The organism is Shewanella sp. SM101 (assembly GCF_025654465.1).
Classification (GTDB): Bacteria; Pseudomonadota; Gammaproteobacteria; order Enterobacterales; family Shewanellaceae; genus Shewanella; species Shewanella oncorhynchi.
On the sequence record NZ_JAKKRH010000036.1, the window covers coordinates 1 to 48,866 of the forward strand.

General features: G+C 45.2%; 43 protein-coding genes and 1 pseudogene. 19 read left to right on the forward strand and 25 right to left on the reverse strand.

Annotation, left to right across the window (positions count from 1 at the left end):
• Positions 1-763: Ig-like domain-containing protein (locus tag L5M38_RS17760; protein WP_263179865.1), on the reverse strand; the 763-nt coding region annotated here is incomplete at its 3' end.
• 222 nt (positions 764-985) lie between these two features.
• Between L5M38_RS17760 and L5M38_RS17765 the strand changes: the two genes are divergently transcribed.
• The 4 genes from L5M38_RS17765 (at position 986) to L5M38_RS17780 (ending at position 5,036) form a co-directional block, all read left to right on the forward strand.
• Positions 986-2,308 (forward strand): dicarboxylate/amino acid:cation symporter, encoded by a 1,323-nt coding sequence (locus L5M38_RS17765; RefSeq protein WP_263176757.1) that lies wholly within the window; start codon positions 986-988, stop codon positions 2,306-2,308.
• A 171-nt stretch (positions 2,309-2,479) separates the two neighbouring features.
• Positions 2,480-2,839, forward strand: coding sequence for a hypothetical protein (locus L5M38_RS17770; protein WP_028759715.1), 360 nt, complete (start codon positions 2,480-2,482; stop codon positions 2,837-2,839).
• A gap of 182 nt (positions 2,840-3,021) precedes the next feature.
• Complete coding sequence (locus L5M38_RS17775; protein ID WP_028759714.1) at positions 3,022-3,696, forward strand: response regulator; 675 nt, start codon at positions 3,022-3,024, stop codon at positions 3,694-3,696.
• Positions 3,687-5,036, forward strand: coding sequence for a sensor histidine kinase (locus L5M38_RS17780; RefSeq protein ID WP_028759713.1), 1,350 nt, complete (start codon positions 3,687-3,689; stop codon positions 5,034-5,036). Before L5M38_RS17775 ends, L5M38_RS17780 begins: the two co-directional genes overlap by 10 nt.
• 15 nt (positions 5,037-5,051) lie before the next feature.
• On the opposite strand, the gene L5M38_RS17785 is transcribed toward L5M38_RS17780, so the two are convergent.
• Entirely contained in the window at positions 5,052-5,747 is a 696-nt protein-coding gene (locus L5M38_RS17785; protein ID WP_105252688.1) for a 2OG-Fe(II) oxygenase, read from the reverse strand.
• 118 nt (positions 5,748-5,865) lie between these two features.
• Here L5M38_RS17785 and L5M38_RS17790 point away from each other — a divergent pair, with 118 nt between their 5' ends.
• Positions 5,866-7,128, forward strand: a complete 1,263-nt coding sequence (locus L5M38_RS17790; protein WP_028759711.1) for an HD-GYP domain-containing protein — start codon at positions 5,866-5,868, stop codon at positions 7,126-7,128.
• A 189-nt stretch (positions 7,129-7,317) separates the two neighbouring features.
• Here L5M38_RS17790 and corA read toward each other — a convergent pair whose 3' ends face one another.
• The 4 genes from corA to cobB all read right to left on the reverse strand — a co-directional run bounded on the left by corA (position 7,318) and on the right by cobB (position 10,266).
• A complete protein-coding gene (corA, locus tag L5M38_RS17795; RefSeq protein WP_028759710.1) occupies positions 7,318-8,265 on the reverse strand; it encodes a magnesium/cobalt transporter CorA in 948 nt (315 codons plus the stop codon).
• Positions 8,266-8,392: 127 nt separating this feature from the next.
• On the reverse strand, positions 8,393-8,764 hold the full coding sequence (locus tag L5M38_RS17800; RefSeq protein WP_168825387.1) for a hypothetical protein: 372 nt from the start codon (positions 8,762-8,764) through the stop codon (positions 8,393-8,395).
• Between the two features lie 324 nt (positions 8,765-9,088).
• On the reverse strand, positions 9,089-9,538 hold the full coding sequence (locus L5M38_RS17805) for an ATP-binding protein (RefSeq protein ID WP_263169828.1): 450 nt from the start codon (positions 9,536-9,538) through the stop codon (positions 9,089-9,091).
• Positions 9,535-10,266, reverse strand: a complete 732-nt coding sequence (gene cobB, locus L5M38_RS17810; RefSeq protein WP_219252620.1) for a Sir2 family NAD+-dependent deacetylase — start codon at positions 10,264-10,266, stop codon at positions 9,535-9,537. Before cobB ends, L5M38_RS17805 begins: the two co-directional genes overlap by 4 nt.
• Before the next feature lie 257 nt (positions 10,267-10,523).
• Between cobB and fur the strand changes: the two genes are divergently transcribed.
• Positions 10,524-10,955 carry a ferric iron uptake transcriptional regulator gene (fur, locus tag L5M38_RS17815; RefSeq protein WP_028759706.1) on the forward strand — a complete coding sequence of 144 codons (432 nt, stop codon included), beginning with the start codon at positions 10,524-10,526 and terminating at the stop codon, positions 10,953-10,955.
• Positions 10,956-11,038: 83 nt separating this feature from the next.
• Here the strand turns inward: fur and L5M38_RS17820 are convergent, their stop codons facing one another.
• The 10 genes from L5M38_RS17820 to sdhC all read right to left on the reverse strand — a co-directional run bounded on the left by L5M38_RS17820 (position 11,039) and on the right by sdhC (position 22,075).
• Positions 11,039-11,536 (reverse strand): GNAT family N-acetyltransferase, encoded by a 498-nt coding sequence (locus L5M38_RS17820; protein WP_263179866.1) that lies wholly within the window; start codon positions 11,534-11,536, stop codon positions 11,039-11,041.
• 95 nt (positions 11,537-11,631) lie between these two features.
• Positions 11,632-12,039 (reverse strand): nucleoside diphosphate kinase regulator, encoded by a 408-nt coding sequence (gene rnk, locus L5M38_RS17825; RefSeq protein ID WP_028759704.1) that lies wholly within the window; start codon positions 12,037-12,039, stop codon positions 11,632-11,634.
• A 401-nt stretch (positions 12,040-12,440) separates the two neighbouring features.
• Complete coding sequence (gene sucD, locus L5M38_RS17830) at positions 12,441-13,313, reverse strand: succinate--CoA ligase subunit alpha (RefSeq protein ID WP_028759703.1); 873 nt, start codon at positions 13,311-13,313, stop codon at positions 12,441-12,443.
• Positions 13,313-14,479 (reverse strand): ADP-forming succinate--CoA ligase subunit beta, encoded by a 1,167-nt coding sequence (gene sucC / locus L5M38_RS17835; RefSeq protein ID WP_006081976.1) that lies wholly within the window; start codon positions 14,477-14,479, stop codon positions 13,313-13,315. The genes sucD and sucC overlap by 1 nt, the downstream gene beginning before the upstream one ends.
• A 105-nt stretch (positions 14,480-14,584) precedes the next feature.
• Positions 14,585-15,775 (reverse strand): 2-oxoglutarate dehydrogenase complex dihydrolipoyllysine-residue succinyltransferase, encoded by a 1,191-nt coding sequence (odhB, locus tag L5M38_RS17840; RefSeq protein ID WP_105252694.1) that lies wholly within the window; start codon positions 15,773-15,775, stop codon positions 14,585-14,587.
• A 31-nt stretch (positions 15,776-15,806) separates the two neighbouring features.
• Positions 15,807-18,638, reverse strand: coding sequence for a 2-oxoglutarate dehydrogenase E1 component (sucA, locus tag L5M38_RS17845; protein WP_263179867.1), 2,832 nt, complete (start codon positions 18,636-18,638; stop codon positions 15,807-15,809).
• Positions 18,639-18,852: 214 nt separating this feature from the next.
• Positions 18,853-19,560: a succinate dehydrogenase iron-sulfur subunit gene (locus tag L5M38_RS17850; RefSeq protein ID WP_028759701.1), complete on the reverse strand. Its 708-nt coding sequence runs from the start codon at positions 19,558-19,560 to the stop codon at positions 18,853-18,855.
• Positions 19,561-19,571: 11 nt separating this feature from the next.
• On the reverse strand, positions 19,572-21,338 hold the full coding sequence (gene sdhA, locus L5M38_RS17855; RefSeq protein ID WP_105252695.1) for a succinate dehydrogenase flavoprotein subunit: 1,767 nt from the start codon (positions 21,336-21,338) through the stop codon (positions 19,572-19,574).
• Positions 21,339-21,686: a succinate dehydrogenase, hydrophobic membrane anchor protein gene (sdhD, locus tag L5M38_RS17860; protein ID WP_028759700.1), complete on the reverse strand. Its 348-nt coding sequence runs from the start codon at positions 21,684-21,686 to the stop codon at positions 21,339-21,341.
• Positions 21,680-22,075 carry a succinate dehydrogenase, cytochrome b556 subunit gene (sdhC, locus tag L5M38_RS17865; RefSeq protein WP_012089416.1) on the reverse strand — a complete coding sequence of 132 codons (396 nt, stop codon included), beginning with the start codon at positions 22,073-22,075 and terminating at the stop codon, positions 21,680-21,682. The genes sdhD and sdhC overlap by 7 nt, the downstream gene beginning before the upstream one ends.
• 414 nt (positions 22,076-22,489) lie before the next feature.
• Here sdhC and L5M38_RS17870 point away from each other — a divergent pair, with 414 nt between their 5' ends.
• The 4 genes and pseudogenes from L5M38_RS17870 to L5M38_RS17885 all read left to right on the forward strand — a co-directional run bounded on the left by L5M38_RS17870 (position 22,490) and on the right by L5M38_RS17885 (position 31,727).
• The gene (locus tag L5M38_RS17870) at positions 22,490-23,776 is read left to right on the forward strand and encodes a citrate synthase (protein WP_105252697.1); all 1,287 of its coding nucleotides are present in this window, start codon (positions 22,490-22,492) and stop codon (positions 23,774-23,776) included.
• A 578-nt stretch (positions 23,777-24,354) separates the two neighbouring features.
• Positions 24,355-25,419, forward strand: coding sequence for an efflux RND transporter periplasmic adaptor subunit (locus L5M38_RS17875; protein WP_263179868.1), 1,065 nt, complete (start codon positions 24,355-24,357; stop codon positions 25,417-25,419).
• Positions 25,420-25,431: 12 nt separating this feature from the next.
• A pseudogene (locus L5M38_RS17880) lies at positions 25,432-28,683 on the forward strand (efflux RND transporter permease subunit).
• Complete coding sequence (locus tag L5M38_RS17885; RefSeq protein WP_263179869.1) at positions 28,680-31,727, forward strand: efflux RND transporter permease subunit; 3,048 nt, start codon at positions 28,680-28,682, stop codon at positions 31,725-31,727. Before L5M38_RS17880 ends, L5M38_RS17885 begins: the two are co-directional and overlap by 4 nt.
• A 123-nt stretch (positions 31,728-31,850) precedes the next feature.
• On the opposite strand, the gene yqfB is transcribed toward L5M38_RS17885, so the two are convergent.
• Positions 31,851-32,168: a N(4)-acetylcytidine aminohydrolase gene (gene yqfB, locus L5M38_RS17890; RefSeq protein ID WP_263169822.1), complete on the reverse strand. Its 318-nt coding sequence runs from the start codon at positions 32,166-32,168 to the stop codon at positions 31,851-31,853.
• A gap of 338 nt (positions 32,169-32,506) precedes the next feature.
• Here yqfB and L5M38_RS17895 point away from each other — a divergent pair, with 338 nt between their 5' ends.
• Positions 32,507-32,704 (forward strand): DUF2986 domain-containing protein, encoded by a 198-nt coding sequence (locus tag L5M38_RS17895; RefSeq protein WP_028759693.1) that lies wholly within the window; start codon positions 32,507-32,509, stop codon positions 32,702-32,704.
• A 243-nt stretch (positions 32,705-32,947) separates the two neighbouring features.
• On the opposite strand, the gene L5M38_RS17900 is transcribed toward L5M38_RS17895, so the two are convergent.
• Both L5M38_RS17900 and L5M38_RS17905 read right to left on the reverse strand, forming a co-directional pair.
• A complete protein-coding gene (locus tag L5M38_RS17900) occupies positions 32,948-34,489 on the reverse strand; it encodes an MATE family efflux transporter (protein ID WP_263179870.1) in 1,542 nt (513 codons plus the stop codon).
• Between the two features lie 45 nt (positions 34,490-34,534).
• Positions 34,535-35,392 carry an ion transporter gene (locus L5M38_RS17905; protein ID WP_263179871.1) on the reverse strand — a complete coding sequence of 286 codons (858 nt, stop codon included), beginning with the start codon at positions 35,390-35,392 and terminating at the stop codon, positions 34,535-34,537.
• A 172-nt stretch (positions 35,393-35,564) separates the two neighbouring features.
• Here L5M38_RS17905 and L5M38_RS17910 point away from each other — a divergent pair, with 172 nt between their 5' ends.
• The 3 genes from L5M38_RS17910 (at position 35,565) to L5M38_RS17920 (ending at position 37,506) form a co-directional block, all read left to right on the forward strand.
• Positions 35,565-36,077, forward strand: coding sequence for a murein L,D-transpeptidase family protein (locus tag L5M38_RS17910; protein WP_028759690.1), 513 nt, complete (start codon positions 35,565-35,567; stop codon positions 36,075-36,077).
• Between the two features lie 174 nt (positions 36,078-36,251).
• Complete coding sequence (locus L5M38_RS17915; RefSeq protein WP_263179872.1) at positions 36,252-36,953, forward strand: VOC family protein; 702 nt, start codon at positions 36,252-36,254, stop codon at positions 36,951-36,953.
• Between the two features lie 292 nt (positions 36,954-37,245).
• The gene (locus tag L5M38_RS17920) at positions 37,246-37,506 is read left to right on the forward strand and encodes a DUF5062 family protein (RefSeq protein WP_006081993.1); all 261 of its coding nucleotides are present in this window, start codon (positions 37,246-37,248) and stop codon (positions 37,504-37,506) included.
• A gap of 154 nt (positions 37,507-37,660) precedes the next feature.
• On the opposite strand, the gene L5M38_RS17925 is transcribed toward L5M38_RS17920, so the two are convergent.
• Together L5M38_RS17925 and L5M38_RS17930 are read right to left on the reverse strand one after the other, a co-directional pair.
• Positions 37,661-38,518: a M23 family metallopeptidase gene (locus L5M38_RS17925; RefSeq protein ID WP_113940609.1), complete on the reverse strand. Its 858-nt coding sequence runs from the start codon at positions 38,516-38,518 to the stop codon at positions 37,661-37,663.
• A gap of 379 nt (positions 38,519-38,897) precedes the next feature.
• Positions 38,898-39,770, reverse strand: coding sequence for a 6-carboxytetrahydropterin synthase (locus tag L5M38_RS17930; RefSeq protein WP_028759687.1), 873 nt, complete (start codon positions 39,768-39,770; stop codon positions 38,898-38,900).
• Positions 39,771-40,226: 456 nt separating this feature from the next.
• On the opposite strand from L5M38_RS17930, the gene L5M38_RS17935 reads away from it, so the two are divergent.
• Positions 40,227-41,225, forward strand: coding sequence for a cytochrome-c peroxidase (locus L5M38_RS17935; protein ID WP_263179873.1), 999 nt, complete (start codon positions 40,227-40,229; stop codon positions 41,223-41,225).
• Positions 41,226-41,381: 156 nt separating this feature from the next.
• On the opposite strand, the gene yejK is transcribed toward L5M38_RS17935, so the two are convergent.
• Positions 41,382-42,410 carry a nucleoid-associated protein YejK gene (gene yejK, locus L5M38_RS17940; RefSeq protein ID WP_006081997.1) on the reverse strand — a complete coding sequence of 343 codons (1,029 nt, stop codon included), beginning with the start codon at positions 42,408-42,410 and terminating at the stop codon, positions 41,382-41,384.
• A gap of 77 nt (positions 42,411-42,487) precedes the next feature.
• Between yejK and L5M38_RS17945 the strand changes: the two genes are divergently transcribed.
• Together L5M38_RS17945 and L5M38_RS17950 are read left to right on the forward strand one after the other, a co-directional pair.
• On the forward strand, positions 42,488-42,706 hold the full coding sequence (locus L5M38_RS17945) for a YejL family protein (protein WP_011847036.1): 219 nt from the start codon (positions 42,488-42,490) through the stop codon (positions 42,704-42,706).
• A gap of 66 nt (positions 42,707-42,772) precedes the next feature.
• Positions 42,773-44,560 carry a DUF3413 domain-containing protein gene (locus L5M38_RS17950; RefSeq protein ID WP_263179874.1) on the forward strand — a complete coding sequence of 596 codons (1,788 nt, stop codon included), beginning with the start codon at positions 42,773-42,775 and terminating at the stop codon, positions 44,558-44,560.
• Positions 44,561-44,872: 312 nt separating this feature from the next.
• On the opposite strand, the gene L5M38_RS17955 is transcribed toward L5M38_RS17950, so the two are convergent.
• Positions 44,873-45,979: an NADH:flavin oxidoreductase/NADH oxidase gene (locus L5M38_RS17955; protein WP_263179876.1), complete on the reverse strand. Its 1,107-nt coding sequence runs from the start codon at positions 45,977-45,979 to the stop codon at positions 44,873-44,875.
• A gap of 117 nt (positions 45,980-46,096) precedes the next feature.
• Between L5M38_RS17955 and L5M38_RS17960 the strand changes: the two genes are divergently transcribed.
• Positions 46,097-46,963 (forward strand): LysR family transcriptional regulator, encoded by an 867-nt coding sequence (locus L5M38_RS17960; protein WP_263179877.1) that lies wholly within the window; start codon positions 46,097-46,099, stop codon positions 46,961-46,963.
• A gap of 82 nt (positions 46,964-47,045) precedes the next feature.
• Here L5M38_RS17960 and trmY read toward each other — a convergent pair whose 3' ends face one another.
• On the reverse strand, positions 47,046-47,642 hold the full coding sequence (gene trmY / locus L5M38_RS17965; RefSeq protein WP_006086220.1) for a tRNA (pseudouridine(54)-N(1))-methyltransferase TrmY: 597 nt from the start codon (positions 47,640-47,642) through the stop codon (positions 47,046-47,048).
• A gap of 670 nt (positions 47,643-48,312) precedes the next feature.
• Positions 48,313-48,579 carry a sensor histidine kinase gene (locus L5M38_RS17970; protein ID WP_411569312.1) on the reverse strand — a complete coding sequence of 89 codons (267 nt, stop codon included), beginning with the start codon at positions 48,577-48,579 and terminating at the stop codon, positions 48,313-48,315.
• Positions 48,580-48,692: 113 nt separating this feature from the next.
• On the opposite strand from L5M38_RS17970, the gene L5M38_RS17975 reads away from it, so the two are divergent.
• Positions 48,693-48,866: transposase (locus L5M38_RS17975; protein WP_263148818.1), on the forward strand; the 174-nt coding region annotated here is incomplete at its 3' end.

Here is a 48,866-nt window from a genome sequence, read left to right on the forward strand (position 1 = left end):
AACTCACGATAATTCCGGAGCCATCTCCAGTGTTACCGTCACCAGCCATATTCACACCGAGCGAAGCTGGCTCTGCATCCACACCTTGCACTAAGGCAGTCACTAAGGCCGCGCCTTTGATATCCGCCGTTGCTAAGGTTATTTTCGCGACACCGTTACTATTGGTTAGCGCCGTACCCGTGGCAGGGTCAAAAATACCCAAGGTATTATCGTTTAAGGAGAAGCTCACCAGTTTGTTGACGAGCGGCAAACCGCTTCGATCTTTTACTGTTGCAGTTAACTGGGCTGGAGTTGTTGCATTTATATCTATATTGTTAGCAGCAAGGCTTACCGTCGGCTTATCGCCTGATACAACCCCATCACCAACCATGGTGACATTCACTTCTGCAAACTCACCAGTACTAATCTTTGCTGTAACTGTGGCACCAGTATTAATTGCCCCAGTGAAAAGTTGTATCGTTGCAACACCATCAGAATTTGTTGCGACTTGACCGGTTGAAGGACTAAAAGAGCCATAAGTATTATTGTTTAAGGAAAATGATACTAATGTATTTAGATTATTACCTTTTGAGTCAGATACTTTGGCCGTAAGTGTCGCAGGTTTTGCATACGATACTTGGGGATCACTTACCGATAACTTAACGGATATTGTAACGGGATCAGGCGTTGTCCCACCATCATCAGAGATACTGCCTCCACCACCACATGCTAATAATAAAAGCGAACACAATCCTGCGAGAAAAACCTTATACGCTGACTTCATTGTCAGGCTCCCTGTTACTCTGATGATAATACCTAAGCGAGACGCTTATTACTTATAGGCTAACATTACACAATTTTCACGCAACTTTCCCATAACTATCTTATTTTATTTCGCAAATCTGATAAATACTTTAACATTAATTGTCATTTCATCTTCACGATTTTCTTGCTAGTCTTGTGAGCGCCAAAAAATAGAATGTATAAAAAACACACAGGACTCTCTATGGCAATTTCTATAAAAAATAAACTCGGCCTTACAAGTAAAATTCTGATCGGTATGGGAACAGGTATTGCTTTAGGCCTCATTCTCCGCAATGCCTTTCCAGAAAGCGATATAGTAAAAGATTATATTACTGAAGGTTTCTTGCATGTTATCGGTACTATCTTCATCTCCAGCTTAAAAATGTTAGTCGTTCCTTTAGTCTTTATTTCATTAGTTTGCGGAACTTGCTCACTGAGTGAACCTTCAAAATTAGGCCGCTTAGGGGGGAAAACCCTCGCCTTCTATTTATTCACAACCGCCATTGCCTTAGTGATTGCGATTGTCAGCGCAGTCCTTATACATCCTGGAAACGCCTCACTGGCGTCAGAAAAAATGGAGTACGTCGCAAAAGAAGCCCCAAGTCTTGCTGATGTGCTGATAAACATAGTGCCTACCAATCCGATGCAGGCATTGAGCGAAGGTAATATGCTGCAAATTATTATTTTTGCGGTCATTTTTGGCTTTGCTATTGCCCATATTGGTGAGCGCGGCAAACGTATTGCGGCGTTGTTTGAAGATTTAAATGAAGTCATCATGCGTGTCGTGACACTGATCATGCAACTCGCGCCCTATGGTGTGTTTGCGCTGATGGCAAAACTTGCATTAACACTCGGTTTAGAGACCTTTGGTAGTGTGGTTCAATATTTCTTCGTGGTCTTAGGTGTATTACTGATCCATGCGTTTGTTGTTTACCCTACACTTCTAAAACTTTTCTCAGGCCTCAATCCCTTAATATTTATTCGTAAAATGCGCGATGTGCAGTTGTTTGCTTTTTCAACCGCCAGTTCAAATGCCACTTTACCCATTACCATAGAAGCGTCTGAACATAGATTAGGTGTCGATAATAAAATCGCCGCTTTTACGCTACCGTTAGGCGCTACCATTAATATGGATGGCACAGCAATCATGCAAGGCGTTGCCACTGTGTTTATTGCGCAGGTTTTTGGCATTGAGCTCTCACTAACCGATTATGCCGTTGTTGTTGTGACAGCCACGTTAGCATCAATTGGTACCGCGGGTGTTCCAGGTGTCGGACTTATCATGCTGGCCATGGTGTTAAATCAAGTTGGCTTACCAGTGGAAGGGATTGCCCTGATTATCGGTGTCGATCGCTTACTCGACATGGTACGTACTGCTGTAAACGTCACTGGTGATTGCGTAGCAACTGTAATTATTGCTAAATCAGAGGGCGAATTTAACGAGCAAGTGTTTAACAACACTCAAGCGGGTAAAGTTGCTAGAAGTTTTGATGAACAAGTTCATCATTTAGATAAATCGAACTAAACCTCACAAAGACCAAAATGACGCCCAGCTTCAGTGTTGGGCGTTTTTGTTTGAACGCAATACAGTTAACATGTCTATTGTTAGCAAAATGTGAACATGCCAATAGTACGGAAGTTTGTTTTTAGATACATTATGTTTACTATTTTAATACGTTTAATGGGAGGGGTATAAATGTGGTGGAGAAGTCTTTGGATCCTGATTGCATGCTGGCTATTGAGTGCCCACTTTGTACGTTACGAACAAATTAACTTTGCCATTCCTTTTGCACTTGCGCCTTTGGTCTTATTTTTTAACTCAGTTTACTTACTTCGTTTATTACAAATTTTATTATTTATAAGTGTCTTTGCCGTCTGGGGCGTCACAACCATTGAAGCGGTACATCTGCGATTAGCGCAAGAAATGCCTTGGTTGAGATTGTCTTTTATCATGATGGCGGTGATGTTATTTACCTTAGGCGCGATTATGTGTGGCAACGGCATTTTGCGGATCAGAAAACAAAAATCGCCTTGGGGAAATTCCCCGATACGCTAACACTTTAACAGCAAAACCTTCTTATTCAACAATAAATTAGTACTTATTTTGACCACAAGTTCAACTCGGTCAGCAAAGGTTAAGTTCAACTAAGATATGCTGATCCTCTATTTGGTTATCAGTGTGATTTTGCGTAGACTAGTTTGCTAAAGCTTAGCTCATACACTTTAAGGCATTATATTATGAGAATTTTGGTTGTTGAAGACGATCCTATTTTATCCCACCACTTAAAAGTGCAATTAAGCGATCTCGGTAATCAAGTTCAAGTGGCACTGACTGCCAAAGAAGGTTTTTATCAAGCCACTAATTATCCCATCGATGTCGCCATTGTCGATTTAGGGCTACCCGATCAAGATGGTATTAGCTTAATTCAACAACTCCGTGAAGCGGGTCTTAAAGCACCAATATTAATTCTCACGGCACGAGTTAATTGGCAGGATAAAGTTGAAGGCCTTAACGCCGGAGCCGATGACTATTTAGTGAAACCCTTTCAAAAAGAAGAGCTTGTTGCAAGGCTTGATGCCTTAGTGCGCCGTAGCGCAGGTTTTGTTAAACCCGTGATTTGCAGTGGAGAATTAAAACTCGATCTCGCCGCCAAACAAGTCACTCTGGGTGACGAAGTCATGGAAGTCACTGCCTTTGAATATTTAATCCTCGAATATTTGATGCGCCATTGTCATGAGGTTGTCGCCAAGCAACGTTTACTCGATGTGATTTATGGTGATAAGGAAGGCGATCCCAATACGATTGAAGTCATGGTCAGCCGCCTGCGTAAAAAACTGACCCGCGATGGTATAGATAACCCCATAGTGACCATCCGCGGCCAAGGATATAAATTTAACCTGCCATGCAATTAAGATTAAAATTCAAGAAACGTCTGCTGACACGGATGTTTCTCACCTCGCTATCAATTATTACCTTAGTGGGTTTTGGTCTCGCATGGATGGTTAATATTCTGCATGCGCAAAATAGTTATAACGAAGAAACTGCCCAACTCATTGCCGAAATTCCCCAAGTCGCCGCCGAATTACGGGAGCACGATCTTATCCCCGATACCAGTGCTTGGCTGGAAGAAAATAATAAACAAGAGCGCTATGTAATAGCGAGTTGCGATGACAAATTTAAGCAGGTTTGGACCTCATCCCTCGCAGTAGATCGTGGCTTATTTGATACCTGTGAGCGTTTTAACGAAATCCGTAACGACTCCCCGCCCTACTACCTCACCATGGCTGACGACAGAGGATATTTCGTCTATTTGCTCGCGGTAGAAATTGCCAGTGTGCATTACAACCTCCTCGTCATGAAAGATGCCGCCAAACTGGAGCAAGAATACAGTAAGTTCAGTAAACGTACTTATATTCGTTTAGCTATGGTATTGGCCTTAGCCTTAATTCTATTGGTCAGCGCCGCCTATTGGGGCATGCGTCCCTTGGTACGGATGCAAAATGAACTGCAATCAATTAACCAAGGTAAGAGTAAATCACTTTCTGAGGGCTATCCTGTTGAACTTGAAGGCGTAACGCAAGCACTCAACCAGATGTTGCAACAATCGAGTGCCCAACAACAGCGCTATCAAAATGCTATGAATGACTTGGCACACAGTCTTAAAACCCGCTTAGCCGCCGTGCATGCCATTACAGATGACGCCAGTTTGAGTAAACAATCGGCAAGCGAAAAGATCATGGAACAAGTCAGCCAGATGGATCAGCTGGTCAAATACCAATTAAAACGGGCCATGTTAGGCCGCCAAGGCCTGAAGCAAGAACAAACTGTTATTGCGCCCTTAGTCGATCAATTAGCTCAAATGTTGTTTAAAATTTATCGAGAAAAACAAGTTCAGTTCTCGGCCAACATATCCCCCTCTTTGATGTTCCCCGGCAACAAGGGTGACTTAATGGAGCTGTGTGGCAACCTTATGGAAAATGCTTTCCGCCTGTGTATCAGCCAAGTGCATGTATCGGCTAAAATTAACTCACAAGGTGAGTTTGAACTCATTGTTGAAGATGATGGCCCTGGTGTTGAAGAAAGCTTAAGACAGAAGATTATCCAACGTGGCGTGCGTGCCGATACTCAGTCTCCTGGGCAAGGGATCGGATTAGCTGTCTGTGATGAAATCGTTCACAGCTACGGTGGCAGCTTAAAAATTGAAGAAAGTCGCTTAGAAGGGGCGCTCTTTAGGATCCGTATCCCAGTGTAATAAACTGGGATACTATCAGGCAATCACCGCATATAACTGTTCGGCTCGATTAAACATGATCCAAGAAGTGGCAATATATTTGTCACCACTCACAGGTTTATTTCCCCGATGTGAATGAGTAAATCCCGCAGGCGCTATCACCATAGTGCCTTTTTTAGGGGAGATTTTACGCTGTTGATAATAAAATTCGGTTTCGCCGCCCTCTTCCACATCATTTAAATAAAACATATAGAGCACGACGCGATGCAGAGCTTCATTGTGGCCATTCTGCGGGAATTGTTCCGAATGCCAATGGGGATAACCGCCTTTATTTTGCTGATACTTTTGAATATTAATACTGCCACTGCGATACAAATACTTCACTAAGCCATCGGCCCTAGGCGCACCCAGCGTCGCAAAATTAGTCGGAGTTAGCGTTACAGGTTGGCCCTGCTCATCACTCACTGACACAGCAACCGCACCCATTAATGCCATTGAATATTTTGTAAAATAATCTACCGCGCCCTTTAAGGTATAACCTAAGAGTTCGTTTCTGATGGGCTGCAGGTCGATGAAACTATCTAAGGTCAAATCGCGGCTGATCTTCTTCTCCAAATCGACGCCATTGCCCGTGTGTCCATCAACAACGCCAGCATGTTGCTCAAATGCCAGAATGAGACGGTCACACAAGTCATTCGGCAACGCATTAGGGTATACTTCAATAAAGTCCATACTTCCTCAATGGAGTGGCTACTTTCTAGGCTTACTATGCTGACATGTTAGTTAAGTAATTGTAAAGCAGCATCATTGAGATAAAATAACCCACATTACGCTTCACGATAACAAGAATATGAAAAAAAGCTGTAAAGTTTCAGTCCATCAACTTCAAGTCGGCAACTTTGTGCGTTTGCCCGTGGCTTGGAAAGATCATCCCTTTTTATTCAGTAGCTTTCATATTAAACAAGCTGCGCAAATCGAGTTGATTAAAAATCTGGGCATCGAACATGTCATCGTCGATTTAGAACGCAGCGACGTCGCCCCGATACATGCTGATGCAGTCAACCCTATCAAATTGCCGCCAAGTGCTGAAATCAATGTGCTTAAAAACGACATGGATCAATACAAGGCTGAGCAAATCGAAGTACAAAAAAAATTACGCCGTGACATTAATAAAACTGAGCAAAATTTTACCCGCTCAGTAGCCATGATGCGCAGCCTCATCTCTAAGCTACGTAATCGCCCCTTAAATGCGGTCGATGACGCCAAAGATTTGGTACACACCATAGTCGAACAGCTGCTCAACTCAGATAACTTAGTGCTGCATTTGATGAGTGATGCTAAGCAGGATGAAAGCATTTACTACCACTCCTTGAATGTTGCGATCCTCTCTATGCTGATCGCCAAAGAAATGGAATGGGATAGAAGTGAAATCGAAACGGTCGGTCTCAGTGCCCTGTTCCACGATGTGGGTAAATTAAAAATCCCACCACAAATTCTAAAAAAATCGACACCTTGGTCAGCACCAGAGCTTAATTTTATCAAACAGCATCCATTACTTGGGATTGAACTGCTCAAATTAGCCGATAATTTTCCCCAAGCAGCCTTACCTGCAATCACCAATCACCACGAGTTTCTCGATGGCAGTGGTTATCCCAAAGGCCTAAAGGAAGAGGCTCTCGATAAGGTATCGCAACTGATTGCGGTAGTGAACGAATATGACTCCTTGTGTTACCCAAGCCAACAGGGCAAAGCCAGAATGCCCTACGCCGCACTGGGGCATTTGTATAAGCAATACAAAACTAAGCTAAATCAAGAGTATATTGGCAAGATGATCAAGATGCTGGGCATTTATCCCCCCGGCAGTGTGGTGGAATTATCCAGCGGTCAATATGCCATGGTGATGTCGGTTAACTTAACTAAACTGCTATGCCCTAAGATATTGGTTTACGATGCGTTAGTTCCTAAAGACCAAGCACCTATCGTTGATTTAGAGATTGAAGGGATCAGCATAGTGCGCTGCTTACCACCTGCGGCGCTTCCTGAAAAAGTCCACGAGTATCTAAATCCGCGCGAGCGAGTGAGTTACTACTTTGGCGGCGATAGTCGTAAGTAGTTGATTAAGAAACTGGCTTAACGATTATGCCTAACGAGCTTCACTCATTTAAGCAAAGTCATCGAGTCTCACTCATTGAATAAAAGTCATTGAATGAACGTAGTTAAATGGCAGTGATAAAAATAAGGGTCGAATATTGCATTCGACCCTTGTTGTTAATTCGAGAAATCAACACAGCTAGCGCCAGACTTATAACCAATGCTTACGTTTAAAGAAGAAGTAAGTACCTGCGGCACTGGCTAACATCATCACAATCGCCATAGGGTAACCGTATTGCCACTCAAGCTCAGGCATGCTGGTAAAGTTCATCCCATAACTACTGGCAATCAAGGTCGGTGGTAGAAACACCACAGCGGCAACCGAGAAGATTTTGATGATTTTGTTCTGCTGCAGACCACTGAAACCCATGGCCGCATCGAGCAGAAAGTTTAACTTATCGAAAATAAACTGACTGTGGGGCATCAGCGACTCGATATCCGACAACATTTCCCGCAAGTCCTTTAAATGTTCATCGGATAACTGGCCACGATAATAACGCTGCATATAACGCAGTGAGCGCTGAGTATCGAGCAAACTTAATCGGATTTTACCATTAGAGTCTTCTTGCAGAGTGATGAGTTTAAATACATCGTCAAGTTCATCGTTATCAAATACTTGCTCACCGACATTTTCAAGTACAGTGTAAACGTCTTCAATTAAGTCAGATAAATAATCCACTTTCAGATTAAATAATTCGAGAAACAATTCCTGCGGTGTCGATACTTCTAACCGCCCTAAACGCAAATAGTTACGCAGCAAACGGATAAGACCAACGTCTTCTTCACGAATTGTCAGTAAAAAATTGCTACGAAGGTTGAAGGAAACGTTAACGCCGCGCACATCTTGGCCGACACGCTGTGGGAATAACGAATTAATATGCAAGCCGTCACTGTTTTGATAAAAACGTGCTGAGGCCTCAATTTCATTGATATCTTCTTCGTCAGGCACTTCTTCAACAGAAAAATGACTTAACCACTCTCGCTCCTCATCATCGGGTTTATACAGATCTAACCAAATGGTCGATGCGGGAATACTGTCCAGTATGCCGAGCTCTGTCACAGTAAGGTGACGATTATCATAGACATAAGCAGTAATCATTTGTCCTCCTGAAAAAAAACTTAAGTTAACGATTCCACTTAAGTGCAGGCTAAAAAATTGTCGCTAGTTTACCGCATAAGTTGGCAATGAAAAGGCGTGCAAGGTAATTTAGTAAAATAAATATGCCTTAATCGGTTTCGATAATTGCCAACCGTTCTTGGGTCGAAAAGCGAATATGTATGCCATCGATAGTGACCATTTTCGAGTCTGAGATATCCCCTTTTCGCACACGATACTCGCCGTTATTGTCGGCATTCGGTGACACAATTCTCACAGTGACAATTCTATGCTGATCGCGCCAATACCAAACACTGTAACTCAGCAGGCTAAATCCAATCACCACAAACACACCCGTCAACAGGTATCGGCGCCACAGCGGTTCACTAAAACGCTTTGAACTGAGATTAACTGCCAGAGGTTCAATCTGACGCTTGCGTTTCACCAGTAAAAACCAAGCGCCAGCAATGACTAAGACTGTTAGTAAAATTTTAATGAGCATGGTTCTTTCCTCTGATAAACGTCCGCTTGTGCTCAATGGTCTCGATCAAGCCAGCAGCAATCTTGCATTGACCCTTCAATGCCACACAAGTTAGCGCATTATACGCAGACTTATGTGGATAAACTGTCTTTGGGATCAAGCTTAAAGTGCACAGTCAAATAGACAAGGCGAATGTACGAGCCATACACATGCACATAGACATAGACAAAGCAGAACGTTGAAACAGAGTACAACAGACTTATGACAGGGCGAAAACACTGCGGGACCTATACCTAAAATTGATTGCTACAGATCACAACACTCAACATAAGTAAGTACCTGACATTAAAAATCTTCAAATCCCTTCGCCATACGCTGAATTTGTGCCAAAGGAACGCCGTGGCGATTGCGTGTCGCGCATTCCTGCTGATGAGCCAGACTGCTTGGTTCACCCACAAGCACAATTCTAACTTGATAACCTAAGGCTTTTGCCGCCGCTTCATAGGCCATGTATTCCCAGTGGCACAGATTGGTATTGTCACAAATCACCACGGGCTCGCTTGAAGAAAGTGCCTGAATAAACCCCGTCAAATTACATTGATGAAACTCAGGTAATTTCTTGGCATCGAAACGGTATTCATCTTCATGGTAGAAAAAACTATCGGTCGAAAATACGCCACGTTGCCGCACGCCAATGGCTTTTTCTAAAGGAAGGGAAAGAATGTAAGTTTCAACCCAATGTGACTTACCACTGCCCGGTAAGCCACGCATTATAATCGCAACTTTTTCGCTCATGTGTTCGACTCACTGCCAATCACTCGACCCGCTAAAATGGTATCAACCAACTGAGGCACTAACTCCCCCGCTTTTCCTGTGAGGTGATATTGAAACTGACTGTGTCTATCGGGTGCCATCATATTTACTTCTACTGTTTGAGCCCCATGATGGTTAGCAGTATCCACAAAGCCCGCGGCAGGATACACAGTGCCAGAGGTGCCAATGGCAATAAACAAGTCACAGTTATCGAGCGCATCGTGAATTCGATCCATCCCTAAGGGCATTTCACCAAACCACACCACATGGGGGCGTAATCGCTGAGCCGGAATACAACAAGTACAGCAATTATCGGCACCAAAGGGCTCACGTAAAATAAAGGTCTGACGTGAGCGCGGACAACGGCCTTTGGATAATTCACCGTGCATATGCAATAAGCGGCGCGAGCCCGCACGCTCATGCAGGTCATCAATATTTTGTGTGATGATAAGTAATTGACCTTTAAACTCCGCTTCCAACTTTGCCAAGGCCACATGCGCTGCATTGGGTTCAACCGTGCCACTGTGCAGTTGCAACCAACGACTATTGTAAAATCGCTCTACTAATTCAGCATCACGTTCATACCCTTCTGGTGTAGCAACGTCTTCAATATGATGCTCTTCCCATAGACCATCTTGATCGCGAAAGGTGCGTAAACCCGACTCAGCAGAGATCCCTGCGCCAGTTAACACCACAATTTGCTGGTACATGCCGATTCCTTATTATTTTATTTATTTGAATTATTCTCACTGACTTTGGCAGCCGTGAATATTATTCCTTGGTATAACCATACAAAAACTATGCTTGAATTGCCGCAAAATATTGTGATTTAACGCCTATTGACACAATTTATCTGCATATCGCCCTAGAAAGCCAGAACAAAGGTTTAAGTTTTCAACCTGAGCACCTATAATGGCAAACACTATCCACGGATGAACCTATTGGTTCTGCAATCAAGAGATTAGCAATGACAGATGGAAATCAAGCGCTAAAAAAAGCGGGTTTGAAAATTACCCTGCCACGAGTCAAGATCCTAGAACTGATGCAAGGACCTGAAAACCAACATATCAGTGCAGAAGATTTGTACAAGAAGCTGCTCGATATCGGTGAAGAAATTGGTCTAGCCACCGTCTACCGTGTGTTAAACCAATTTGATGATGCAGGTATTGTCAGTCGCCATCATTTTGAGAGCGGTAAAGCCGTTTTCGAACTATCGACTCAGCATCATCATGATCACTTAGTTTGCCTATCGTGTGGCAAAGTGATTGAGTTTTCAGATGAAGTCATCGAACGTCGTCAAGATGAAATTGCCATGAAACACAACATTAAGCTGACTAATCACAGCTTATATTTGTACGGCACTTGCACCAACGATACCTGTGAGCATAACGACGCCTAAGTCGGCCATTGTGTTTATATAGCATTAAGCAAAAAACCAGCCTAAGGCTGGTTTTTTATTGGATGATGTTTACGGGTAAACCGCTATAACACCTTGGCGTAGATATTCACTTGATGGCCCATAAACTCATTTTGCTCACGCCAATGCATGCCCACACGCTTAGCCACACCTTCAGAACCGAGATTCCCTGCTAAGATAAGTGCAATCGTCTGGTCAATGCCAAAACGTTTAAATTCGGCTAATGCAGCAAATGCGGCCTCAGTACCAATTCCAGTTCCCCAATACTCAGGGAAATAACGATAACCCAGTTCGACTTCGCTGAATTCTGGAATAAATTTCGGACCACAAAAACCAATCACCCGCTTATCAGCTTTATGCTCTACCGCCCAACGACCAAAACCATGTTGCTGATAATCGACTTGGATCACCTTGTGAAACAACTCAACCGCCTGCTCGCGAGCTGCAAATGCCGCGGTGGGAATGTACTTTAGCATCTCGGGATTACTGTTCATCAAATAAAGCGCTTCACAATCTTGCTCAGTAAATGGTCGAATAATTAACCGTTCAGTTTGGGTTATCATCTTTGCGCCTTCAAAAATGGCACTTAAAAATCAACCAATGGTTCGCTTAAAGTGCACTGGCGTAACGTCAACGACACTACGCCAATACCTCAAGCTTAACGGTGGAAATCACCACTGCGTTCAGGCTGATACAGGATTTCCTCAATACGCACTTTTACCATAGAACCACCCGGACCTGGCCATTCAATTTCATCACCTTGAGAGAGCCCTAATAATGCGCTGCCCACTGGCGCCAAAATAGAAATCGTGCCCGCGCCGTTCACGTCTTTTGGATACACTAAACGTAAACAGAAAGTCTCATTACTGGATGAAACGCTAAACTTCACTTCTGAATTCATGGTCACCACATTCGCGGGCACCTGTGATGCAGGCACAATATCGGCTCTGTCTAATTCAGCCTCCAATGCCGCTTTGCCCGGAAACGCATTTGCCGGCAGTGACTCCAATAATCGCTCTAGTCTTTCTAAGTCAATTTCCGAAATAATGATTTTAGGTGTTTTCACAGTTTTTCCCTCATAAAAAAATGTGATGTTTAAGCCGTTACTGTGGCTAACATCGACTCTGTTGCTTACCCTCCCCCAATGCGATAAGCCCCATAAAACAAATACGCTCGCAACGATAGACTGCAACCGTGTTAAATAAATTTGAGTTCAAGATTTTTTGCAGAACAGCACTGAAGCCATAAGCACTTAGCTCATGGTTAATGGCTCTACTCACATTATCCTCGCCAATGACACAGACGAGCGCGTAGTAGAGAAGCATCAATCTAACCCGTAGAAGAAAAAATATCTAGTCTTCATGGTGTTAGCTCAATCCCATTCCTGTCATTTACTACGATTCGCTGCTGAAATTACAGCCAATAAAAAAGGCGCCTTAGGCGCCTTTTATATTCGTAAAGGTTAGCTTACCAACCTGTACGAATACGCAGCGCTTTACCGATATCAGCAAGCGAGCGGACAGTTGTCACGCCCGCTGCTTCTAATGCAGCAAATTTGTCTTCTGCAGTACCTTTACCGCCAGCGATAATCGCGCCAGCATGGCCCATACGCTTACCTGCAGGTGCAGTGACACCCGCAATATATGACACAACAGGCTTAGTCACGTGTGCTTTAATGAAAGCCGCCGCATCTTCCTCAGCGTTACCACCGATTTCACCGATCATAACGATCGCTTCAGTCTGTGGATCGTTTTGGAACATTTCCAGTACATCAATGAAGCTAGTACCTGGAATTGGGTCACCACCAATACCTACGCAAGTAGATTGGCCGAAACCTTCATCCGTCGTTTGCTTAACGGCTTCATAAGTCAGAGTACCTGAACGAGAAACGATGCCCACTTTGCCTTTTAAGTGGATGTGACCTGGCATAATGCCGATCTTACATTCACCTGGGGTGATAACACCTGGGCAGTTAGGGCCGATCATGCGAACGCCAGTTTCTTCAAGCTTCACTTTAACTTGCAACATGTCCAGTGTAGGAATGCCTTCAGTGATACAAACGATAAGCTCGATGCCACCGTCGATAGCTTCAAGAATGGCATCCTTACAGAACGGAGCCGGAACATAGATCACAGAAGCAGTCGCACCAGTCGCAGCCACAGCGTCTTTCACAGTGTTGAACACTGGCAGACCTAAGTGAGTTTGACCACCTTTACCAGGAGACACACCGCCCACCATTTGCGTACCGTAATCGATAGCTTGTTGTGAGTGGAATGTACCTTGACCGCCAGTGAAACCTTGGCAAATTACCTTGGTATCTTTATTGATTAAGACAGACATTATTTGCCCTCCGCAGCTTTAACTACTTGCTCAGCCGCGTCAGTTAGACTGGTAGCTGCAATGATATCTAGACCTGATTTAGCTAATACTTCACGGCCAAGTTCAGCGTTAGTACCTTCTAAACGAACTACAACAGGTACTTTAACGCCCACTTCTTTAACAGCGCCGATAATACCTTCTGCGATCATGTCACAACGTACGATACCGCCAAAAATGTTAACCAGAACCGCTTTCACATTGCTGTCAGACAGAATGATTTTGAATGCTTCTGCTACACGTTCTTTCGTCGCGCCGCCGCCTACGTCTAAAAAGTTCGCTGGCTTGCCACCGTGCAAGTTAACGATATCCATAGTACCCATAGCCAGACCAGCACCGTTCACCATACAGCCAACGTTACCGTCTAATGCAACATAGTTCAGCTCGAACTTAGCAGCGTGAGCTTCGCGGGCATCATCCTGTGATGGATCGTGCATGCCTTTGATTTTTGGTTGACGGTAAAGTGCGTTACCGTCGATACCGATTTTACCGTCTAGACAGTGTAGGTTGCCTTCAGTGGTAATAACCAGTGGGTTGATTTCAAGCAATGCGAAATCATGATCAACGAACATAGTCGCCAGACCCATGAAAATCTTAGTGAACTGCTTCATTTGAGTTGGGTTTAAACCTAACTTGAAGCCAAGATCACGTGCTTGATAACCTTGTGGGCCAGTCAAAGGATCTATGATTGCAGTGTGGATGAGTTCTGGCGTTTCTTCTGCCACTTTCTCAATTTCAACACCACCTTCAGTCGACGCCATGAACACAACACGACGAGTCGCGCGGTCAACAACGGCACCTAAGTACAGTTCGTTAGCGATGTCGGTGCAGCTTTCTACTAAAATTTTAGCAACTGGCTGGCCTTTCTCATCAGTTTGATAAGTCACCAGATTTTTGCCTAACCAGTGTTCGGCAAAGGCTCTGATTTCTTCTTTATCGCCAGTGACTTTAACGCCACCTGCTTTACCGCGGCCGCCTGCGTGTACTTGACACTTAACAACCCATAAATTTCCGCCAATATGGCCTGCCGCTTCTACAGCTTCTTGGGCTGTATCACATGCAAAACCTTCTGACACTGGTAAACCATATTCGGCAAATAAGGATTTTGCCTGATACTCATGCAAATTCATGATGATCTATCCGTATACTTCTAATCAAATCCAACTGGCCCGTTTGGGCCAGTCACGAGGGTATGTCTGGCTATTTCTTTAAGCGCAATCTCTTATCGAGTTGTGTTACAGATCAAGCAGCAGACGAGTTGGGTCTTCTAGGAAGTCTTTAATCGCAACCAAGAAACCAACAGACTCACGGCCATCAACAATACGATGGTCATATGAGAGTGCTAGGTACATCATGGGCAGGATTTCAACCTGACCATTGACTGCCATTGGGCGATCTTTAATGGCATGCATGCCTAAAATCGCACTTTGTGGCAGGTTAAGGATCGGTGTAGACATCAGTGAACCGAAAACACCACCGTTAGTCACAGTGAAGTTACCGCCAGTCATGTCAGCCACAGTCAGCTTACCGTCACGGCCTTTAAGGGCTAAATCACGAACTGCTTTTTCGATTTCAGCTAAGTTCATGGTATCTGTGTCACGTAACACTGGTGTTACCAGGCCACGTGGTGTTGATACTGCAATGCTGATGTCGAAGTAGTTGTGATAGACGATATCGTCGCCATCAATAGACGCGTTGACTTCTGGGAAACGTTTCAGCGCTTCAGTCACGGCTTTGATGTAGAAAGACATAAAGCCTAAACGGATACCGTGGCGCTTTTCAAAGATATCTTGGTATTGCTTACGGATATCCATGATGGGCTTCATGTTCACTTCGTTAAACGTCGTGAGCATAGCGGTAGAGTTTTTCGCTTCTAACAAGCGGTTTGCGATTGTCTTACGCAGACGTGTCATTGGCACGCGCTTCTCGCTACGGCCAGCCGCTAACGGAGCTACAGCAGGTGCTGCTGGCGCCGCAGCTTTAGGGGCAGACTTAACGAAGGCTTCTACGTCTTCTTTCGTAATACGACCACCCACACCAGTGCCTTTTACTTTGCTGGCATCAACATTGTGCTCAGCCAGTAAACGGCGAACAGATGGGCTTAACGCATCACTGCTTTCATCGCTAGTTTCAGCTACAGGCGTTGCCGCTTCAGCTTGCGCTTTAGTGACTTCTTTGCCCGATACAGCACCGGCGATAAATTTAGCGATCACTTGTTCACCCAGAACAGTGGCGCCTTCTTCAAATAAGAACTCGCCAATGTGGCCATCTTCTGGCGCAACCACTTCAAGAACCACTTTATCGGTTTCAATATCAACCAGGTTTTGATCACGAGAAACTTGCTCGCCCACTTTCACATGCCAAGTGGCAATCGTGGCATCGGCAACAGATTCTGGTAGTACGGGTACCTTGATTTCGATACTCATGAAAAACTATCCTTTTATAAAATGTCTATTACTACAGTGCGATTGTAAGTTTCAGGGCACTGTTCACTAAAGATTCTTGCTGATGTGTGTGCAACTCAGGGTAACCACACGCTGGTGCAGCTGACGCTTCACGACCAGCATAAGTTAACTGTGCACCTGCAGGAACCGCGGCCCAGAAATGGTGTTGACTAGAGTACCAAGCACCTTGGTTCTGTGGCTCTTCCTGACACCAAACAAAATCTTTCACATGTTGGTAATCAGCCAAAGCAACGATCATTTCATCATGTGGGAACGGATATAACTGTTCGACACGGATTATCGCTACGTTAGTGATATTTTCTTTACGACGTTTTTCCAGCAGTTCGAAGTAAACCTTACCACTGCAGAAGACAACTCGGTCAACCTTGCTTGCTTCCAACGTATCGATTTCACCGATCACATTTTGGAAACTGCCATTGGCTAATTCTTCCAAGCTTGAAACCGCTAATGGATGACGTAGTAATGACTTAGGCGACATAACGATAAGTGGACGACGCATAGGACGCACCACTTGGCGGCGCAACATATGGTAGACCTGTGCAGGTGTTGAAGGCACACACACTTGCATATTGTGGTTAGCACACATCTGCAAGAAACGCTCTAAACGGGCGCTTGAATGCTCAGGGCCTTGACCTTCATAGCCATGGGGTAACAGCATAGTCAGACCACATAAACGGCCCCACTTCTGCTCACCCGATGACAAGAACTGATCGATTACCACTTGGGCACAGTTAGCAAAGTCACCAAACTGGGCTTCCCAAATAGTCAATCCGCCGGGTTCTGCTGTGGCATAACCATACTCAAACGCCAGTACTGAGGCTTCAGATAATACTGAGTCAGTAATATCAATTGGGCCTTGTTCATCAGCAATATTGCGCAGTGGCATGTAAGTCGTGCCATCGTTTTGATTGTGCAATACAGCATGACGATGGAAGAAAGTACCGCGGCCAGAATCCTGACCTGTAATACGTACACGCTTGTTGTCTTCCAGAATTGAGGCATAAGCCAGCGTTTCTGCAAAACCCCAATCGAGTGGCTTCTCGCCTTTTGCCATCGCTAAACGGTCGCTATAAATCTTAGCAACACGTGATTGCAACGGATGACTTTCAGGTACATAGCTCAGTTTGTCAGCCAGACTTTGTAAACGCTCAGCCGACATAGAGGCTTGATACGCTTCGTCCCACTCACGACCGATATACGGTGTCCAATCAACAGAATGCAGCGTCATTGGGCGCCATTCTTTAACCACACAATCACCTTGATCTAATGCATCACGGTAATTATTGATAAGACCAGTCACATCATCAGCAGCCATCACGTTTTCAGCGATTAGCTTGTCTGCATAAATCTTACGTGGCGTTGGGTGTTTCTTGATCTTGGCATACATCAACGGCTGAGTCGCACTTGGCTCATCGGCTTCGTTATGACCATGACGGCGATAACACACTAATTCAACCACCACATCACGTTTGAACTCGTTACGATAATCAACGGCTAACTGCGACACAAAAGCAACGGCTTCGGGATCATCAGAGTTAACGTGGAAAATCGGTGCCTGAACCATCTTAGCGATGTCAGTACAGTATTCCGTCGAACGAGTGTCCGCATGGTTAGACGTCGTGAAACCCACTTGGTTGTTCACTACGATGCGAATACTGCCGCCGACTTTAAAGCCACGGGTTTGAGACATGTTGAATGTCTCTTGTACTATCCCTTGACCTGCAATTGCAGAGTCACCGTGGATAGTAATAGGCATGACTTGTAGGCCATCCTTACAACCGCGACGATCTTGACGGGCACGTACAGAGCCAATCACCACAGGGTTAACGATTTCAAGGTGCGATGGGTTAAAGGCCAGTGCTAAATGCACATTGCCGCCCGGCGTTTCAAAATCAGAGGAGAAACCTTGGTGGTACTTAACGTCACCAGAACCGTGGGTATCAGCATGCTTACCCGCGAACTCGTCAAACAGTTCAGCTGGACGCTTACCTAATACGTTCACTAATACGTTCAGACGACCACGGTGAGCCATACCGACGACGATTTCTTTAGTACCGGCTTCACCTGCACGATAAATAATTTCGCGCATCATAGGCACTAACGCATCACCGCCTTCTAACGAGAAACGTTTCGCACCAGGGAATTTAGCACCTAAGTATTTTTCAATACCTTCTGCGGCGTTAAGGCCTTCAAGAATGCGTGTCTTAACACTTTTATCGTAGTTAGCTTTACCTAAGGAAGGTTCGAGACGTTGTTGGATCCAGCGTTTCTCATCGGTATCGGTAATGTGCATATATTCAGCACCGATAGAACCACAGTAGGTGGCTTTCAGCGCTTTTACCAAATCCGCGAGCTTCATGGTTTCGCCACCATGAGCAAAAGAACCTGTATTAAACTCACGTTCCATGTCTTCTTTAGTCAAGCCGTGGAAGGCAGGATCTAAATCAGCTACGGGTTCACGTTTCCACAATTCGAGGGGATCAAGATTAGCACCTTGGTGACCACGGAAACGATGGGCGTTAATTAATTGCAGGACTTTAACTTGTTTAGCATCCATTTCAGGATCCGTCACACGAGCAGAGCTCTTATGGCGTCCTTCTAACGCTAAACTGCGAAAATAATCACGTACTTTTGAGTGAGCAGCTTCAGGCGCATCAACAGAGGCACCGTTCACAGGAGGGAGATTATCAAATACCGCACGCCAATCATCAGCGACTGACTGTGGGTCTTCTTGATAGGCTTCATACATCTCTTCTACGTAGGTCGAATTTGCACCACTTAAGTGAGATGATTCGAGCCAGGCTTTCATGATGCCTTGGTGCATTTCTATTCCTTTCAAACTTTATACACGTGCTTAGCCATAGTATTAAATATGCAGTCTGTAGAGATTACCTTCGACGCATAATTTCTGCCGCCCCTAGATGTCCAGATATACGGCGCGTTGTCTTCCATTACATACGCAAAAGAGTCACCTTCTGCTACCAGAAAGTGACTCTTCAAGAGCTATATTATTATTGGTTTCAGCTCGGGTTCTCGCATTACACTGCTCGCTTCAACAGCATGGACTTAATATGACCAATTGCTTTAGTCGGATTAAGACCTTTTGGACAAACGTCAACGCAGTTCATGATGCCATGGCAACGGAACACGCTATAGGCGTCGTCCAGCTCAGATAAACGTTCTTCTGTAGCTGTATCGCGACTGTCGATCAAGAAACGATATGCGTGAAGCAGACCGCTTGGACCGATAAACTTATCAGGATTCCACCAGAATGATGGGCAAGCCGTAGAACAACAGGCACACATGATACATTCGTACAAACCATCTAAATGAGCACGCTCTTCAGGGGATTGTAAGTGTTCACGAGCAGGTTGTTTCTCATCATTGATGAGGTAAGGCTTGATCTTCTCATACTGCTTATAGAACTGAGTTAAATCAACAACTAAGTCACGAACAACTGGCATACCTGGTAATGGACGTATTTCTAATTTCTTACCTTTAAAGGTTGAAATTGGGGTAATACACGCCAGACCATTCTTACCATTCATGTTCACGCCGTCTGAACCACACACGCCTTCACGGCATGAGCGACGGAATGACAAAGTCGGATCTTGCTCTTTCAACTTGATCAGTGCATCGAGCACCATCATGTCAGAGCCTTCAGCCACTTCTAAGCTGTAATCCTGCATATACGGTTTAGTATCTACGTCAGGATTGTAGCGATAAACTGCAAATGTCAATTTCATCTTTGCAACTCCTAGTAGGTACGTTTCTTCGGCGGGAATGCTTCACGTAACTTAGGTGCCATGTTCACTGCACGACGATCCATCGTTTCAGTGATTGGGTCAAATAAGCTGTGGCATAACCAGTTCTCATCATCACGCTCTAAATAATCTTCACGTGAGTGAGCACCGCGACTTTCGGTACGGAAGTTAGCCGCATAAGCCGTGGCGATTGCCGTTGCCATCAAGTTATCTAACTCTAAACATTCAATACGTTGAGTATTGAATTCACGAGAGTTATCAGACAATTTAGCATTTGCAAGACGTTCACGAATCACTTTCAACTGCTCTAACCCTTCAGCCATAGCATCGCCACGACGGAATACAGAGAAGTTTAATTGCATACACAGTTGCAGATCCTTACGGATTTGCGCTGGGTCTTCGCCATCTTTGTTGCTTTCCCAACGATTCAGACGCGCCAGAGAGGCAGCAATATCCGCATCACTTGCGTCTTTTGGATCGTCAGTCTCATCCAAAGCTTTACCTAAATGCTGACCCGCTGCGCGGCCAAAGACCACTAAGTCAAGCAGTGAGTTACCACCTAAACGGTTTGCACCATGTACAGATACACAGGCAATCTCACCCACAGCAAACAGACCAATAACATCTTGTTCAGTGCCGTCTTCATTCTTACGAATAACTTGACCACTGACCTTAGTTGGTAGACCGCCCATCATATAGTGACAGGTTGGTAGTACTGGAATTGGACCATCGGCTGGATCGATATGGGCAAAAGTACGAGACAATTCACACACGCCTGGTAAACGTGCTTCTAATGTTTCTTTACCTAAGTGATCAAGCTTGAGCAAACAGTGTGGGCCTAATGGACCGTCTAAACCACGACCTTCGCGGATTTCAGTCATCATAGAACGTGCTACCACGTCGCGTGATGCCAAATCTTTCGCGTTAGGGGCATAACGCTCCATGAAACGCTCGCCGTCTTTGTTCAGCAGATAACCGCCTTCACCACGACAACCTTCAGTCACAAGTACACCCGCGCCGGCGATGCCAGTTGGGTGGAATTGCCACATTTCCATGTCTTGCATTTGCACGCCAGCACGCATTGCCATACCGACGCCGTCACCGGTGTTGATATGCGCGTTAGTCGTCGAAGCGTAAATACGCCCTGCACCACCGGTCGCAAGAATCGTTGCTTTGGCTTTGAAATAAACGATATCGCCCGTTTCAATTTCAATCGCAGTACAACCCACAACGGCGCCATCATCGTTTTTAACGAGATCTAATGCATACCATTCTGAGAAGACTTGCGTCTTATGCTTAACGTTTTGTTGGTATAAACAGTGAAGCAAAGCATGACCAGTACGGTCGGCAGCTGCCGCAGTACGCGCAGCCTGCTCGCCACCAAAGTTCTTAGATTGACCACCAAATGGACGTTGGTAAATCGTACCATTTTCGAAACGAGAGAAAGGCAAACCCATTTGCTCAAGTTCAATCACGGCTTCAGGACCGGTTTTACACATGAACTCGATGGCTTCTTGGTCACCGATAAAATCGGAACCTTTCACGGTATCGTACATGTGTTGTTCCCAATGATCTTCATGGGCGTTACCTAACGCAACAGTGATACCACCCTGCGCAGATACGGTATGAGAACGGGTTGGGAATACTTTTGATAAAAGCGCACAGCTTTTACCTTCTTTGGAAATCTGCAGCGCTGCACGCATACCAGCGCCACCGGCACCGATCACTACAGCATCAAATTCGCGTACTGGAATACTCACTTAGACACCCCACACAATAACAATGCCGGCCGCTAAATAACAAAATACGGTAACGACAAAGGTGAACTGTAAAACACCACGTAACGACGTGCACTTAACGTAATCTGTCAGCACTTGCCATACACCAATCCAAGCATGTACTAATAAGGCTACCAGCGTCAGAAGTGTAAACACTTTCATTGGCAGAGCACTAAATAGGCCATGCCAGACGTCGTAGGTGAGAGGGGAACTACATGCAATAAAGCCAACCAAGAAAATGGTGTAACAGGCGAGGATCACTGCACTAGCGCGTAGTAGAATATAGTCATGAACACCACTGCGTCCAAAACTTGCTGCATTGGTTACCATACCCAGATCCCCGCTATGATTGAAAAGGCTACCGTTAAGGCAAATACAGCTTTCGCTGATGCGGCACCCGATGACAATTCTTCCCAACGACCGGTATCCATTACTAAGTGGCGCAGGCCACCAAACAAGTGATACGCCAGTGCAGTCATAATGCCCCACAGGATAAACTTCATCACGAAGTTATCGAATAGAGACTGTACGCCAGCGAAACTTTCAGCTGATGCTAAAGATGAATTTAGCAACCAAATGAGAATGCCAACTGCGAACAGCATGATGACACCGGAAACACGGTGAAGAATTGACACAATCGCTGTTGCAGGAAAGCGAATGGTCTGCAGATCTAAATGGACAGGTCTTTGCTTTTTCACGTTCTGCTCACTCAGCTCCATTGAGCATTTTTTTTGTTATGTGAACCGCTTTTGTACAAACTTTAAACAGGAGGTTGATCACTGCAAAAGTAAACACAAAAGCAAAGTTTAAACAAACAGTTAACTATCTGAGCACGCACTCATTTAACATGTAAACAAAGGGTGCTTTATAATCGTTGTTTGCGGCCCTTATTGGGCGAGGCAAGTATACTCGCGGCAAATGTCAAATACAAACATCACAGAATGCAAATTATGTTTTTTTGACTATTTTTTACTGTAAGTGCCAGTTACAAATAGAAAAGTAAAGGCTTTTATACCATGGTCTAACAAATTTAAACGCTTATTTAAATTGAAATGTGATCTAGAATGGCTGTAAAGTAATGGCGGTTTGACATGCCGCACTCACAGATAAGAACTAAGTAAGGAGAACGGGGTATGGCTGATTTAAAAGCCAAATTAGAATTACCAGGGAACGACTCGATAGAATTGCCAGTAAAGCAGGGAACCGCTGGTTTTGACGTAATCGATATCAGTAAACTTGGCAGCAAAGGTTACTTTACTTTTGATCCAGGTTTTCTTGCGACTGCCTCCTGTGAATCTGCAATTACCTATATTGATGGTGATCTAGGTATATTGTTACACCGTGGCTATCCAATCGATCAACTTGCCGTTGACTCCGATTACCTAGACCTGTGTTATTTGCTGCTTTACGGTGAACTGCCGACCAAGGCGCAATATACTGAGTTTGTACATACAGTTAAAACCCACACTATGGTTCACGAGCAGCTAGCCTTCTTCTTTAGAGGTTTCCGTCGTGATGCGCATCCTATGGCCATGTTATGTGGTGTGACGGGTGCATTATCTGCATTTTACCAAGACTCTCTGGATGTTAACGATCCACGTCACCGCGAAATCGCCGCTTATCGCTTAGTCTCAAAAATGCCTACGATAGCAGCCATGTGCTACAAGTATTCTTCAGGCCAGCCATTCGTGTACCCACGTAATGACTTAAGCTATGCGGGCAACTTCTTAAGCATGATGTTTGCTGTACCGTGCGAAGAATACGTCGTGAACCCTATTGTTGAACGTGCAATGGACAGGATCTTCATTTTACATGCAGATCATGAACAAAACGCATCGACTTCAACAGTACGTTTAGCCGGTTCTTCAGGTGCAAACCCATTTGCGTGTATCGCAGCGGGTATCGCATCTCTTTGGGGCCCTGCACACGGCGGCGCTAACGAAGCCTGTTTGCAAATGTTAGAAGAAATCGGTTCAGTAGACCGTATTCCTGAATTCATTGAACGCGCTAAAGATAAAAATGATCCTTTCCGTCTGATGGGCTTTGGACACCGTGTTTACAAAAACTTTGACCCACGAGCCAAAGTGATGCGTGAAACCTGTCATGAAGTGCTGAAAGAACTGAAAGTACAAGATCCACTCTTGGATGTGGCAATGGAGCTTGAGCGCATTGCACTTGAAGACGAATACTTCATTTCTAAAAAGCTGTATCCAAACGTCGACTTCTACTCTGGCATCATTATGAAAGCCATTGGTATTCCAACCAGTATGTTCACTGTGCTGTTCGCACTGGCACGTACTGTAGGCTGGATTGCTCACTGGAAAGAAATGTTAGATCAACCAGGCCACAAAATCAGCCGTCCACGTCAGTTATATACTGGTGAAACTGCGCGTGATTTCGTCGCACAAGACAAACGCTAAGTCCCACGACTTACGCATTAAAAAGCGCCTAAGGGCGCTTTTTTCATTTCAAATAATCCTCTTTTAAACTTATACCAATCACATTAAATATCTAATCAGTTCAGAGCCTCACAGGCATTTCAATCCAAGGCGCATTGACGCAGAAATGGTTATTCCCTTTTAAGTCAATGCAACACCGGAGTGGGATGTCTGTGAGGCTCCCGAAGGGCGGCTGATGTTCACTACATGGCAAAGCGCTTTATACTGCGTTCAAGGCTTTCAACAGAGCACCACTATGCCTTCAAGCCTTCGCCTTGTCTAAAGCGCGTTGAACTCCCGCTGAATGAACAGATATTTAATACGATTGGTATTACTTCTCCTGACAAAATACATTGTTGCAATTGCGCACTTGTGTAACCTTAATTAACCGCGTTTAGTTATTCTCATCACTTTTTAAACCTTTTAGCTACATTTAGTAAGAATCACAAATCACACTTAGCCAAAAATACGCCTAACAGACTGAAATTAAACAAATTTAAACATTGGCATGGTTTCTGCTAACAACTGACATCACAATAAAGACAACAGGTAACATTCTTATGGAAAAGTCAAAAATTGCTCAATTCACCCTGCCACTGCTAATGATTTCGATGCTAGCAGCCTGTGGTGAGGAAGAAGTGGTCAAAAAAGAAGAAAAATATGCCATTCCCGTCGAAACCACTACAGTGATGCAAGGAAACGTTTCATCTTTTTACAGTACAACTGCCACCTTAGAAGCGCCACAGGAAGCCAATGTAGTGAGCCGTATATCAGGGCTCATTGAATCTCTCGCTGTTGAAGAAGGTGACCGCGTTCAAAAGGGACAAGTGCTGGCTGTTATTGATGCCAAGAGGCAGCAATATGATTTAGACCGCTCAGAAGCCGAAGTCAAAATCATCGAGCAAGAATTAAATCGTCTGAAGAAAATGAGCAACAGAGAATTTATCAGCGCGGATTCAATGGCCAAACTTGAATATAACTTGCAAGCCGCTATCGCTAAAAAAGATCTCGCCGAACTGCAAGTAAAAGAAAGCCGCGTCCTTTCCCCTATCAGCGGTGTAGTTGCTAAACGCTATGTTAAAGCTGGCAATATGGCGAAGGAATTTGGCGATTTGTTTTATATAGTCAACCAAGATAAACTTCACGGTATTGTTCATCTCCCAGAGCAACAGCTTGCGAGCTTAAAACTCGGCCAAGAAGCACAAGTGTTCAGCAATCAACAAAGTAAAAATGCTATCCATGCCAAAGTGCTACGCATAAGCCCGATTGTGGACCCACAAAGTGGCACCTTTAAGGTGACACTTGCTGTGCCGAATCAAGAGGCGCGCCTTAAAGCTGGCATGTTTACCCGGGTTGAGCTCAAATACGATACCCACGAGAACGTGATTACCGTTCCCTACAGCGCCTTGATTAACCAAGACAACAAACAAGCGCTTTATGTTATTGATGGTACCAATGCGAACCGTCGTGAAGTCGAAATTGGCTACCGTGAAGGTGATTCGGTAGAAGTGATTACAGGTATTAACCCCGGTGAGCAAGTCGTTACCCGTGGCCAGCAAAACTTGAAAGACCAATCCTTAGTCGAAGTGATCACCCCACTCGATCTTGCTTCCGCTAAGAACTGATAGGAGCCTTTCATGTCAATTATCAGCACTTCCGTTAAACGGCCAGTCACGGTGTGGATGTTCATGCTGGCGGTGATTTTATTCGGTATGGTGGGATTTTCCCGCTTAGCGGTGAAGTTACTGCCAGACTTAAGCTATCCCACATTAACCATTCGCACTATGTATGACGGTGCGGCGCCAGTAGAAGTCGAACAGCTCGTCTCTAAACCAATTGAAGAAGCCGTTGGCGTGGTCAAAGGCTTACGTAAAATCAGTTCTATTTCGCGCTCAGGCATGTCAGATGTGGTGCTCGAGTTTGAATGGGGCACAACAATGGATATGGCGAGTTTAGATGTACGTGAAAAACTCGACACTATCGCTCTGCCGCTCGATGTTAAAAAGCCCTTATTACTGCGTTTTAACCCCAACCTTGACCCTATTATGCGTCTCGCGCTGTCTGTGCCTAATGCATCTGAAGCCGATCTCAAACAAATGCGCACCTATGCAGAGGAAGAACTTAAGCGTCGTTTAGAGGCGCTATCTGGGGTCGCCGCCGTGCGTTTATCTGGCGGCCTAGAGCAAGAAGTGCATATTCAGCTCAATCAAGAAAAACTGTCGCAGCTCAATCTCAATGCCGATGATATTAAACGTCGTATTAATGAGGAAAACATCAACCTCTCTGCGGGTAAAGTGATCCAAGGTGATCGCGAATACTTAGTACGAACGCTAAACCAATTCAACTCATTAGATGAACTCGGCCAAGTGATCGTCTATCGCGACGAGCAAGCTTTAGTCCGTTTATTCGAAGTTGCTACCATCACAGATGCCTACAAAGAGCGTAGTGATATCACCCGCATCGGCAGTCAAGAATCGATTGAACTGGCCATTTATAAAGAAGGTGATGCAAATACTGTCGCTGTCGCCAAAAAACTGCGCGATGAACTCGCCAAAATCAATCAAGATCCTAAGCAAAATAAGCTCGAAGTGATTTACGATCAGTCTGAGTTTATCGAAAGTGCGGTCAGCGAAGTCACCTCTTCTGCGCTGATGGGCAGCTTGTTATCTATGCTAGTGATTTACCTGTTCTTGCGTAATATCATCCCGACACTGATTATTTCTATCTCGATTCCCTTCTCAGTCATCGCCACCTTTAACATGATGTATTTTGCCGATATCAGCTTAAACATCATGTCATTAGGTGGTATTGCCCTTGCCATCGGTCTCTTGGTCGATAACGCCATTGTGGTATTAGAGAACATAGACCGCTGCCGTAGCGAAGGCATGAGTAAATTAGAAGCTGCAGTGACGGGGACTAAAGAAGTGGCAGGCGCAATTTTTGCCTCAACACTCACCACTCTTGCGGTGTTTGTGCCGCTAGTATTCGTGGATGGGATTGCCGGCGCCCTCTTCTCAGATCAAGCGCTAACGGTCACTTTTGCGCTGTTAGCATCGCTATTAGTCGCGTTAACATCCATTCCAATGCTGGCATCACGTGAAGGCTTTAAAACCTTACCCGCGCTGATAAAAACGACACCTAAGGATAAACCCACCACTAAAATGGGCAAGCTTAAACACTATAGTGCGACTGTGTTTTCTTTTCCTATTCTATTAATTGTTAGTTACTTACCTAGTGCACTACTGAGCTTAGTGTTGATTTTAGGCCGCTTTTTCTCATGGCTTATTGGTCTAGTGATGCGCCCGTTAAGCTCAGCATTTAACTTTGTCTACCACAGTATTGAGAAGGTTTATTACAAGCTTCTGGCCTCGGCGCTGCGCCAACAGAAAGCAACGCTGTTACTCACGATTGCAATAACAGGCGCTTGTATTAGTTTGTTACCGCGACTTGGTACGGAGCTTATTCCGCCAATGAATCAGGGCGAGTTTTACGTGGAGATCTGACTGCCGCCGGGTACGGCTGTGAGCGAAACCGACAAGATATTACAGCAACTTGCACTGTCAATTAAAGACAGAGCCGAAGTTAAACATGCTTATAGTCAAGCCGGTAGTGGCGGTTTGATGACTTCGGATACTGCCCGCGGGGGTGAAAACTGGGGCCGCTTGCAAGTGGTGCTTAACGACCACAGTGCCTATAACGCAGTCACTCAAGTATTACGTGATACTGCGCGCCGTATTCCTGAACTTGAAGCGAAAATTGAGCAACCTGAGTTATTCAGCTTTAAAACGCCACTAGAGATTGAGCTCACAGGTTACGATTTAAACTTACTCAAACGCAGCGCAGATAGTCTCGTCAAAGCATTATCCGCATCGGAGCGTTTTGCCGACGTGAACACCAGTCTACGTGATGGTCAACCTGAGCTAAGTATCCGTTTCGATCATGCAAGGTTAGCGGCTCTAGGAATGGATGCGCCAACGGTTGCAAACCGTATTGCCCAACGTGTTGGTGGTACTGTTGCCAGTCAATACACAGTGCGTGACCGTAAGATTGATATTCTGGTGCGCAGTGAACTCGCGGAGCGGGATCAAATCAGCGATATCGATGCCTTAATCATCAATCCGAATAGCAGTCAACCTATTGCATTAAGCGCAGTTGCAGAAGTTTCATTGCAATTAGGCCCATCTGCGATTAACCGCATCAGCCAACAACGTGTGGCTCTCGTATCAGCTAACCTCGCCTATGGTGATTTAAGCGATGCGGTTGCACAAGCGCAGCAGATACTATCGCAACAAGTGTTACCCGCATCGGTTCAGGCCCGTTTTGGTGGTCAAAATGAGGAAATGGAGCACTCATTCCAATCACTCAAAATTGCCCTTATCTTAGCGATTTTCTTAGTGTATTTAGTCATGGCGAGTCAGTTTGAATCACTATTACATCCCTTGCTTATTCTCTTTGCCGTACCTATGGCATTAGGTGGCAGTGTACTTGGGCTTTATATCACCCAAACTCATTTGAGTGTGGTGGTATTTATTGGCCTTATCATGTTGGCGGGGATCGTCGTGAACAACGCGATTGTGCTTGTGGATCGGATCAATCAACTGCGTAGCGAAGGTGCTCAAAAACTTGATGCCATTCGCGATGCAGCTAAATCGCGCCTACGCCCGATTATGATGACAACCCTCACCACGACCTTAGGCTTATTGCCGATGGCGCTAGGTCTAGGTGATGGCTCAGAGGTGCGCGCACCGATGGCGATTACGGTGATCTTTGGTCTGAGTTTATCAACACTACTGACCTTAGTAGTGCTCCCAGTGCTCTATGCCCTATTCGACCGTAAAGAATACGCAGTAACTGGCTCACATGTAAACGTAGAGGAGGCTCGCCCATGAACCTCACCCGTTTAGCCATTAAGCGCCCCGTAACCACCAGCATGTTCTTCTTTGCTATCTTGCTGTTTGGTCTCGCCTCGAGTCGCCTATTACCGCTGGAAATGTTCCCCGGTATCGATATCCCACAGATAGTGGTGGAAGTGCCTTACAAAGGCTCGACCCCTGCTGAAGTGGAGCGCGATATTACCAAAGTGCTGGAGGAATCCCTCGCGACTATGGGTGGGATTGATGAGCTTGAATCAGAGTCCTCCCAAGAAGGCGCCGAAATCGAAATCAACATGAAGTGGGGGGAAAACGTTGCCACTAAGAGCTTAGAAGCGCGGGAAAAAATCGATGCTGTGCGGCATTTACTGCCCAAGGATGTGGAGCGGGTCTTTATCCGCCAATTCTCCACCGCCGACATGCCTGTGCTCACCATACGCATCTCAAGTGATCGTGAGCTTTCAGGTGCATTCGATCTACTCGATAAACAGCTCAAGCGTCCACTTGAACGTGTTGAAGGTGTCTCTAAGGTCAGCTTGTACGGCGTTGAGCAAAAGCAAATTGAGGTACGCATCAATGCCGACCGCCTTGCCGCCAGTGGATTTTCAGCCACAGATTTGCAACAACGTCTCGGCAGAGAGAACTTTGTGCTGAGCGCAGGTACACTCAGGGCCAGTAGTATCGTTTATCAAGTTTCACCTAAGGGTGAGTTCAGAAACCTTGAAGATATCAAAGCACTAGTACTGATCCCCGGATTGACCTTAGGCGATATCGCCGATGTACAATTTGCCCTACCTGAACGTATCGAAGGTCGACATTTAGATAAGCACTATGCCGTGGGTTTGGATGTGTTTAAGGAATCTGGCGCTAACTTAGTCGAAGTGTCAGACCGTGTCATGAAGGTGATTGAGCTTGCGAAGCAGGACCAACAGTTCCAAGGTATTCGCCTATTTATCATGGAGGATCAAGCCTCTGGAGTAAAATCTTCACTAATGGATTTGCTGCTTTCAGGGTTAATCGGTGCACTGCTATCCTTTGTAGTGCTGTACTTATTCCTGCGTAATTTGAAAATGACTTTAGTGGTTGTGTCATCCGTACCTATTTCAATTGGTATGACGCTCGCCGCTATGTATCTACTCGGTTACAGCTTGAATATTCTGTCTATGATGGGGCTCCTGCTCGCCGTCGGTATGTTGATTGATAACGCTGTGGTTGTCACTGAGAGCGTACTGCAGGAAAAACAAGGTAAACACCCTAAAGACAATGAAGAGTCAGTCATGACGGGGGTCGATAAAGTGTCTCTGGCGGTATTGGCAGGCACAATGACAACCGCCATTGTATTTTTACCTAATATTTTTGGCGTAAAAGTCGAGATCACCATTTTTCTAGAGCATGTTGCTATTGCGATTTGTATCTCACTCGCCGCGTCGCTATTGGTAGCAAAAACCTTAATCCCTTTGATGTTGACTAAGTTCCACTTTGACATCGCACCCGAAAAGGATGCGGGTAAATTACAACGTTTCTACAATAATACCCTAGATTGGGTATTGCTCAGACCTTGGCGTTCAGGCGTGATTGCTGTAGCGATCCTCGCATCCACCGCCCTGCCGCTATCTATGGTTAAACAGGATCAAGAAGACAGCGAGAGCAATGAACGAATCTACATTAACTACCAAGTAGAAGGTCGACATAATCTCAATGTTACTGAGGCAATGATCAACCAAATGGAAGAGTATCTTTATAACAATAAAGAGGAATTCCATATTGATTCTGTCTACAGCTATTATGCCTCTGACGATGGCTCATCGGTGATCCTCCTAAAGAAAGATTTGCCTATATCAGTGGATGAGTTAAAAAAGAAAATCCGTAGCGGCTTCCCTAAGTATTCCATCGCCAAACCGCAATTTGGCTGGGGCAATGACAACTCTGGCGTGCGAGTCACACTGACAGGACGTTCAACCTCTGAGCTGATTAACTTGAGCGAGCAAGTTATTCCTTTGTTGCAAAATATCAAAGGATTGCAAGATGTTCGCTCCGAGCTTAATGGCGCTCAGCAAGAAGTGATTATCCGCATTGATAGACAAATGGCGGCGCGGTTAGATTTAAAACTCAATGAAATTGCCTCAAGTATCTCCATGGCACTGCGCGGTTCACCGCTGCGATCCTTCCGCCACGATCCTAATGGCGAGCTGCGCATCGAAATGGCCTATGAGAAAGAGTGGCAAAAGTCACTTGAGAAACTCAAGCAGTTACCCATAGTACGCCTCGACCAAAGAGTGTACACCTTAGATAATCTGGCGAAGATTGAGATCCAACCCCGCTTCGATACTATCAAACACTTCAATCGCCAAACCTCGCTGTCGATTGGGGCTAACTTAGAAAACCTCACCACAGAAGAGGCGCAAACTAAGATCAAGCAAGTGATGGAAAATATCCGTTTCCCCGATGGTTACGACTATTCACTCCGTGGTGGCTTCGAGCGCCAAGATGAAGATCAGAACGTGATGGTGACTAATATGCTCTTGGCTGTCGCGATGATTTATATTGTTATGGCGGCGTTGTTTGAATCTCTACTATTACCAACGGCGATTATTACCTCGATCCTATTTTCCATCACAGGTGTATTCTGGGCGCTGTTTATCACAGGCACCCCTATTTCTGTGATGGCAATGATAGGTATCTTGATTTTAATGGGGATTGTGGTAAACAACGGTATCGTTCTGGTGGATCAAATCAATCAGATGACACCGGATCTCGACAAATTGTCTGACACCATTCGGGAGGTGTGTATCACCCGTTTGCGGCCAGTGTTAATGACAGTAGGTACAACAGTACTGGGATTAGTCCCACTGGCGATGGGTGATACCCAAATCGGTGGCGGCGGCCCGCCATATTACCCCATGGCAATCGCCATTATCGGTGGCTTATCGTTCTCGACAGTGACTAGCTTGTACTTAGTCCCCCTGTGCTATCAAGCTTTTTATCGGATGCGTCACCGCGCAGCGATTCGCTTAGGCCAAGCCGATCACTTTGCCAAAAAACTGTTACCTTGGACGGTTTAGTTGTCTTGGATAGCTGATGTTCTTGAACAGTTCAGCAATCTTTGACAACTTAGTATGCCATTGAATTTGTAATAAAAGGCTGCTGTGCGGCCTTTTTTATTTTACGAATTACGCTCTATACTTTTACTGCGGTAAAACCCTAAACTGGATCATAAACAATTGCTCAAGACCGGGATAAATTTCTGCAATCACATTACGTAGCTGCGGCAACGTCATATTCTCTTGCTTAGCATGAATGTCTGAGAGCCCAGTTAAGGTCACTGGCACGACATCAATAATATGGATATCACAAAACCAGCGGTCAGTTTCGAAGGTTGAAACGGGAAGCGTTTGACCTGCAATCACATGGGATTCCGTTTCATCACGCAATGTAATGGTTTTAGTGCCACTTAATATATCGTGCTCAAAGCGCTCAAAAAAAGTGATTTTAGTTAATAACACACATCTTCCTCGGCTCAGGATATGAGCAATAAAAGAACAGTAGAGTCAATTTTTCAAACTCATAATGCTAGGCAATATAATGGCTTTTGATCCACACTGACAGCCTATACCGCAGAATTTGCAGCATTTGTCGTGTGAAATACTAACAGTACCGTTTGAGTCAAATTGTTATGCTAACGCCATATAGCAAAACTAGTTCCCAAAGAGTAGCCGTTGTTTTCGACAAAATTCAGCAAAACATGGTCAGTTCGCTCAGATTGAGTTAGAATCCCGCCTCAATTGAGCCCTTGGCCTCATATTCCTGCGCGTAGCGGGTGCGAAACGAAATTAGAGACGTCATGAACAAGAAACAAAAGATCATCAAGAAAATAGCTAAACGCGCTAAGGCCAGACTGAATAAAGTCGACCCAGTGACTATCGGCTCACCTGCAAAATCAGGTTACATCTCTAAGGCTGATCGCGCAAAAATGGCGGCATCAGAAGCCGCGACTGAACAAGTCGAAGGCCAACAAGACACGCCAAGTATTGAAGAATAAGCAGTACCGAAGAATAAGAAGCTCAGCAGAATAGTTTTTTAGCGGCGTATTTTGGCATTGTTAGCTTAACTAAATGAAGTGCAAACGCCGTTTCAAACAAAATGCCACAAGCAATCTTGTGGCATTTTGTTTTTCAGCATTCCTATCATTAGCAGCTTTCTGACTGCTCCTCATTATTAAGAGCTCATTTTTATCTGCGTTCTTGCCCACAGCTTCTACACGGCACAGCTAAGCCACATAACGTCAATTAGGCTTTTTCCCCTCGTCTAAATAGGGCAATACGGGCTCATTTTCTTGCTCCTCCGTTAATTGCGCCATCTGCACGCAAGAGGATGAAAGTGGATTGGTCGCACTCGGTAAGTTCTGTGCAACACAATTAGCGATTTCCTCTTCCTCACTCAGTACGACATTGCGGGGGATAGCATTTGCAACATCAAGATTAGGCGCGGCTGAAAACTGTGCCTGCGCCGCCACTTTATCCACTAAACGATAGGCAACCCACACACCTAATGTACCAAACAAAATAGACCCTAAAATTTGCCCAATCAATACGCCGTAAACCCCGCCCCAAAGCGCACCAAAATACACAAAGGGCACTGTACCTAAAGTGGCTTTACCTACGTTAAACAGTGTGGAATATTTGGCCTTGCCAAGGTTATTAAAGGACGCATTCGCCACGAATAAAATCCCCGAAAAGATAAAGAATACTGCGATATAACTGCAGAAAAAGTGAATAAGATCAGCGCTGTCGCCCTTCATATCAAACACACTGACCAAATGTGACTTAAGCATAAACAGCAGCAAAGACATTACCAGCACATACACAGTACAAAACTGAATCGCTCGCGTTAAACTCTCACGTACTCGGTCAAACTGACCTGCGCCAAAGTTTTGCCCAACAATAGGTCCAATCGCGCCGGACAGTGCAAAGATCATCCCAAAAGCCACAGGGATTAAACGCCCCAATACTGCCCAGCCTGCCACATAAGCGTCACCGAAATCGGCGATCGCTCGGGTCACAAAGGCATTTCCGATGGGAGTTGCCACATTGGTTAACATCGCAGGGCCTGCAATGGCAAAGATGGGCTTAAGATCGGCGACAAAATGTGCCTTATCAAAATGGCCTAACAACTTATGCTTAACCACCACACCGCGAGCGGCAATCACAAATACCGCCACCCGCGCTAAAACGGATGCCAATGCAGCGCCTTCAATCCCCATGGCGAACATGAAGATAAAAATCGGATCGAGTACAGCATTAACGCCGCCCCCCGCTAAGGTCGACATCATAGATAACTTTGCATCACCCACGGCGCGCAAAGCCCCGCCGAGCGCCATCGCAAGACAGATAAAAGGCAAGGAAGGCACGAGAATATACAAATAGCTCGCAGCAAGCTCTGCCGTATGACCACTCGCGCCTACTAAGGCAACTAGCTCAGGAATGAAGGTGGTGACCACCGCTGCCACCAGCACACTAATCAGTGTCGTCACAACCGCGCTATTGAGTAATAAGCGCTTTGCCAACACCACCTCTTTTGCGCCAATCGAGCGAGACACTAAAGCCCCTAATGCAATCGATAAACCAATTCCAATCGATGTGGTAAAAAACGAAATACTCCCCGCATAGCCCACAGCCGCCGCGAGTTCATGCTCTCCCAATAGGCTCAGGAAAAAGATATCCAGTAAATCCACGACAAATAAGGCAGAAATCCCTACCGCGGCGGTCGAACTCATCACTAAGATATGGCGTAATATGGGGCCTTCAACAAACTTGGCTTGCGTCATATGTGTCTTTTACCTACAAAAAATAAAAAGTGTTCGCCGAAGTCATCAGGAAACGCCTTTATCGACGGGCACATCTAGGCTATCTAACTCACATCCACAACGACTACAATACATGGCATCAATATCATGACCTGTCTTATGACATTGATTGCACGAGCGTAAATCTCGATGACGCCCTACTTCTTGGGATATCTCGGCAGTTAAAATCCCCGTTGGGATTGCGATAATCGAGTAACCAATCAGCATAGTAAAAGCCGCAATCGCCTGACCTAATCCGGTTTTAGGAGTAATGTCGCCATAACCGACTGTAGTAATAGTCACAATTGTCCAGTACACAGATTTAGGGATTGAACTGAAACCATTATCAGGCCCTTCAACCACATACATTACTGAACTCAGTACCATAACGATCAAACTGACCGAGAAGAAAAACAAAAAAACCTTACGACTCGACTGCATCATCGCCCTAAGTAGAACATTTCCTTCACTCAAATAACGCAGTAATTTGAGTACGCGGAAAATCCTAAACAGCCTAAGTATCCGGATGACTAAGGTAAAGTTAGCACCAGGGATCAGCAACGCCAGATAACTTGGCAATACCGATAACAAATCCACTAAACCATAAAAGCTGCGAGCATATAAAACAGGATGAGTCGCGCAGTACAAACGTAGGCCATATTCAATCGTAAAAATAATGGTAAATACCCATTCCAACACAGAAATAAGCTGGCCGTATTCGCGATGGAATATCTCTACTGTGTCGAGGAACACTAAGCCGACACTCAACACAATACACACCATGAGGGCGATATCAAAATAGCGGCCAGCGGGAGTATCAGTGCCACAAATAATGGTACGTAATTGACGTTTTAACGGACTTTCGGATTCGATATTCTCAGACATACAAACTTTTACTTCCTTGCAACAAACTGACTAACACAGGGATTACAGCATAAATATGCCACGAGTCTGCCATGCAATTGCACCTAGCTCAAAATTATCTACTCACAGTAGGATAAAATTGCGGTATGATGCCGAAAAAAGCCAATAACCTGTGTTTATTTTCGAGGACTTCATGCGCGCCACCCTACTTTCCACATTGACATCTCTCACTGTGACTATCGCGGCTCTCGTTTCACCCGAATTACATGCCTCTGGTATGGGTAAAGTGGATCTGGTGGTGATCACTAAATCCGAATCCAGTATGGCTTTATTGCGCGATGGCAAAGTGCTCAAACAATATCGCATCGCCATGGGTGACCTACCCGCTGGACACAAATTAAAGGAAGGCGATCAACGCACACCACAGGGGCGTTATACCCTAGATTATAAAAAGCCAGATAGTGCTTATTATAAATCGATCCATATTTCCTATCCTAATGAAGAGGATAAACTCAGAGCCAAAGCCTTAGGCATTAGACCCGGAGGCATGATCATGATCCACGGCCAAAACCCTAAGTCGTCACTGCCGCCAGAACAAGCCCAGCAATACAACTGGACTGACGGCTGTATCGCGATTACCAACGCCGAAATGGATGAAGTGTGGAAAGTGGTCGATGAAGGAACACCAATTGAGATTTGGCCGTAACCTTAGCCAATATCCAGATGACAAAATGCCAAATAGATAATTGAACGATATCAAACACGCCCAGCTTAATGGGCGTTTTTATTTAACCATTAAAAGCATTATGTTAGTTGTAATAGTCTCAGTCAGTTACTTAAGGGATAAAACTAACGCCAATAGAAATGCCTTGGAGTATTTATGCCTAAATTCAACGAGCCTGTTGCGCCGCACAGTGCAAACCTCAGCTATGAGCAATTAATCCAAGGCTGGCCAGCCTTCGAAGCACAAATTTTAGCCTTGCTTGAAACCTTAGACTTAGCAGATAAAGCACTGGTTTGCGACCATGTCGCGCTTCGCGTCAATTCTATCGCCAGCGCCAATGCCCTGAAAGACGCTTTTAGCCGCATAGGTAAAATCATTTCAGACAACATCATCAATGGCCGTACGATTCTGATCATCGAGTTAGACACGCCACTCACACTAGGTCAATTTAGCATTGCCTGCGTCGAGCTTCCCTATCCTAGTGATAAAGTTTATCCACTGGAAGGCTGGGAGCACATAGAATTAGTTATTGATTCTAAAGCTAAAGATTGCGATACCTTGAGCCAAGACTTACTGGTCTTATGTCCAACACTCCGCCCTTTACTCAACCTAGGACTGAGTCCATTGCCGCAATCTGAGCAGACAGCTGAATCAGAGCAGACAGCTGAATCAGAGCAGTCAAGATTACCAGACTTGCCATCCCTTGCTGAGATTAAAGTCAAAATGAGCTCGCCCAAAGGCGATAAAGAACGTTTAGCCAATCCAACTATCGCCTTTAAACGCGGCAATGTGTGCATTAAAGTACATCCCCATGGCATAAAAGCGGTCATCGCAAGCGAACAAGTATATGAATGTTAAGTCAGACTTAAACTCAGGCAGATAAAACTGAGCTTAGATTTTCATCGGCACTTGCCTTAGCTAAAACCTACGACAGTACCTGAGTTAACATCTGAGTTGATGACAATTTAATCAGATTCAATATTCTCGTTATTTTTAGGTCAGTTTTTTGGTAGTTTTGTCAAAAATCGCCAAAATTAAATCTAAAAAACAGCATATTTAGCGTAACTTAGGACATATAACTTGCAGATGCCATCAGGCACAAATTATCGTGTCCAGTAGATGGATGCTATGTGCAAACAGAGGATCGCCAATGAAGCCACACAAGAACGAAGCACAAATATTGAAGTTCGCCATGGAAATCGGCGTGGGCTATGCCAAAAAACGCGGATATGCAGACTTCGACAAAGGCATCTCACCCAAAGACAAAGTGGAATGCATTTATCGTTTATTAGTCACTGACAACTTGATTCAGCCACTGGCCAAAGATAAAGAAGATGGGCCAAACATGAAACACAAACTGATTTTATGGATCACCCGCCAACTGCCTGCTGATCATCCACTGTTGAAGTAATCTTTTTAGACGACTCGGTTAAAAATGATTATTGGCAAGCAGACATTTGAAGCTAGCCTAAAAAGAAGCCAACCCACTAAGTGTTCACGATAAGGATCACCATTAAATGGCGCATCATTGCGCCATTTAAGTGAGCCAGAGTTGAATATCGAACCTAGCCCTTTTTGGCCGCTTTATTGGCCTTCTCATTCGCTAGCACTGTTGCCATTGGCGGCACTATGGTCGTAGGGTCGAGACGCATTTGATACCAGTTCACTCGCCAATCTAAGTGTGGACCATTTGCACGGCCTGTTGCGCCCACCTCTGCAACAGCTTGGCCTTGCTTAACCGCTTCACCCGCGTTGACGTACAGCTTACTCAAGTGCAAAAAACTCGAACTCACGCCATAACCATGGTCGATCACCATAGTCCCGCCCGAATAAAACATGTCAGGCACAGAAAGACTAATAACACCATCGGCGGGTGCTACCACGACAGTGCCGGTTTTCGCCGCCACATCCACCCCAAAGTGTGGATTACCGGGTACATCGTTATAAATACGTTGGCTACCATAAACCCCGGAAATACGCCCCGTCAGCGGCCAAATAAACGCCTGTAAAAATGCAGTTTGCTCACTAAATGTTGCCCGTGCCGCTTTCACCTGCGCCGTGTCTTTCGCCGCTCTTTCCTGCGCGACAGGATCGGGCTTCATAATCTTCGAGCTAATGCCCTTTACACTTTGAATATCGTACTCTCGCTTGGTTAAGGTTAAAGGCTTAACCTCAGTCAAACCATCGGGATAAACCAAGGTTAGCTGCTGGCTCAATTCACCGTCGCGATCAAAACCAAAGGCAAAATGACCGTCAGGCGTGACCTTGATGGCTTCACCATTTAAGCTAATCTGAGTGCCCGCTGGCGCTTGACCCCGCATTAATGCGCCTTGCTCTAACTTACCCTGTAAACTCACCTCAGCTTGTACCTGAGGCGCAATGAGCACTAGGCCCAAAGTGAATAATGCCGATAAGCAGCGCATTGGATTTGAACTTAGGGGGGCTCCACCGTGAGATAAAAATTGCGATACTTTATTTCTCAACATCTTATTATTTTCCAGCATCTTAGTTTCCAATATCCTAGTTTCCAACATCTTCAAAAAATCCTTATCGATGGGCAATAGGGATCAAGACCCACTAAATACATTCATCGCGACACAAAACGCAGCCGAATTCAATCAATGCCACGTTAACCTAACGCACCATAAAAATCGATTCTGCAAACCCACATCCCTGTCGTAATCTCAGTTCAGCCTATCCTCAAAACAAACAAAAAAGCCCCGATAATCTACCGAGGCCTATTAAATCCGTGATTAAAAGGTGAATAGTTTAAGTCCATTCACTTATATCAGCTCGTAGTGCCTATCCCTTAACGACGATCGCGCCCTTGCCAACACCTTCAAACGCCACCACTTTAAACTGACTTCCTGGCACTTTAGCGACTAATGTCGTGGCAATATAATCGGCTAACAACTCAACCGTCGTGTCGTGGGGAATTAAATCACAGCATTCCTTTGGCATTGCCAATTGGAAATCCCCTTGGGGGGCTTGGTAATGAAAGCCATAGTGGCTGTCATCGGTTATCCGCGTTTGCGGCGAAAGATTAAGGGTCTTAACTGAAACCAAGTCCTCTTCACTGCCTAAATAAATATCGTGCCAACGTTTGGCCCAATACTCATCCCACTTAGGTGCTGGACTGCCATTTTCATAAACGTGAATAGGACTACGATGCCCATGGGCGATACGCTGACAATTACCATCGTGTTTACGTAAACCATGGCTGTAATGGTAATAAGGCGTATCGAGTATTTCGTGTCTTAAGGTGAGCGTGATCCCTTCGACATTCTTAGGTAAAGCTTCGCGCAATGCTTTCTGTAAAAAGGCATTCACGCTGGGAATATCAATCTCTTCGGTCGGCACTAAGGCAAAGGCTTGTGAAGGACAGGCCAAATGAATTTCACCTAACTGACTATCAAAATCCATCCATACTCTATCGCCCTGCTGTTGCCATCGCACACTACTGCAGGCCGTAGGCACTAATAAACGATGATCGGCCACCGCATCTATGGTTTGCTTGATCGTGCGTTTGACTTTAGCAAAATCGAGTACCATGTTTTGCTCGTCTAATCCGCCCTCTAGCAGAACATCAACAATCCAACTCTCCCCCACCATGCCGCGCTTTGGGCACAAATAGGAAAAATCGATCACAGTTAAATCTTTGACAAACAATTGCATTAACGCTCCTCGGCAGAAAAACAGTCCACCTATATAATTTTATAGCACCGCTTGGCGATGGCCGAGCATGCTAACTTGAGGCACTCAACACGAGTTAACTCAACATGAATGGAGATTCTAATCAATTCCGTCTGTTGTCGCGACAAATGAATCCACTCGGCCCAATATTTTGTATCAGGTTTTCTAAAATCCAGCAATGCAACTCATTGCAACCATCAGGTACCGATAGGCAGAAAGCAACAATGCATCGACCTTGTCGATTAACAGATAAAGCCTTAACAGAAATACCACTCAACCTAGCAAAATAACAACGTAAAAACAGCGAATTAGATCGCAAAAGCTTAATCCGCAACAGCGATAGACCCAATCGAAACAAAGCATTATCACTCAGCATCATTAACCGCTAGCATCCCTGTTAAACCATACAAAAACCAAGGTTATACAGGGAGAAATAAGATGACCAAACTTACATCTATCGCCATTTTCATCGCAGGTATATTAGCCAGTACCCATGCTATCAGTGCAGAACCCATTGAAGTGATTACCCCAGCCAAGATCACTGAGCCTGAAAAAGTTGAATTAGGTAAAATGCTGTTCTTCGAACCCAGACTGTCTAAATCTGGCTTTATCTCTTGTAACTCTTGCCATAATTTATCCACTGGTGGTGTCGATGCTCTGCCAACGTCCATTGGTCATCATTGGCAGGAAGGCCCAATTAACTCACCCACAGTGCTTAATGCCGACTTTATGCTGGCTCAATTTTGGGATGGTCGCGCCAGTGATTTGAAAGAACAAGCCGCGGGCCCTATCGCCAACCCGAAAGAGATGGGCTTTACCCATGAACTCGCAACTGAAACTATCGCCTCTATGCCTGCCTACCGAGCGCACTTCGCCAAGGTCTATGGCGATGAAAAAGTCACAATTGACCGTTTAACCGATGCGATTGCCACCTTTGAAAAAACCTTAGTTACCCCTAATAGCCCCTTCGATCAATTTCTTCTGGGCAAGCAAGAGGCCATAAGCGCGAATGCCAAAGCGGGTTACCAACTCTTCAAGGATAAAGGTTGCGTGAGTTGCCATAACGGCCCCGCTGTCGGTGGAACTATGTATATGAAAATGGGACTCATCAAACCGTTCCACACCAATAACCCAGCAGAAGGTCGTAAGGGCGTCACTGGTAAAGAAGCTGATAAATATGTGTTTAAAGTGCCGACACTACGCAATATTGAACTCACCTATCCCTACTTCCATGATGGCAGCGTCTGGACCTTGGAAGAAGCGGTGAATACCATGGCAGACATTCAATTAGGGCAAAAACTCTCTGACCAAGAAGTGAAAGAAATGGTCGCCTTCCTTGAGTCCTTAACGGGCGATCAGCCGCAAATCACGCTACCTATTTTGCCACCATCGAATAAAGATACGCCACGTCCAGTGCCATTTAGCTCCAATAATTAACATAGGCGACGAGTCACTGACTAAGAAGTACTCACTTAGCTGTACTCACTTAGCATAGACACTAAGTCAGCGCGACTTAGTTAGCAAAAAGGCCGAGAGTAAAAACTCTCGGCCTTTGGTTATTCTTTCGCTTAAAAACGATGGATTAATTAAGTGCTATTCGCCTTTAAGACGACGATCAAGCTGATCTTTTAAGTTTGCTGGCACACCTTTGATTAAAATCGTGTCCGAGATGGGATCGTAAATCACCCGTTGACCTAAGTGGCCGCCATCAAAACTTAACGTTACGCCGCCACCTGTACCAGAAAACTTCTTCAATTGGCGCAGGGTCGATTTATCGGCCGGAAACTCTTCATCGAGATCATAACTGCCGCCACGGGCAAAATCATAGAAGGAGTCCATACCTTGATCGGCTAACTCATCGGCCAAGTCTTTGATCTCAATGTCAGCGCCTTCATCGAAACGCTCACTGCAATATTCAAACACTTTATTACGGCACTGCTGACGCTCGTCTTTCGTCAACTCACTACTGGCAACAAAATCTTCAACCGCATTCATTAAGGTTTTGTTTTGCGCCTTAGTGTTGACGCCTTCTACACAGCCCATAAAGTCGAGGAAAAAGTCGGCGACTTTACGTCCCGCGCGGCCACGGATAAAGGAGATATACTTGCGAGAATCCTTATCGGCTTGCCACTCGGTTAAATCGATACGTGCCGCGAGTTGGATGTTATTTAAATCCAAGTGGTTATTTTGCGACAGTTCCATATCGTCTAATACTGTCATTGACGACTTCGCACTTAATAAAGCCACAAACAAATAATCGCTGGTGATGCTGGTATAGCAAGACATCAACAGGAAACCGCCTTGACTGAAGTCGTACTTTGACAATTCTTCTTGCAGCAATTTACTGGCTTGACCGGAAAACTCCACAAACCCTAAATCGCCGCCACGGTATTGAGTTAGCGCATTGGCAAAAGCAGGATTCGCCTCACCGTCGTCGCCGTGAATACCAAAATAGCCAAAACCTTTACCGGCCTTTCCCGTATATGTCTGATGCAACTCGTCGAGCATCACCTCGACCGCCTGACCGTTCAGCAGAGGTTGAGGACGCAAACGGCAGCGTAATTGCCCCTGACTGTCCTGAGAAATCTCGTGAATAATTGCGTGTTCGATGTTAATACTCATAAGCCCTGATAGTGATACTGGGATAAATCCGCTATTATATGCCGCTAATCCATTCCAAAGTGAAACATTTTTTGATTATGGCAATCCAATCGAAATACTCAAACACCCAAGTTGAATCATTAATCGCCGAAATATTGGCTGTGTTAGAAAAGCATAAAGCACCGACTGACCTGAGCCTGATGGCATTGGGTAACTGCGTGACTAACCTGCTAGAACGTAAAGTGCCCAGCGAATCGCGCCAAGCCGTGGCCGAACAATTTGCAAAAGCACTCGCACAATCGGTTAAATCCCAGTAAGTTAACTGGGTAATAATCATCAAAAGAATATAAGATACAAGGCCTTTTAGGAATAAGCGGATCACTATGGTCGAGCGAAAAAAGCAAATGAGCCGCGATCGGGTTTCCCGGCTCATCAACTGGGGACATTGGTTCGCCTTCTTCAATGGCTTATTAGCCATGATAGTCGGCAGCCGATATCTTGGCAGCGTGGGTTATCCAGAAACTTGGTATGGCTGGGTTTATCTAAGCGTCAGCACTATTGGTCAGTTTAGCTTTCTCGCCTTTATCGCCTATTTGATCTGCCTATTTCCACTGACCTTGATATTGCCTTATTCGAAGATATTAAGAGGCGTCGCGGCGGTGATCGCGACCCTAAGTCTTTGTATCTTATTGTACGATACCATTGTTTACGCCGATTACGGCATGCACTTGAGCCCCTTCGCCTTCGATTTAGCTTGGGCGGATCTCAATGCCCTGCTCCGTGGTACTTCTTATATCGTCACACCGCTGGCCATCATCGCCATTGAACTGACCATGGCGAACTTTTTGTGGAAACGCATAGAGAAAATCCAAAAACTCAATTTAGGCAATAAAGTTATCACCTTAGTGTGTATCTGTTTTATCAGCAGCCACTTGATCCACATTTGGGCCGATGCCGCCGATATCACAGAAATTACCCGTTTCGACGATACTTATCCTTTATCTTATCCCGCGACTGCTCGCTCCTTTATGGAAAGTCACGGTATCGATGGTTCATACCAAGGCGATGACGTCAATCACAACACCAGTGTACTCAGCTATCCAGAGCAGCCACTCACCTGCCAGGCCGACACGAAAATTAACGTGTTGATGATTACCATAGACAGTTTGCGGGCGGATATGGTCGATGGTAAAAGCATGCCATTCCTACAACAATACACTGAAAATAATCAATCTTTTACCCAGCATTTCAGCGGCGGCAACCAATTTAGAACGGGCATGTTTTCGCTACTCTATGGCCTGCAAGGCAGTTATGGCGATGCGCGAATTTTTAATAGCACCAGTCCTTTACTGACCAGAAGCTTTCAACAAGCAGGCTATGAATTGGGGCTTTTCCTCCCAGAAACCAATCTCAATTTGCGTTCATCACAGGCGATGTTTAATGACTTTAGTCCTGTCATAGCCAAAGAAACCAATGGCAGCGCCGATGCCGACTTGCACACAGTGGCCAGTTTTAACGAGTGGCACAGCATCCAACATAAACCTTGGTTTGCGCTCGTTAACTTAAAAGCGCCAGAAAATTTTGATACTCCCGTGGGTTTTCTGGGTATCGAAACAGTGAAAGCCAATACCGACCTGATGCCAGCGCAAAAAGTACTGTTTAATCAATATCGCCAATCTCTGTATTTTGTCGATCAACAACTCAAGGCAATGCTGGCCAATGTGTCCAACGACACCTTAGTGATTATCACTGGGGTTAATGGCAAAATGTTCACCAGCAACAGTGATGAAGCTAATCGCAACCTGTCACCACAGAGTGTCAAAGTGCCATTAGTGATCCACTGGCCGAATACGGGTGCTTCTAAGGTCAAATACCGCACCAGCCATTACGGCATTGCGCCGACTTTAATGACCCACGTGCTAGGTTGCACCAATAACACGACAGATTACAGCGCTGGCCGCAGCCTATTACAACCTGACAAAGAAACGTGGATCTATATAGGTGATAGCCGTATTTTTGCTATCTATCAAGAAGCAGAAGTGACAGTGATTGACCGCCACGGTAAATATCGTATTTACGATGAAAACTATGAACATAGGCTCAATAAAAAAATGAGCGCGCCTGAATTGATTGAAGTGATGCGTGAAGGTCGACGTTTCTATAACCACTGAGCTTCATCATCTTAGTTAAAAAAGCCCCATTCCTACAGGATTGGGGCTTTTTTATTCCCTGGCGACTGGATGAATACGAAATGCACGAAGCTTGGATTTAACTGTGTGGGTTGAAGAGCTGCGTGGCCAGTATCTTGAAGCTAGTCTCTTGTAGCTAGTCTCTTGTAGCTAGTCTCTTGTAGCTAGTCTCTTGTAGCTAGTCTCTTGTAGCTAGCCTCTTAATGATGGATCTTACCTGCCACTAAAGCCAAAAGCCGCTATCTCTAGATAACGGCTTTTTAAGGCTTAGGCTTAAATCAACTCACTCTACAATCAATCGGCTTTAACCGTAGAGTAGCGGGCTAACCAATGGGCGTAGGAAGCGGGTAATACCCAAGATGGGCGCTCAATTTTCAAGGTTTGCGCCGCTTGATATGGCCAATGTGGATTCGCTAAAAACGCTTTACCTATCATCACTAAATCCATTTGTTCATCTTCAATGGCCGCATTAGCTTGATGTGGATCATCCATACCCCAAGAAGTCGCAACGGGGAACCCCACTTCTTGACGAACCCGCGCTGCAATAGGCGCCAAAAATGCAGGACTCCATGGAATATTTGCCGTTGGGGTCGAGAAGCAAATGCTGACGTTTAACATATCGAGCCCAGCTTGCTTAAATTGCTTCACCAAGGTTATCGATTCCGTCAGTGTTTCTTCATCTTTATGGTCGAATTCAATCACACCAAATCGCGCCGTTAAGGGTAAATGCGATGGCCAAACGTCTCTTACCGCGGCAATAGTTTCTAACAAAAAGCGCCCCCGCCCTTCCGCACTGCCACCGTATTGGTCGGTGCGTTGATTGGCATAGGTTGAAAAGAAACTTTGGGCTAAATAACCGTGGGCGAAATGCAGTTCTAACCATTCAAATCCTGCCGCTAAAGCACGCTTTGCTGCCGCCACAAAGTCGGCTTTAACCCGCTCAATGTCCTCAATCGTCATAGCGGTAGGCACTTTAGGTAAGTTTGCGCCAAATGCGACAGCTGATGGTGCAATCGGTTGCCAACCTCGCGCGTCATCATCGGCAATATGATCATCCCCTTCCCACGGGATATTCGCACTCGCTTTACGGCCTGCATGACCAATCTGAATGCCTGCAACAGCACCCGCATTTTTAATCGCGCTGGCGACCTTAGCTAGGCCTTGGGCTTGTTCGTCATTCCATAACCCAAGGCATTTGGGGGTAATACGTCCTTCGGGAGAAACCGCAGTGGCTTCAACCACAACAAGACCGGCACCGCCACGGGCAAGGCTAGTGTAATGCACCTGATGCCAGTCGTTGATGAGTCCGTCCGTGGCTTGATATTGGCACATGGGCGCAACGGCAATACGGTTTTTGAGGGTGATGTCTTTAAGTTTGAAGGATGAAAATAGATCGGCCATGGTGTTTCCTGTGTCTATTAAGATCAAAAGGTATTTGAATACTGAATGACGACAGACTAGTCTTATCGTGCCATAATTAAAAGCACGTACAGATTATAGATTTGATAAATTTTTCTTATGACAAATCCACAGTGGTTACACACCTTTAGCGTGCTAGTCGAGAAAGGCAATTTCACCCGCACCGCCGAAGCTATAGGTATCACCCAAGCGGCCGTGAGTCAGCATATCAGTCGCTTAGAAGAAACCTACGGCACACTGTTTTTACGCCGCACCCGCCAGCTTGAAATCACTCCCATTGGGGAAAACCTGCTGACCTACGTCAAAGAAGTTGAATGCGCGCAAAAGCGCTTACAGCAGAAACTGATCCATGATGATGCCAATGTCGGTGATATTAGCCTTATCACTCCAGGTAGCATTGGTTTAACGCTCTTTCCGCTATTAATCGAATTACAACAAGCCTTTCCGGCGTTAAGCATTCGCCACCGTTTTGCACCTGATAGTGAGATAGTGGCCTCAGTGTTGGCCAATGAACATGAAATCGGCATGGTAACCTTAAAACCTTCCGATCCTCGTATTCACAGCACACATTTTACCGAAGAGCCGCTTGAACTTGTGGTACCTGCAAGCCATAAACAACATGAATGGGCTGATTTACAACGGCTAGGGTTTATCTCCCATCCCGATGGTGAGGCCATGGCGACTCGGCTGCTTAGCCGTAAATATCCAACTCACCCCGGCATTCAAGAGATCCCCTGCAAGGGATTTACCAACCAAATCAGCCTCATTCTCGAACCTGTAGCAAAAGGGCTAGGATTTACGGTTATCCCGCAATACGCCCGCAAAGCCTTTGAACGACAAGAAGATATCTATGTTGTGGAATGTGGCAGCCAAGTTGTAGACACCATTTGGCTTATCCATCGTGCGGAATGGCCCTTATCGCGCAGAGCCCAAAAAGCGATCACATTTTTAAAGGGGAAAATATAAAACCCCATTAAAAAATGGGGCTCGATACACACGTTACCACAGGAATAGTCAGCGTTAGCAACGGATACATAAGACTCAGAGGCTATTGATTAATATCCAATTCATTATGGATCAATACCACGCACTGAGAAGCAAACAACATCTTAGGCCCTAGGCTAATCTTTTGCGCGCCGAGTCGTTTCAAGGTATTAAAACTTTTCTTCGGCATAGGAATATGATCGGTCAGCAAAAAGCACGGATTCCCCACAAATTCTTGCTCACGGATTGAAGTGCCCTTCTTATCCATCATAAACAATTGATAATCCACCGCGAGGTCCTGTACCAGCTTTTCAAAACTGATGGTGCTCACAGTAATGCCCTCGTCAACAACACGGGTTTGCTCCTTCGTCATACCCCGAGAAATATCTAAGGCTTTGGCAATTTTAGTGAGCAAAGCTTGCTCGTGAAAACCACCAATATGGCAAATATTTCGAGTATCGAAGCAGATAGTGCGGGAAAAATCATGGGTACTTTCTAGCACCAAATAAACGACAACATCGTTTCGATGGGACTGAGCCACAAAGATAGTGTTCATCAGGGTATGAGCTAAAATCTCGGTATGCGCCTCTTGGCCGACAGAAGCCAAAAACAACTGACTGTCAGTAGGTGCTGATCTTGCTCGTAAAACAAACGCGCGCATAGGTAAATGTCCTACTCAATAATGTCTTAAATGCTAAATGGCGGATGCATATAATTTGTGAAATTGACGATTTCGCCTTGAAAATTTTTGCCTTTTGCCTTTTGTCTTTTGCTGTGCCAAAGCCAGCCTAATCACTCGAACTTGAACTTTAGTCGCAAGCAGCGTTAATCATATGGGCAGCGAAAAGGTATAAAAAACAAAACCCGTATAGCAATGCTAACACGGGGTTTTGTTTTACTTAACTGCTGGTTATTTTAATGATTAAAACAAACTAACAAAAAGTATCTAATTTGATCGGTATGAGAAGATTCGAACCTCCACTCCCTGATACTCTATAACAGTGAACCGCTTAATCATAACCTGCTAAATTTAAACATAAATAATGTAATTTTGCACGTTTAAATTACCTCAACAATTTATGTACAATTACACGAAAATGCGATATCAAGGCTACAAGTACAACAAATTGAGCGTATTCAAACAAAATAACATCCCATTAGTTGTAATCAATATCGGATAACAACCAATGGGATCTAGGGAATACCTACAATCCCTGCATTTTCCCGATTCAGCAATGTGCTCTGACGCGGTGGCCATACGTGCAGGAATCACTCAGCACGTCACCGTTCATATAGATAATTCCAGTATCAGGACATAGTTAAGGGGAGCCTTAACTTGCCTTAACAGGCCAAGAAAGAACGAATATTGTTCCTCCATGGCCCGATGGCTGGCAAACCACGTGGCCGCCGTGAGCTTCAGCAATTGTTTTAACCACTGCGAGACCGAGTCCACTGCCACCACTTTTTCGAGAGCGAGACGGATCAACTCGGCGAAATGCCTCGAATATGTAGCTTGCTGCTTCATCAGGAATACCTGGGCCTTCATCTTCTACGGTTAGATAACAGCTTGCCCCCACGCTATAGAGTCTTACAGTCAAAGCGCCAGGATCAGCATGCTGGCGTGCATTTTCCAGGAGTGTAGTGGCACACTAATTTTGGCCACCTAAATAGAGGTGATATTATTACCTCGTAGATGACTTTAGGTGAACACATGAGATCGACAACCAGAAAAACATTTAGTGCTGAATTCAAACTTGAAGCAGCCCAATTAGTCCTCGATAAAAACCATAGCATCATCGAAGCTGCAAAGGCGATGAACGTAGGTAAGTCCACTATGGATAAATGGGTGAGACAGTTAAAACTAGAACGCCAGGGTGGCACACCA

Excerpts from the sequence above, each read along its gene's own strand:
- L5M38_RS17765 (WP_263176757.1), top strand. The coding sequence starts at position 986 with ATGGCAATTTCTATAAAAAATAAACTCGGCCTTACAAGTAAAATTCTG.
- L5M38_RS17770 (WP_028759715.1), top strand. The coding sequence starts at position 2,480 with ATGTGGTGGAGAAGTCTTTGGATCCTGATTGCATGCTGGCTATTGAGT.
- L5M38_RS17775 (WP_028759714.1), top strand. The coding sequence starts at position 3,022 with ATGAGAATTTTGGTTGTTGAAGACGATCCTATTTTATCCCACCACTTA.
- L5M38_RS17780 (WP_028759713.1), top strand. The coding sequence starts at position 3,687 with ATGCAATTAAGATTAAAATTCAAGAAACGTCTGCTGACACGGATGTTT.
- L5M38_RS17785 (WP_105252688.1), bottom strand. The coding sequence starts at position 5,747 with ATGGACTTTATTGAAGTATACCCTAATGCGTTGCCGAATGACTTGTGT.
- L5M38_RS17790 (WP_028759711.1), top strand. The coding sequence starts at position 5,866 with ATGAAAAAAAGCTGTAAAGTTTCAGTCCATCAACTTCAAGTCGGCAAC.
- corA (WP_028759710.1), bottom strand. The coding sequence starts at position 8,265 with ATGATTACTGCTTATGTCTATGATAATCGTCACCTTACTGTGACAGAG.
- L5M38_RS17800 (WP_168825387.1), bottom strand. The coding sequence starts at position 8,764 with ATGCTCATTAAAATTTTACTAACAGTCTTAGTCATTGCTGGCGCTTGG.
- L5M38_RS17805 (WP_263169828.1), bottom strand. The coding sequence starts at position 9,538 with ATGAGCGAAAAAGTTGCGATTATAATGCGTGGCTTACCGGGCAGTGGT.
- cobB (WP_219252620.1), bottom strand. The coding sequence starts at position 10,266 with ATGTACCAGCAAATTGTGGTGTTAACTGGCGCAGGGATCTCTGCTGAG.
- fur (WP_028759706.1), top strand. The coding sequence starts at position 10,524 with ATGACAGATGGAAATCAAGCGCTAAAAAAAGCGGGTTTGAAAATTACC.
- L5M38_RS17820 (WP_263179866.1), bottom strand. The coding sequence starts at position 11,536 with ATGATAACCCAAACTGAACGGTTAATTATTCGACCATTTACTGAGCAA.
- sucD (WP_028759703.1), bottom strand. The coding sequence starts at position 13,313 with ATGTCTGTCTTAATCAATAAAGATACCAAGGTAATTTGCCAAGGTTTC.
- sucC (WP_006081976.1), bottom strand. The coding sequence starts at position 14,479 with ATGAATTTGCATGAGTATCAGGCAAAATCCTTATTTGCCGAATATGGT.
- odhB (WP_105252694.1), bottom strand. The coding sequence starts at position 15,775 with ATGAGTATCGAAATCAAGGTACCCGTACTACCAGAATCTGTTGCCGAT.
- sucA (WP_263179867.1), bottom strand. The coding sequence starts at position 18,638 with ATGCACCAAGGCATCATGAAAGCCTGGCTCGAATCATCTCACTTAAGT.
- L5M38_RS17850 (WP_028759701.1), bottom strand. The coding sequence starts at position 19,560 with ATGAAATTGACATTTGCAGTTTATCGCTACAATCCTGACGTAGATACT.
- sdhD (WP_028759700.1), bottom strand. The coding sequence starts at position 21,686 with ATGGTAACCAATGCAGCAAGTTTTGGACGCAGTGGTGTTCATGACTAT.
- sdhC (WP_012089416.1), bottom strand. The coding sequence starts at position 22,075 with ATGGAGCTGAGTGAGCAGAACGTGAAAAAGCAAAGACCTGTCCATTTA.
- L5M38_RS17870 (WP_105252697.1), top strand. The coding sequence starts at position 22,490 with ATGGCTGATTTAAAAGCCAAATTAGAATTACCAGGGAACGACTCGATA.
- L5M38_RS17875 (WP_263179868.1), top strand. The coding sequence starts at position 24,355 with ATGGAAAAGTCAAAAATTGCTCAATTCACCCTGCCACTGCTAATGATT.
- L5M38_RS17885 (WP_263179869.1), top strand. The coding sequence starts at position 28,680 with ATGAACCTCACCCGTTTAGCCATTAAGCGCCCCGTAACCACCAGCATG.
- L5M38_RS17895 (WP_028759693.1), top strand. The coding sequence starts at position 32,507 with ATGAACAAGAAACAAAAGATCATCAAGAAAATAGCTAAACGCGCTAAG.
- L5M38_RS17900 (WP_263179870.1), bottom strand. The coding sequence starts at position 34,489 with ATGACGCAAGCCAAGTTTGTTGAAGGCCCCATATTACGCCATATCTTA.
- L5M38_RS17905 (WP_263179871.1), bottom strand. The coding sequence starts at position 35,392 with ATGTCTGAGAATATCGAATCCGAAAGTCCGTTAAAACGTCAATTACGT.
- L5M38_RS17910 (WP_028759690.1), top strand. The coding sequence starts at position 35,565 with ATGCGCGCCACCCTACTTTCCACATTGACATCTCTCACTGTGACTATC.
- L5M38_RS17915 (WP_263179872.1), top strand. The coding sequence starts at position 36,252 with ATGCCTAAATTCAACGAGCCTGTTGCGCCGCACAGTGCAAACCTCAGC.
- L5M38_RS17920 (WP_006081993.1), top strand. The coding sequence starts at position 37,246 with ATGAAGCCACACAAGAACGAAGCACAAATATTGAAGTTCGCCATGGAA.
- L5M38_RS17925 (WP_113940609.1), bottom strand. The coding sequence starts at position 38,518 with ATGCGCTGCTTATCGGCATTATTCACTTTGGGCCTAGTGCTCATTGCG.
- L5M38_RS17930 (WP_028759687.1), bottom strand. The coding sequence starts at position 39,770 with ATGCAATTGTTTGTCAAAGATTTAACTGTGATCGATTTTTCCTATTTG.
- L5M38_RS17935 (WP_263179873.1), top strand. The coding sequence starts at position 40,227 with ATGACCAAACTTACATCTATCGCCATTTTCATCGCAGGTATATTAGCC.
- yejK (WP_006081997.1), bottom strand. The coding sequence starts at position 42,410 with ATGAGTATTAACATCGAACACGCAATTATTCACGAGATTTCTCAGGAC.
- L5M38_RS17945 (WP_011847036.1), top strand. The coding sequence starts at position 42,488 with ATGGCAATCCAATCGAAATACTCAAACACCCAAGTTGAATCATTAATC.
- L5M38_RS17950 (WP_263179874.1), top strand. The coding sequence starts at position 42,773 with ATGGTCGAGCGAAAAAAGCAAATGAGCCGCGATCGGGTTTCCCGGCTC.
- L5M38_RS17955 (WP_263179876.1), bottom strand. The coding sequence starts at position 45,979 with ATGGCCGATCTATTTTCATCCTTCAAACTTAAAGACATCACCCTCAAA.
- L5M38_RS17960 (WP_263179877.1), top strand. The coding sequence starts at position 46,097 with ATGACAAATCCACAGTGGTTACACACCTTTAGCGTGCTAGTCGAGAAA.
- trmY (WP_006086220.1), bottom strand. The coding sequence starts at position 47,642 with ATGCGCGCGTTTGTTTTACGAGCAAGATCAGCACCTACTGACAGTCAG.